The following is a 57,671-nucleotide window of genomic DNA, read 5'->3' as shown; positions in this document are numbered from 1 at the left end:
GCGCTATAGGGGTACATCTTGCAATCAACGATGGTGAGCGTAAGGTCGTAGTGGAACATACTCAAGGCGATGGCATAGCCGAGATTTACGAAAACGATCTCGGCGTCATGACCAATGATCCAGTCTATCCTGTTCAAGTAGAACTGGCGCAGATGATGCTTGATGGTAAAGGTTATGATGATGCAAAAGTACAGTTTGCAGAAGAGACCTTTAAAGGTTTTGACCGCTCACCCACTGGACGTTTCCAACAAATGGTGGCATTAAACGCGACTCAAGATAGCACCAGAATCGTTACTGACTTTGATGCAGTTAACCGTGCATGGTCAATGATCAATAGTGTTGATGTGGTGCAAGGGACCCTGTATTGGCGACACTTCGATCCCGAAAATCCACAAATGACCGGCTATTCGAATGTCACTGATATTAACAACAAAGACTATTACTTCCGTACCTACGACAACCAACAGATTCGCAAAGTCGATATCGATACTATTGATTTCGCCAACACTACTTACAAGCAGTTTGACATCTTCAGAACCATTGATGGCTATCAAGTTATTGATATTAATTAATTTATCCTTCTATCTATAAACTGTTAAATGTGCGCAAACCTTGTGTGCATTTAACTTTGGCATGATCGGAATTCACAATGGCGTGATCTGATATGAGGTGGCACCATTTGTAGACCTATAATCTCTCCATCAAACAATGACACTTTCATCGTTAACCTAACACTGGGAGAGATTCATCATGGCGAACACAGCACTTATTACTGGCGCATCAAGTGGCATCGGACTTGAACTGGCCAAAGTCCACGCGCAAAAAGGTGGTGACTTAGTTTTAGTCGCTCGTTCTCAAGCGAAACTCGAAGCATTGAAAGCTGAGCTTGAAAGCCAATTTGGCATTAACGTTACCGTTCTACCCGCCGACTTAGCCAAGCTTGACTCTGCGCACTCGTTGTTTGCACAAACGGAAGCGGCTGGGATCCAAATCGATATACTGATTAATAATGCAGGCTTCGGTGGTCATGGTCATTTTCATGAACGTACTCTTGAAGATGAGCAAGCAATGATGCAAGTAAACATGGTTACCTTGACTAACCTCACCCACCTTTATTTAAAAGGCATGGTAGAACGGAACAAGGGTAAGATACTTAATGTTTCGTCCACAGCCTCTTTCATACCCGGTCCTTTGCAAGCCGTTTACTACGCAACAAAAGCATACGTGACCTCTTTTAGCCAAGCGGTCGCTGAAGAAGTAAAGGAACACAACATCTCCGTGACAGCCTTATGTCCAGGTGCAGTCGCGACAGGGTTTGTTGAAGCAGGAAATCTCGAAGGTGTGGATGTTTGGAAGAACGCGAAAACGCCGCGTTCCGTTGCTGAGTGTGGCTATCAAGCAATGGAAAATGGCGAACTGATTGCATTCAATGAGCCAGGTTTGAAGTTCATGTTGAATTGGATTGTTCCTTTCCTTCCCCGTAAGATGGTACTGAAAATTTCGCGCAAAGCGATGGAGAAAAACCGCAAATAACATCACATTACCTCACCTAAATAGAAGTATTGAAATGAAGAGAGCCAATAAGTTCGTTATTCCACCAAACTGGAAACTGATGTTCAGCGACCTAGATCTAAACATAGAGGAAGTACTTGCTTACGCGAAACTGCCCAAAGGGCTATTCGCACAAGAAAAAGTACAGCTTTCCCCGTCTCAATACTTCCAATTGTGGCATGGTGTTGATCTCGCAGCACACGGGAGAGATATGCCGTTAGAATTTGCCAAAGTGATGAGCCTGGAGTTCTTCGATGTCCCTATCTATGCCGCCATATGCACACCTAACCTTAATGCAGCAGCAAAACGTCTTCAGGAATACAAACCCCTTATTGGCCCAATGGCATTGGATATTGATACCAATGATGAATATACGGAGTTACTCATTAGCTGCTACGGATTTGAAGCGCCATTACCACTTTGCCTGAATCTCTCGGAGCTTATTTTCTTCACTCAACTAACGCGTCTAGCAACGCGCCAGAATATTGCACCACTGCGCGTTGAGCTCCCTGCACTTCCAGACAACCTGGATCAGTACGAAAGCTATTTTGGTTGCCCTATTACCCTAGGCAACAACACCAGTATCCGTTTCAGCTCTAAAGATGCAAATACGCCATTTTTGACCCGTAATCAGTTAATGTTAAAGTGCTTTGATAGTGAATTGCAAAAACAGCTCAGCGAAACCGTTGGCAAACAAAACGTTGTCGATCACGTGAAGAAAGTCCTGCTCGATGCACTACCTCAGGGGCAAAGCAGTATCGATTATGTTGCTCGTGAACTGGCCATGAGCAAACGAACATTGCAGCGCAAACTGTCCCATGAAAATCTGACTTTTCAAGAGTTACTTCAAGAGGTTCGGCAAAGCTTGGCGAAAGATTACCTCATTAAATCCGAGCTCCCAGTGAGTGAGATTTCTTTTTTATTAGGCTTCCAAGAATGTAACTCATTTATTCGGGCTTACACCTCTTGGAATGGGCTTTCTCCGGCTCAACAACGTGAGCAGTTAATATAACTACAAACCATCACGTGGCTTGATACGCAAACTGCAACATAACTTTGTCGATCTATTTTCAATCGATATTTGCTATAAGGTTTAATGGAAATAGCGGTAAAGGAGATTTATTTTGTATAGCCACGTATTTTTAGGCGCCAACGATATCCCAGCTTCCAAGGCGTTTTATGACTCAACTATGTCCGTTTTAGGATACGGTGAAGGGGTACTAGACGCAAAAGGGCGCTGTATGTATTTCAGTCCAACGGGGGTACTAGGTCTTACGACGCCAATTGATGGTCAACTAGCATCTCACGGCAATGGCATGACTATCGGATTTCTTGCAACCTCGCCAGAACAGGTTGACATATGGCATGAGGTCGGAGTTAGAAATGGTGGGATCGCCTGTGAAGATCCACCTGGAATCAGAGATACCGGTGAACGTAAACTCTATATGGCATACCTAAGAGATCCGGCTGGAAACAAGATTTCGGCGACCTGCTTCTTATAGTTTGAGCATTGAGTTTGATTTAAAGGTCTTCTAAAGGAATGAAGTTTGTCATTCCTTTTTCACATCATAGCTAGCATAGCTTTTACAAAGTGCCTGTCGTTGATCAACACTTTGACCAACCCTTTTGCGAACCTCTGTGTCAGATAGTTCTATATTAGTCGGCACTTGAAACTAACAAGCATCCTAATAAAGCTTGATAGTAAGTCATATGTTGATATCCTGTAATGCTGCATAAATTTTACCGCACCAGCAGTTGCACTCACCAACCTATCTTAGAAGGTAAAATATGAAGTTTCCGAAATCACTTCCTTCCGCTCATCGTGCACAACTTGAACAAATCGTCAGTGTACTCTCTCAGGATCCTCGATTTTGCGGCATTGGTTGTAGTGGCTCTTACGCGTCTGACACTATGGACCAATATAGCGACTTAGACTTTGTTATTGCTATCGAACCTAAATACTATCAAGAAGTTATGGCACAACGCTTCGATATACTAAGTCAATTTGACGATATGCTAGCAGCCTTTACCGGTGAACATGTGGGTGAACCCAGACTCATTGTGTCTGTATTCGGTGAATTGGAACTTGTTCACGTCGACTTCAAGTTTGTTTCACTACCTGATGCTGCAGTACGAGTCGATGATACTCAAGTTCTTTGGGAAAAAGACAGCATGTTGAGCGATGTGTTTGCCACTGCCAAACCAAGCTACCCTCAACCTGACCCACAATGGGTCGAGGATCGCATCTGGATTTGGACGCATTATGCTGCAACGAAAATAGCTCGAGGTGAATATTTTGAAACGTTAGAGTTTCTCTCTTTTCTGCGTTTTCATGCTCTGTCCCCCCTTGCCCTCAAGCAAGCGGGTTTAACGCCATCTGGCGTACGTACCATAGAAAAAAGGCTACCAGAGTTTGCTAAGAAACTAGAAAAAACTGTAGCGTTACCAGAAAAGGAATCGTTGAAGTCTGCACTTGAACATTGCGTATTAATCTACCTAGAGCTGAGAGCAAACGAATCTATCGAAGTCAATGATAGAGCAAAATTAGCCTGTGTTGATTATCTAAAGAACATAAAGTGATGACAAATATAGAAAAGTAAGAGTTTCCGTGAGTTGCCTCTTAGCAACTCACATTTTTACATCTATTGGCTCGTTTTCTCATACCACGGCATGACTATCAACCATTGTTATTACATCCTGCACCGACTCCACGACACAATCCGCAATTGAAAACGCAGGGTTATTTTCAAAAGGCATAGCAATGGTGGTTAGCTGCGCCGCAACAGCGGCTTTCACACCTGTTAGGCTGTCTTCTAATGCGAATGCCTGCTCCACTGGAACATCTAATCGCTGACAAACTTCCAAATAGACATCGGGAGCTGGTTTACCATTTGGTACGTCTTCTGCGCTTAACATCAAGTCAAAGCTGTCTTGTATACCTAGTTTTTCAGTCACCGCATGAATAATTGGATAAGCAGAAGAGCTGGCTAGAGCGAGGCGAAAGCCTCTTTGTTTTAAGTCTGAAATCAGTGTCGGAATACCCTCTATCGCCTCGCCTTCCTGTTCGACAAGTGCAACTACTTTTTGCATTATCTCTGATTCCAACACCTTAGCATCCACACTCAAGTTAAACATTTGAATCCATGTAGCAGCGATATCGTCAAGTCGTTTTCCCATAGTGTTTTCAATGCAGTCGTCAATCGTGGCGCTCGCTCCGTAATTAGCTAACACTTCAATCTGCGCCTTTCGCCAAAAAGGTTCTGACTCAATAAGTACGCCATCCATATCAAACACAAAAAGTGACTTTGTCGTCATGTCTTATCCTACTTCAATCTGAATAAACTCTATGGATAGTATAAGGTTATGCAGGCCAGTGGAATAGAAAGGTAGGCCGCAACCGAAACTTGATTGCAGCACTTTGTGTTTTACAATTTACTCATATCTAGCTTGTGACCCAGAGGCTCGACTTGCACGTCGGCGTAGCCCATTGTCACCGCCTCAAATTGCTTACTCATTTCCAAAGCATGTGCGGCATCTTTGGCAAGCACCGCCACCAAATAAGTGGGCCTGACAACACCATTCTCTAAATTCTGAGTATTGATGTACGACGAGGTTACCGTGCCAACTTGATTAAGTGCTATCACTCGCTGTAAATCAATGCCCAATACTCGGTCAATTTCCAAAGGCTCTACACCAGACTTCCAAATGAAGGTGAGGCCAAAATTATTCGCTTTCGGTGTGTTGTCTAACCACTTTGATCCTAACAACTGAATGTGGTTTATTCTGACCAAATCTTGTTGGTACAAAGGTAAACTTGCTAGCTGGTCACGCACCGATTGCTCGCTTTCAGCTTCCATAACGAATTTTAGTAGCTGTGTTTTCTGTCCGCCTACTTGGCTATTTTCGACAAACATGTCTTTGATTTTTCCGTTATCCACCAGCTTCTTAAATGATGCTCGCTGTTCCGGCATCGTCTTAAGTACTTGTGCGATATCATCAGTGTTCCACTTCAACTCTACGCCATAATCGTACGCATAAGCAGAGCTAGCCCCTGCAAGAAGTGCACCGATAACAAATAGATTTTTGATTATTTTTCTCATGACTTTACCTTCTAATTCAAATGATACTTCTTACCAACGTGAGCGATAGCTGCGGTGACAACTTTTACACGTAGATTCCGCAGCCTTTAGCCCCTTCTCGACTTCTGCAATAGATTGATTTTGCGCACCAAGCGCCACCTGCTGATAGCCTTGTTGCATCTGTTGCATTAATCGATTGAATTTTTCTGGCTTACTCCACACGCTTTCTTTCGCTTTACTTCCTTCTTGAGTCCCTAAAACAAAGGCACCGTTTAACGCATCACTGTTAGCTACAAGTTGCTCGCTCGCTTCTAACAAAGTCTGCCAGTCGGTATCACTACCATCGAGCGTTTTTTTAACGGCCTTAGTTTGTGACTCGAGGGCTGTAAAGGCTTTTTGCCGAGCGTCTATGATGTCTAATGTTGCTGAGTCCGGAGCGGAATACGCTAGAGATGAAATACCTGTCGATAGTGCGAGCAAGAATACTAATTTGGTCGTCGAATGATGAGTGAACATATTTCCTCCACCTGTTTTGTATATCGTTGTTGATGCATTTAATTTACACAACAATTATTGCACACGCAACAATTGTTGTGTAAATTAATATCAACTATTTAAGACTAGAGGATCAAATTATGCAAAAGGTTAAAGTTTGGGATCTTGCGACTCGACTCTACCACTGGATTCAAGCCCTTGTTTTTGCGGGACTAGTATTCACTGGCTTTAGTAATCAAGGGCCCCATATCCAATTGGGGCTAGTTTTATTTACATTACTACTTTGGCGCGTGATATGGGGTTTTATTGGTAGTGAAAGTAGCCGATTCCGTTCTTTTCTTAAGCATCCAAAAGTAATTGTCCGATATACATTCGGTAAGGCAATCTCATATGTAGGGCATAACCCGCTAGGTGCAGTCATGGTTGTTGCAATGATCGGTACATTACTCATTCAGTGTGTTACCGGCATGCTTTTAGCTGGAATGTTTGATGGTTTGGAGAGTATCGGCATTTTTATTCCCGAGCCTCTTTATGACATTACAGACACCACTCACGCATTATTCGCTGACATGTTACCAATCATGGTCGCGCTGCACGTTGGAGCTATTGTTATCTACAAACTACGTGGCAAAAGTCTGCTTATGTCTATGTTCACAGGGCAACAGATACTCAACGCAGATGCACTATCTCCTTCTTTATCGAGCAACTTTAAAGCGTTGTTAGTGCTAATCATCTCAATATTAGTTACGATGACAATAGTTGCTTTTTCAATGGTGTAAAAATGAAGACAGAATTCGAACGCCAAACCAGCTTTGGTTGGCTACTAAATGTTGTGGCAAATCATGCATCAAAAGAGTTTGATAAGAGATTGCGAGAAAAGGGACTGACGCTAGCGTTATGGCCAACTCTAATGTGTTTGTGGGAAAAGGAGGGCGTCACTCAACGAGAGATTGCGCAAATGTCCAAGGTAGAGAGCTCAACAACGACTAGAACACTCGACAAATTAGAAGCTCTAGAATTGGTCGAGCGACGTGTCGACCCAGAAAGTCGTCGCTCCTTCAGGATCTTTTTGACAGACAAAGGGAAAGCCCTTAAGGAAGAAGTCATTCACCTACCGGTCGAAGTCAATCAAGCGTTGCTAGCCGAGCTTGAAGATGAAGAACAAAGAACTTTGATTACAACATTGCAGAAGTTGGTAGAGCGTATATGAGTCCATCTGCGCCGCTCACATCGCTTTAACTGAATTGTTTGAATACTTGTGAGTGCCGAAGCGGTTCGACTCCAGAAACACGTCGATTATCAATAATGGTTTGATAATCTTTCAAATCTCTCATTATTTTTGTTTTATTTAAGCCAAGATAAGATGTTGTTATCCAGTTATCACCAACCAAAAGATCCATTCTAACGAGGAAATACCATGGCAAAGCTGACTATCGTCGCTAACATCATTGCAAAACCTGATCAGATTGAACTTGTGAAAGCAGAGCTTCTTAAACTCATTGATATCACACGTAAAGAACAAGGTTGTATCAACTACGACTTACACCAAGATAATGAAAACCCTGCGCACTTTGTATTTTACGAAAACTGGGAGTCGCGCGAGCTGTTAATGGCACACTTAGCCGCACCACATATTGCTCAATACAAAGCCGCAACCGACGGCGCCGTTGAGAGTTTTACGCTTAACGAAATGACTCAAGTTGGCTAATTGCCACCAAACTATTGGTCAAATAGTAGCGCCCTAATGACAAAAATCGCCCAAATTTGTAAGGCAAGGTATTCTAGTTTTATCCATAAATCCATAGTGTTATCGCAGTCCATTGTATGAACTTTTACGGTAACAAGGTATGTGAGGATTGACAGTGAAGAATTCTCAGAACAATGAATACAGCGTGAAGGTTATTAATAGTGCTGTTAGATGCCGGTCATTAGGGTAACCACTAAAGTACGCCCAAACGATGGTTTGGGCGTACGTTTACTACTGTTTTTCAAAAGTTCCGGTGCTTTTGATCATCACATCTAGGAAGCCTGAAGCGTTGCTTTTATCAGAACCGGAGTTTTTCATCTGGTTGTGAGCACCTTTCAATCTCGCCATCAATTCTTGACGCTGTTTTTCTACATCACTAGTGATTTCTTTTTTATCAGTCATAACAGGTTCTCTTGTGTAGCATTGATAAGAACACGTTAGTTCAAGTTTTAAACTTCAACAAATGACAGCTATTCGTAGATCTAAACCTTCATCACTCCACCTATGAACAATTAGAATCAAAAAGTGGAAATTTCATTTATATCAATACATTAGCTAAGCCACCATCGAATCCCCGACATATTGATAATACTCATAGGACATTATCAAATACTATAGTCATTTCGTTCCGAACTGTTGTTTGAGGAATATTCGACAAACTCAAACTGCATATTATGATCCTCCACGTAATAAGCACTACGACGATGGGGATGCTCTCCTCCCCAATGATCCAATTCATAACCTGCGATTGTTAGCCGTTCAACTGTTTCGTCAAGGTCATCTACGACGATTCCTATGTGTTTTACGCCTGTCCAATGGTTGTTCCAATCTGCTATTCGACCATCACCTCCCGATTGGACTGCGATGTAAGAGCGATCATCTCCAACATGAAACCACTCCACTTCCTTGCCATACCATTCTTCCATTTTTCCTTGACCTCTAATCCGCCAGTCTGGTAATGCTGCTAATAAAAACTCTATCGTTTTCCTAGGGTTAACTAGCGTAATGTTGGCATGCTCGATATATCCATTCATCGTATTATTCCTTCTGTTAGTGATTGGATCTTAGCGTAATTCCTCAAGTTAACTTGAGGTCAAGGACTATTTAACAGTGAGGTCATAAGCAGGAGTTATCAGACTATTAATAACTGATGATTAGTGTCTTTTTAACCAATCATTACACTAGCCCTCATCGAAACAGAGCACGGAATGCAAACCACAAGCAGGATTGCTTTTACAATTAAGGGTTAGTAATGAAAAAGTTAGTTCTTGCCACCGCTATCGCAGCAATCTCAACTGGCGCATTTGCAAATACAGATTTTAGTGGTCATCGTGTTGGTATAGGTGCTTCAAGCCTAGAATTTAGTGACTCACTGGGAAGCTGGAATTTAGGCACAGGCGTTAAAGTTGAATACGGTTATGATTTCAACCAAATCTTTGGTATCAACGTGTCTTATGCTTGGAACCAGGATGATGTTTACGTTCCATTCTACGATGAAACATTGGATTACAAAGCTCGTACCTTGAAAATTGATACTGATATTGGTTACGCCTTTGACCTTGGTCAAGGGTGGATTAAACCTTACGGTGTAGTTGGTCTTGCTTTCCTAGGTGATGAAATCAATACATCGAACTATGGCAAAATAACGGGCAATGACTCAAGTGTCTATCTCGGTGCTGGCGTGCGTGGCCAACTTGACATGGGCTTATACGCAGATCTTCGAGTCGATCTACCAATGTATGGTGATCTTGACGCAGACTACCTATCATTTACGGTTGGTTACAAATTCTAACCTAATAGATAACAGGCAGTTAAACCACCTATACCAAGCCAATGTGATTCCACGTTGGCTTTTGACGTATTTCTAACATTGCAAGTGCTAACATTCCCATGTCATCCATAAAACCGAGTAATACAGTGCCGAAAGACCGTTTTGCCAATCTCGATCTTAATCTTCTTCGAGTGTTCAAGGTGCTTTACGAAGAGAAAAACATGCGTAAAGCGGCGGAACGTTTGTACGTATCTCAACCAGCTGTCAGTCAATCACTACAAAGATTGCGTCATCAATTTGATGACCCATTATTCGTTAAAGTGAAATCAGGCTTATCTCCAACTCCATTTTCTGAGCAGCTATCGAGCTCGTTACTTCCTCTATTGTACGATATTGAAAATGTCGTCAATGATAGTGATGTCTTTGACCCGGCTCAGTTAGACCAAGACATTACCATTGCCCTCTCTTCGAGCTTTGTTTTCTCCATTTCTGGTGAATTGTATCGCTATTTTCGTGAACATGCTCCAGGCCTACGAATCCATATTGCATCGTGGAATGATCAAACGGTAACCGCTATCGAAAAGGGAGAAATACTACTAGGGATCAATGCTGAATTAACCGACAGCTACCCTTTCATGGAAAAGCGAACAATTGGTGAGATTAACGCTTGCTTACTCGTTAGAAAAGAGCACCCGATTACTAAGAAAAAGGTAACGGTTGAGTCTATGTCGAAGTATCCATTGGCACGACTAATCGTCAGTAACTACAGTAAATATACAAGCCCTACCGTTGAAATCTTCAAACGCCTGGGGTATCCACTAGAAGTGGGGTTTAGTTCCGAATACCCAGTTGCACTTATTGATGTTGTGCAGCAATCGGATATGTTTATGGGAACCACCAACTGCTTCCCGATACATAACTACCCAAATTTAGTCATGCTAAGTCCTGACCAAGTATTACCTGAAGCGCAGTATCCTGCATTGTCCTATTTTCACAGTCGCCACCAAAATAGTGCGCTAGTCAACTGGCTTAATGAGTCGATTGTTCATATATTTCAGCAACGTAAAACCGAAAATGCCAATCACCACTTATCGTCGGTTAGCAACCCGATAGAAATAGCGTAACGCACTCTTCTATATATTGTTTGCGCTGTGCTTCAGTTTGCACTCCACTCTCACCTAAAAACGCCCAGTAAGCGGCTTTTCCATGGAACATCAGTAGGAGTTGCATCGCTGCATTTTCTGAGTCGTTGGGAAGAGAAATCGTGCCTTTTTCATGATGACGTTGAAGATAATTGGCTAGAACATGAAGTGTCTTTTGGGGCCCAGATTGCAAATAGAGTGCGGATATTTGAGGGTGAGACTTCACCTGTCCTACTGCATTTCGAAACGTTTGCAGAACTTGCTCTTCAAGATGCATGTTCTGAAAGCGAACACCAAACTCCACCAAAGTAGGCTTGATCGGACTATCCAAACTTAACGCCGATTCATCAATCGCGCGCTGCTCACATCGGTATTGAATACAAGTTTCAAACAGCTGGTCTTTAGTTTTGAAATGAGAATAGACCGTTTGCTTTGAGACGTCAGCTAATTTAGCGATCTGATCCATGCTCACCTTGTAGCCATGTTCGCAAAACAACTCACCCGCCGCTTTTAATATCTGTAGTCTCTTCTGTTCACTTTTTTGGATCATGCTCACAATACCAGTAGCAACCTTTGGAATAACTAATTTTTAACACAATCAAACTAGACAGTCTAGTTTGATTGTGATTATTCTATGACCAATAGGTTAGGTTTATAGGATGTCTATGATGCAAACAAAGCAATTACTAACAAAAGCATCAGCACTAGCAATTCTGATTTTGCTACAAGGTTGTCAAAAATCAGAGCAACCAGAGGTAGAGGCGGTCGAGCCTTTAACTGTTTCCACCACTGAAATTACGTTAAGCCCTTCATACAAGGTTCAAAGGGAATACGTCGGTACAGTAAAAGCAGGTCAACAAGCTAATCTTGGCTTTGAGCTATCTGGCAAAGTGGATGCGTTATTTGTCGATGTGGGTGATGTCGTAGAAAAAGGCGAACCACTCATTAGACTCGATACGGATTTATTGGTCACCGAAGCTAACCAGTTAAGGGCACAAAATAATGAAGTGCGAGCCCAGCTAAAACTGGTTGAAGCCAATCTAAAACGTCAACAGTCTCTTAAGTCAAAAGGCTTCAGTGCGGAGGCCGAAATCGACGCCCTCACAAGCCAAGAAGGCGTATTGCAAGCCAATCTTGTGAGGCTACAAGCCGCGTGGAACGCAAATAAACTAAAACAAGAAAAGTCGACCATCCTTGCCCCTTATTCAGGCGTTATTGCCAAGAGACATGTCTCTCTTGGAGATGTTGTCAACGTCGGAACACCAACCTTAGTACTGCTCGCCAGTGCCGGTAAAGAAGCCTTTATCGGTATTCCAGCTCAACAGCTTGAACGCGTCACCCAACTGACTTCTCCTGATGTGCGAGTCTCTAATGCTCATTATGGCGTCACACTTCTTAACCCAGGAGCGATGGTAGACACCAAGTCACGCAGCGTGTCACTGCGCTATCAGTTTCCTGAAGATGCTCATGTTTTGGAGGGAGAACTGGCTTATTTGGCATTCGAACAAACAATTGACGAACCAGGTTACTGGGTTCCACTCACCGCACTTATTGATGGCTTGCGAGGAGTGTGGAATGTTTATGTTATAGGCGCCGATAGTAAAGTAGAACGTCGCAGTGTGAACGTCTTATACGCCGATAGCCAACGTGCCTTTATCAATGGTTCACTTGCCAATGGCGAGTCTATCATTGCCAGTGGCCTGCACCGCGTTGTTCCGGGGCAACCCGTACAAATAAGCTCTCAATAGGTGGTGATATGAAAGCAGTTCAAATCATTACCAATACTCGGTTACTCATTTTAATGACTGCTCTGTTGATCGTAAGTGGTCTCGCCGCATTTTCGTCATTACCAAGAGCAGAAGATCCCATTATCACGAACCGTTTTGCCAATGTAACGACAAGCTTTCCGGGCGCAAGTGCCGAGCGAGTCGAAACCTTAGTTACTGAGGTAGTGGAAAACAAACTTAGGGAGCTTAGTGAAGTCAAACTACTAAGTTCAACATCTAGGCCAGGCATCTCTATTGTCACAATAGAGCTGAAGGATGAGATTACAGAGCCAGAGCCAGTCTGGTCCAAAGCAAGAGATAAACTGTCCGACATCACCCCTGTTTTGCCAACCGGTTCAGTCGCCCCTGATTTAGACAGTGACCACACCTACGCCTTTACCATCATTTCCGCGCTAACTTGGGAAGGCCCTGGTGAAACCGATATTCTAACATTAGGTCGTTATGCTAAAGAGTTAGCTAAAAGACTCAGAACATTATCAGGCACTGAGTTTGTCGATGAATACGGCATGCCAAAAGAAGAGATTCAAGTTAACCTACGGACTGCTGACACCGCGGCGTTTGGCCGCTCAAGTATCAACATCGGTGATAGCCTAACAGGCGCAGACGCAAAAAACTCTGCTGGCCAGCTAGTCAACCATTTCGCACGCTTTGGGCTGGAAATTGAGTCAGAATTGGATTCGATAGAGCGAATTAAACAAGTGCCTTTGATCGTTGACGATAACGGTCATATTATTCGACTCGAAGATGTTGCCAACGTCACTCGCAGCGCTAAGACACCTGAAAGTGAAATGGCACTCATTGATGGTGAACCCGGTGTTATTGTTGCAGCTCGAATGGTGCCTGAGTTACGTGTTGATCAATGGACCGCTAGAGCAATGACGGTCATTGAACGTTTTCAGCAGGATTTACCCAGCAATATCAAGGTTAACATTCTTTTTGATCAACAAGGTTACACGACGACACGTTTGGTCGATCTAGGGCAAAGCTTGCTTATCGGTTTTAGTCTGATTCTGATTGTACTGTTTGTGACTTTAGGCGTAAGAGCAGCCGTGCTGGTCGCTATTGCGCTGCCCCTAACTTCAATGTTTACCCTGTCACTAATGAAAATGACGGGCATCCCTATTAACCAAATGTCGGTGACAGGACTTATCGTCGCATTGGGAATTATGGTGGATAACGCTGTGGTCATGGTGGACACCATCCAAAGCTATCGATTAAAAGGTCAGGCTCGCTTAGAGGCGACCATCAATGCACTGTCACATCTATGGGTGCCGTTGTTAGGTTCAACACTCACCACCATTCTCGCTTTTGCTCCAATTATTCTGATGCCCGGTGCTACCGGAGAATTTGTAGGCGCGATTGCGATCACGGTGTCCTTTTCTTTAGTGGGTTCTTATATCCTCTCACACACCGTCATTGCTGGGTTTGCGACTATGCTATTGCCTAGCCACGCGTCGGGAGACCATTGGTACAATACAGGGCTTCGCATTCCCGCTTTGACCCATGCTTTTGCTCGTTCAGTAAAACTGGCGATCAAACACCCTGCTATTTCTTTGCTGCTTGTCTTAGCCGTTCCCATTACTGGCTATTGGAGTATTTCTCAACTGACTGAACAGTTCTTTCCACCTTCGGATCGAGACATGTTTGAGGTACAAGTATTTTTACCTCCACAAGCCAGTATTTACGCGACTGAGGCGTCTACGGAGCTTGTGGACGACATCATTCGTTCCTATGAAGGTGTAGAGCGAGTCGATTGGTTAGTTGGCGCTAACTTCCCATCGTTCTACTACAATTTACAAGCCACGCAAAACAACGCGCCGTACTTCTCACAAGCCATGGTTAAAATGGATTCATTCCAAACCGCTAATAAAGTCATTCCAGAGCTTCAGGAGCGGTTAAACAGAGAAATCCCTTCCGCTCAAATTTTGGTGAGAAAACTAGAACAGGGTCCTCCGTTTAAAGCACCAATAGAGTTACGAGTCTATGGTGAGAATCTCGATACGCTCAAATCTATAGGAGAGGATGTCCGTCTCATTCTTGCCAATACGCCTCATGTCACACACACCAGAGAAACTCTACAACCTGGTACACCAAAAGTCTGGTTAAAAGTAGATGAAGATACAGCCAAGCTCAATGGTATTACGCTCAACCAGTTTGCCAACATGTTGCAAGCGACGTTAGTCGGGCGAGAAACCGGCTCGGTCACTGAAGGCAGCGAGTCTATTCCTATTCGTGTACGTGTTGCTAATGAAGAGCGTGAAAACCTATCGCACCTTGGCAACTTACGTCTGCCTATTTCTTCTGATACCTATACTACAGGTGTCAGCGTATCGACACTGGCCGACCTCGAACTCACCACCAGTCGTGGCGCTATTACCAGACGCAATGGCGAGCGCGTCAATACCATTGAGGGCTATATTCAAGCGGGAGTGCTACCACAAACGGTACTTAATGAGTTCCAACAACGTTTGTCCCAATATACCTTACCAGCGGGTTATCATATCGATTTTGGTGGTGAGTCCGCAGAGCGAGACCGCTCTGTAAGTCTGCTTATTTCGAATATTTCGGTTGTAGTGGTCTTGATGATTTTGGTCGTCGTCATGTCATTCAATTCGTTTAGGCTAAGTACGATTATCTTTATGGTGGCGGGATTAGCTGGAGGATTAGGGCTGCTCTCTGTGTGGGTCTTCAACTATCCATTTGGCTTTACCGTCATCATAGCGATGCTGGGCATCATGGGACTGGCTATCAACGCGGCTATCGTAATTTTGGCGGAATTGAGATTAGATGAGAAAGCATCGTCAGGCGACATCGATGCTTCCGTCGATGCAGTAATGGCGTGTACTCGCCATATTACCTCAACCACTATCACTACCGTTGGCGGATTTATGCCATTGATTATCGCAGGAGGAGGCTTCTGGCCACCATTCGCCGTGGCTATCGCAGGTGGTACCGTCCTCACGACATTGATCTCTTTTTACTTTGTCCCTGTTGTTTATCGAATGATGGTTAAACCTCGCAAGCAGAGAAGCCTTAAGCCAAAAACAAAACAACAGGCGCTTTAAGCAGTGCTGAAAGAAACAAAAAACACTCACCTCAAAGACTGGGGTGAGTGTTGTTTTCTCTTAACAGCGGTCGTGAGTATTAGACCAACTCCCTTAATAATTTAAACGACTCAGGTGCTCGGCCTCGTGTCGCGATAAAACCTATCATGTCATCGTTGTCATTAAATGCGGTAGCTAAAATACCATTAGTACTAGCGTCGTAGTTCCAGCGAGTAACCTGTTTATCATGGACAACGCCAGCAAACTGAATTGGGTAGTTTGGCGTTTTTACCTTAGTCAGCATAGTTGGTAATGTCAGCTTTGTGGCGTCTCCCGTCAACGTTTTAGCAAGAGCACTCGCACTCATCACGATAGGTTGTAAAAACGCCCTTACTTCTCCTTGAATTTCAGCACAGTCACCTAGGGCGAAGATATTGGCAGTGGAAGTACAGAGGTAATCGTCAACGATAATACCCTTGTTCACTTCCAGTCCCATGTTTTTAGCTAATACCGTGTTGGCCCGAAGACCAGCACACACGAGTATTTCATCGACCATCAACTCTTGACCTTGATTCAAAGTAACAAGTTTTGCTTCTGGACCTTCATCAATATGAGTCACAAACGCATCGGTGATAACCTTAATGCTTTCTTGTTGCAATGCCTGCTTGAGTTTCAATTCGATGTAGTCAGGTAATTGGTTCTGCATTAATCTTGTAGCAGGTTCAACTAAGAAAACCTGCTTTCCAACACTCGCAAGATCCAGTGCCACTTCCACGCCAATTAACCCACCACCCAGTACTAATACACGAGATGCGTTTCGCCAACGTGTTTGATTTTTCTCATAGTCAATTAACGAATTATGAGTAAGGAAATCTTGGGATGCAGAGCCTTTAAAGACAGGAATAAAGGGACTCGCTCCCGTCGCTAAAACCAGTTTTGCAAAGCCCAGCGTTTCACCCTCCACTTCAAGAGTCTGCAGCTGAGGGTCTACATGCTCGACCCAAGTGTTGGTATATAGCGCAATACCATACTCTTGTGCGAACGGTGCTGCCCGCTTAGTGATGACCTGTTCAGCGGTTTGCATTTTGGTGAATACATGACTTAAATCTGGCTTGTTATAGTCATGTCCATCATCACCCGTCACTACAGCCACTGAGACTGAGTTGTCGATACGCCGCAATGACTTAACCAATTGATAGGCAGCAAAACCGCTCCCTACAATGACAATGTCGAACTGTTTCATGCCACGCCCTCTTTAGTGTGAGGCGCAAATACGTCTTTCCCTAGGTTACATTCTGGACACAAAAAATAGTCAGGCACATCGTCCCAAGCCGTCCCTGGTTCAACACCTTGATTCGGTTCTCCTTGAATTGGGTCATATACCCAATTACACACCGTACAGATCATGCATTGGCAGTCGGAATCATGGGATAACTCGGACGTAGCTTTACCCTCATCGCTTGACGCCGTATTGAATTCAATAGGAGTGACATTGAGATCGCTCAACGCCCACTGCTTGGCGACCTTTTGCCCATAGGCTTTGCACTCTCTCATTGCTTTGCCATCGGGACGCCATTTAGTTTTAATACTCTCGGTTGTTTCAAAGCCTGCGTCTGTCAAGCGTGTATGAATACGGTCAACAGCACCACCGTTCCAACCATAGCTACCAAACGCAGCTGCTTTCTTTTCTTTGAACCTTAAACCTGTTATCTCTTCTAGCATGCCCGCAATTTTCGGCATCATCACATTATTCATGGTCGACGATCCTACGAGTACACCTTTCGAACGGAACACATTCGCCAGTATTTCATTCTTGTCTTGGCGCGAGACATTGAAGACTTTCACTGCGACGCCTGGATCCACATCGTGAATGCCTTGTGCGATGGCATCAGCCATCATTCGAGTGTTATTCGACATGGTGTCGTAGAAGATAGTGATGCGATCTTCTTGGTAGTTATCCGCCCATTGCAAATACTTCTCGATAATTTGAACAGGATTATCACGCCAGACGATACCGTGAGAGGTCGCAATCATCTCCACAGGAAGGTTAAAACTCAGCACTTCTTTGATTTTCGCCGTCACTAATGCGCTGAATGGCGTTAGGATATTTGAGTAGTAACGAAGGCACTGCTCAAACAGTTCCGCTTGGTCCACTTCATCATTGAATAGGCGTTCATCACAATAATGCTGACCAAACGCATCATTACTAAACAGCACCGCATCTCCGGTTAAATACGTCATCATACTGTCCGGCCAATGCAACATTGGCGCTTCGACAAAGACAAGTTGTTTGCCATTGCCAATATCAATAGTGTCTCCTGTCTTGACCGTTTTAAAATTCCACTCAGGATGATGATGGTGACCTACAATAGAGTCTATGGCGGCTTCTGTGCAGTAAATTGGCGTATTAGGGATTTTTTCCATCAACGCTGCAAGGGCACCGGAGTGATCTTCCTCTGCATGATTGATAACGATGAAGTCGATAGAATGCAAGTCGATCTCCATCTCTAAGTTTTGTAAAAACTGATAACTGAATCTATGGTCAACAGTGTCAATCAATACTGTCTTTTCTTCACGAATAAGGTAACTGTTGTAGCTCGTCCCTTTTGTCATTTTGTATTCTGTACCATGGAAGTCTTGAACTTCCCAATCGCGTTGTCCTACCCAATGAATATTGTTTTTTACGTGAATTGTCATGTTACTACCTTATACATAATCAACGTGGCATTTAATCTATCTCTTCTATTGCATTGAGCGTGCCAACCTCTCATATAAACATATCTCTTTGTATTTAAAGAATATTAATTCTACCTGGCATGTAAATATTATCTTTATGACAATGACTCATAGTAATCATTAAGACTAAAATTTGTTTATATGACAAAATACAAGATAGAAAAAAGGCTCCTGTATGAGGAGCCAAGATGGCCTGGAGGCCTAATTCATTGATTTTTCGATCATCGTGTTTAGTGCATGATGATTACGACTTAGCATGGAACATTTTTTGGCCTTGCTTATCACTCTCAGACCAGAAATTAATATTAAACTGAGCATCGTCACTTATTTCGATGCGATGCCAGTATTGTGGGGGGCTGGTAGCAAATTGTCCTGCATGAATGACAACTTTTGTTTCTGGCTCTACCGCATTTTCATCCGCAAACCCATAGTAGGTGACTGTACCTTCCATAACACATAACTGTCCAAACACACCCTTTGCAGTATTGTGATGGGTGAGTAACGCCTGTGGCACAGTGTCTGAGGTGAAAAATGGAGTAGAACGTTGAATGGTCCAATGTGAAGGAATTCTTAAATGGCTCATGGAAGTCTCCAATACTTTTATCAGTAAAATTAGAATGTTAGAAAACGTGATAGCAGTGTAGCTAGCCACGACGATGTTCGGTTTGAAACACCTCTTGGTGTGACTTCAAGGCTAGCAATTTGATACCACTCTGCATTCGCCTCTTGCAAAGGACTGTCTAAGTGTAATTGTGTCATAACGACCTCACCTCTACGCTTAAATAATAATGATTATCTTTACCAAGATTAAGCATATCGCGTGCCATGGAGACAGAAACAAGCACTATTTGTGCTAACTACCTGAATACATTTATGAATAAGGCTCATCAGATAACTAAACACTCATCTTTCATATCTTACTTTGTTTATTTGATAATTCTTAAACTTAGTCATTATGATAAATAATTTGTTATAGTGACAAAATTAGCACTGGTAATGGAGCTTCGTTATGAGCCAATTTCGTTCGGCATGGTTGCAGATTGCCCTAGACATCACATCCGGTATTTCAGAACAAGATCGCTTTGATCGTTTACTTTCCACTATTCGCCAAGTTCTTCAATGTGACGCAGCGGCACTACTCAAGTTTGATGGTAAGTCTTTTGTTCCCTTGGCTACTGATGGACTGAGCGCGGATGTATTAGGCCGCCGTTTTGAAATAGACAATCATCCTCGATTTGAAGCAATTGCGAGAGCAGGAGACATTGTTCGTTTCCCTGCAAACAGTGATCTCGCCGATCCCTATGATGGACTTATCCCAAACCATGAAGGCAATCTAGAAGTTCATTCTTGTGTCGGTCTCCCACTTTTACTACAAGATAATCTCATCGGGGCGATCACCATTGATGCTTTCAATCCAACTCAATTTGATACGACCGCAGACAAAGATCTAAGGATACTAAGTGCCTTAGCTGCCAACAGTCTTCATACCGCTTTGTTAGTAGAAAAGCTCGAGCGTTCTGGAGGAATTTCAGAGTCCTCCAGCTCTACTAAACTGGCCCGTCAGGATGCAGCAGATATTATTGGTCAGTCACGACCTATGGGTGCATTAAAACAAGAGATTTCAGCGGTTGCGGATACCGATCTGTCGGTACTGATTATTGGAGAAACAGGAACAGGTAAGGAGTTGGTAGCACAGTCCATCTATTCACAATCCTCTCGCAAGGACGAAGCTTTGGTTTATCTCAACTGTGCTGCACTGCCAGAGTCCGTCGCAGAAAGTGAGCTATTTGGGCACATCAAAGGCTCATTTACCGGCGCTATCAGCAATCGCAAGGGCAAGTTTGAATTGGCTAACAAGGGAACGTTGTTTTTGGATGAAATTGGTGAACTGTCTCTCGGATTGCAAGCGAAGCTATTACGAGCGTTGCAATACGGGGATATTCAAAGAGTCGGCGACGATCGAAATATCAAAGTAGATGTCAGAATCATTGCCGCTACTAACCGTGTCATGCACGAAGAAGTGAAAGCAGGCCGCTTTCGAGCAGACCTTTACCATCGACTCAGCGTTTTCCCTATCTTTGTCCCTCCACTGAAAGAGCGCGAGGGGGATATTGTTTTATTATCTGGTTTTTTCGCCGAGCGATGCCAACACAAGCTAAAGGTATCTAGCATCAGTCTGAGCGATGGGGCAATTTCCAAATTACAGGCGTACGACTGGCCAGGGAATGTGCGGGAACTTGAACATGCTATTAACCGAGGCGCTGTCATTGCTAAAGCACAAAGTACCTCGTCGCATGTTTCTATATTAGCGCAACACATCACACTAGATGTTCAATCAGAACAACACCAGCGTGAGAAGGAGCCGCACTTCTCTTCTTCTGGCCATACAATACGTACTTTGAGCACATCCGCCTCGCTCAAAGATGCTGTCGATGAGTTCCAAACTCAATATGTCCAAAAGGCCTTTTTGGATAATAATCAGAATCTAAGCGCTACGGCAAAACAATTAAGCGTTAACCCGGGAAATCTGCATCGTTTAATGAAGCGTCTTAATCTGAAATAGACTCAATTTATAGGCATCATCAAGGGCATCATCGTATGCCCTTTTCTTTTGCCTACAAGATATTCGATAACAATTTCTCACCCGAACGATTAGAAAATGTCGTGTGTAAAAGCCACACAATAGGAGTAGAAATCAACATGTAACAAATTTTGTCTGTTAACATTTATCTGGATATTTAAACCACTTCCTAATAAATACTAAGGATAAAATTATGTGGAATAAACTAAACAAATCCATGATGTTCTGCCAAATGATGTTTGGCCTTTCATTTTATGGGGTGATGGTCATTCTCACGAGGTTTTTTCTAGAAAATCTCGATTACAGTGAAGCGGACACTATGATGGTGGTGGGTGCGTTTTCATCAATCGGTCCTCTATTCGCTATCGCAGGTGGCTTTATTGCCGACAAATTCTTAGGCGCGTACCGCTCATTGACGATTGCTTATTTTGGATTTACCTGTGGTTACGTGTTGCTTGTCATTGGTGCATCTACTGTTAACATCCCTTTAAGTCTAGCTGGTATTGCTTTAGCGAGTTATGGACGTGGCTTAATGTCCCCTTCTTATCCTAGCCTTTACAAGCGTACGTTCAAAAGCCAAGAAGACTTTGAAAACGGATACCCAGTTAACTACTCAGTAAACAACATCGGTGCTTTACTAGGCCAATACCTATTCCCAATGTTCGTGCTCGTTATTGGTTTTTATGGCAGTTTCATGCTTTCTGGTATCTTGGCGTTCGCGGCGCTATTCACGTTGATGACGTTCCGTAAACAACTTCAGGGCGTCGGTGCAGATATCGACCAAGCATCTGTCTCTAACGCAAACTGGATTAAATTCGGTATTACTTCTATCGCCATGGTTGGAATGGTGTTCTTTATGTTCTCTAATATGGACATCGGCAAGAACATTGTTTACGCCATTGGTTTGGCGGCAATCGGCTATTTTATTTCTCTGATGTTCAAAGCAGAAAAAGCGGACGCGCTGCGTATGGGCACTATTTTAATCGTAACGGTTCTGACTACTGCATTCTTTGTCTACTATGGCCAAATGATGACATCGATGACCATGGTAACCATCAATACTATGCGTGGTGACCTGTTCGGTATCATTCCAATCGCACCAGAAGCATCAATGTCAATGAACCCATTATGGTGTATTGTTGCAGGCCCAGTGATAGCAGCAACCTTCTCAAGCTTAGAGAAGCGTAACATCCACTTCACTACAGCAACCAAAATTGGTTTCTCTTTCATTCTGACTGCCATTGCGTTTGGTATTCTGGCTCTAGCCGTGAAAAACATCGGCGAGAGTGTCATCATTCGACCTGAAATTTTCTTAGTTATCCACTTCTTCCAAGCCTTTGCAGAAGTGATTGTCGGTTCACTGGTTGTGGCATTTATTCTGTCTGTAGCACCGAAACATATTGAGAACTTCTCCGTGAGTTTATTCTCAGTGGCGATTGCACTATCTGGGATTGTGGGCGCAGTGTTCTCGACCTCTATCGCAGCGGAAAAAGGCCAAGAAATCACTCAAGAGTTTGTTAAGACAGTATATGGCGACTACTTCTCACTACTTACTATACTTGCGATAGTAATGGTAGCAGTAGCCTTCACTGCATCCATTGCTATTCGTAAGATGCTAGCAGCTGCTGATAAGCATCAGCCTCAAAACGAAGCCGAACTTACCGAAGCTGAAAGCTAAATCAAACAAAAAGCATAGCTAATTGGTCAGCGGTTACTGGTTTACTAAACACGTAGCCCTGACCATATTCACAACCATGAGAGCGCAAGTATTCAACTTGGTCCCCATTCTCAACACCTTCTGCCACGATTTTTAGAGAAAGCGTTTCCCCCATGACAATGATCGCCTGCACAATAGCGTTGCTGTCATTTTCATCAGGAACATCGCAAATAAACGAACGGTCGATCTTTAGTTTGCTGATCGGTAATCCTTTTAAATACGACAACGACGAATACCCGGTTCCAAAATCATCAAGCGAAATCTCAATCCCCAATTCTCTGATTTGGTTCAGAGTATCAACCGCAAGTTGATGATCAATAAGTAAAAAGCTTTCAGTGATTTCGATCTCCAATCGTTCAGCTGGAAAGTTGGTGTCTAACAGTTTTTGTTTGAGCTTGGTGACAAAGTTAGGATGTTGCAGCTGTAACCCAGAGACATTAACCGCAATTTTGCCGAACTCGATACCTTGGTCGAGCCAACGGCGTCCTTGTTCACATGCTTCACGAATTACCCAAGCACCAATTCGCTGTATTAGCCCCGTTTTCTCCGCAATAGGGATAAATTGAGCTGGTGCAATCACTCCTAATTCGGGATGATTCCAACGCAACAAAGCCTCTACGCCTATCAACGTGTTATTCGCTAGATCATATTGGGGCTGATAAACAAGAGACAATTGTTGCTTCTCGACTGCATCATGCAGCGCAGACTGCACACGTACATGAAGAACCGAACTGTAAGTTAAGTCTGGAGAATAAAACGCATAGCCATTGCGACCATTTTTCTTCGCTAAATACATGGCAGTGTCCGCGTTTTTGAGTAAGGTTTCGCTGTTTTGACCATCTTGCGGGTACAATGCCACACCAATGCTCCCAGACACTCGTAGCGATTCTTGCGAATCTAACTCAAAAGGACGATTAAACACACCAAGCGTTTCATCGATTGTGTCCAACAACTGCGCTTCACTGTCATAATCAGTCAGAATAATCACAAATTCATCGCCGCCAATACGTCCGATGCTTGCTCTATGGTGAAGAACATCCGTCAATCTATCTGCTACTTGCGACAATAATCTATCGCCATACAAGTGCCCCTTACTATCGTTAATGTGCTTGAAGTGGTCCAAATCTAAAAATAGTGTGGCAAATTGCTCGCTATGGCGCTGACCACCTTCAATGCTTTGCTCTAATATACTCGTTAGGTGAGAACGATTCGGTAGATTGGTTAGAGGGTCGAAGAATGCCATTTTGCGCAGTTTTTCTTCATGCGCTTTCTGCTTTGAGATGTCCTCAAATACACAGATGTAATGCAAAAGCGAATTGCCATTGTCATTGATGGTACTAATCGTCGCCATTTGAGGATAAATGCTGCCGTCTTTTTTGCGGTTAATAAACTCGCCTTTCCAAAGACCTGTTTCTGAGAGTTGTTGCCAGAGGTTTTGGTAGAATTTATCGTCATGGTGACCCGATTGTAGGAATCTAGGGTTTTTACCGATCACTTCAATAGCTTGATAGCCCGTGACTTCTGAGAAAGCGCTGTTTACATCCAAAATCTTGCCATTTTGGTCGGTAATCATCATACCTTCTTGAAAGTTATTGAATATTTCTGATGTGATCGACAGTCTGACTTCGACTTGTTTACGACGGGTGACGTTTCTCGTCATACCTATGACACCAATTAGCTCGCCATCTGGTTGCTGAATTGGTGACTTGATGGTTTCTAGCCAGACATCATGACCATATGCGTCACGGCTGGCGCACTCTTCCACCGTCTCTTGGGCACCAGAGTCTATGACTCTATCATCGGCTTTTTGGTAGTGCTCTGAGCGACTTTTCGAGAAGAGCTCAAAGTCAGTCTTACCAAAAATCTCCGAACGAGGAAGGTTCCATGCGGATTCTACGCTTTTGTTGACGGCGATGTACTTCCTATCCGAATCCTTCACCCACACATGATCGTCTAAAGCATCAATAAATTGTTGTAGGGATGGGATTTGTTTTGAAGACATGATGATATAACTCGAACCAAACGTGATGAAGTCGCCACCTAGATGACGTTTCAACACATCGTACTAAATACTGAACAAGTTTTATAGCAAACCGCTGGTTAATTAACCAAAATGTGCAGACGATATATAAATCCAAATGCACATCTTAGTTTACATTGATATTACCATCACGCTCATCATACATATCTGGGGTGACATGAAGACCACCCGAATATCCGGCTTTTTCCAGCATTTCACGCACTTCTTTCACATCATTTGCAGTAACAACGTCTTCTCTAGCGCCTAAATATGACCTCACGAAGGTGATCAATTCTGCTAATCGTGTATCCGATAATACGTCCTCGAAACTTGCCATAGGCATAAAGTTTCTGTCCTTATCAATGTACGTTGGCTGAAGTCCGCGAATCGTTACTGCAATCGTGTTGAATGGATCACTGTGCATAATGATGCCGTTGTTAAGTAGTGTTGGAGCAATAGGATCACGCCCCTTACCATCTTCCCCATGACATGCTCCACATGTTTGGTTGTAAGTGGTATAGATCTCCGCAGCGTAGGCCGCCTCATCAAAGCCCGTTGGTTGTAACTGCACCGCATTCTCATCAATGAAATTGTTAGTGTCGCCGCTCAACAGATAGTAAGACATGGACTCAATGTCTTCGCGAGTCATAAGACTCAGACTGTTTTTGATCACATCTGCCATACCTGCAAATGCCGTCCCTTTCGAGGAGTGACCGGTATGAAGGAAGTCTGTCAGACTTTGAATATCCCAACCGTCAACGTATAGCTCAGTAGCAGTAATATTTGGAGCATTCCAACCATCGATTAAATTGCCCTGGAAGATCCTGTCGTTTTCAAGCGCTTGAGCGATGTTCCTTGGTGTATGACATTCGGAACAGTGTCCTAATCCCGCCACCCAGTATTTGCCAAGCTGCCATTTATCTACATCATCTACTTTATCTTTAAGCTCATCAGGTACTTGGTAATCAATTGGCGTTCTATCCGCAAATACAATGTCCCAACCAAGTAAACCAAGTCGGATATTTGAAGGAAACATCATCTTATTGGGATCGTTTTTGCGAGCAACCGACGCAATGGACTGCATGTATTCCCACAGATCGCGCATATCCTGCTCATTAACGTACTGGTAGGAGGTAAATGGCATCGCGGGATACAAGTAGCCATGTTGACCTTTGCCATCGACCAACGCTGCACGGAAGTCTTCGTAGTCGTAACTACCTATGCCTTCTGAAACGTGGGGTGTTATGTTGGTCGAATAAATAGTGCCGAAAGGTGTAACGAATGGCAGACCACCAGCAAACGGTTCTCCCCCCTCAGCACTATGGCAGGCGACGCAATCACCTGCATGTGCGAGATACTCCCCACGCTCCACTGACGACGCATCAAGCTTGGCAAGTCGAGAATTGTTGTCCAACCGCGCTTTAGTTATGTATGCACCAATAGCTAGTATTTCATTTTGAGAAAGCTGCTGTCCAAAGGCTGGCATAACATTGTTTAGGCCTGCACGAATAGTGTGCTGAATCTCCTCAATACTGCCACCATGTAACCAGATGTTGTCAGCGAGATCAGGCACGCCTTGTTCGATATTGGGAACACTGCCATCCCCATGACACGAAGCACAATTTTGTATAAACAGCTCTTTCCCTAATTGGACTTTGATTTCAGGCACGTCGGTATGACGTTGATTTAGAGAAGCTAAGTAATACGATATTTTGGAGATTTCATCCGGTCGCAATACATCAATCCACCCTGGCATTGCTCCATTTCGACCTAACTCTATAGAGTGGATAATTGCAGCATCCGATCCACCATACAGCCACTCATTATCGATAAGATTTGGAAAGTGTTTCGCACCTTGCGCATTGTCACGATGACACGCAGCACAATGAGTCTGAAACAGCATACGTCCGGATTTCACTATATTTGGCTCATTCGCTAAGGCCAATAACGAGTCATCAGTAAGTCCGGAAAACTGCTGCGCTAGTGTGGTATTTGGACTACTCAGTTTATCGTTAGCTTGGTCGTAATCCATTAGCCCTTTCCAACTGCCGACTCCAGGATACAAGATCAGGTAACCAACAGAGATGGTAAATGCAACAAAATACGAAACAAACAACAATTTTGGTGGCGGCGCATCGTTCTCATCAATGCCATCAAAGGTATCTAATACTCTGTCTTTGTCAGCTTTGTGATTGTTGCGCCAGTACTTAACGACCACCAGCACCATTAGGATGAAAAATACAACAGTGCCGACAGCAGCCCAAAGGCTCCAAAAATGACTCATTGTCCATCCTCCTCTGCAGTGTCCACACCCAAACTTTGAAGGTAGTGAATCAGTGCTTCACCTTTTGTTTTTCCTCTCACTTGCAGTCGAGCATTGGCAATTTCATCATCAGTATAGGGAACACCTAAGAATCTAAGGGTTTCCATTTTCTCTGTGATGTCATCTCCCGTCAGAACCTGTTCGAACAACCAAGGGTAAGCAGGCATAATGGAAGTTGGCACAACTCTACGAGGGTCTATTAGATGTATTAAGTGCCACTGGTCAGAGTATTTTCGCCCGAGATTAGTCAAATCGGGTCCTGTACGCTTCGAGCCCCATAAGTTGGGAAACTCATAGATGTCATCTGGCTCTTGGTTAGCCCTTCCGTTTCGCTTCATTTCGGGCTCAAGCGGCCTCACCATTTGAGTGTGACAAACATGGCATCCTTCGCTGATATAGATATCACGACCAGCCACTTGGATCGCCGTAAGCGGTTTGGCAGTGCTGTTCGCAACAAGCTCCGGTGTTCGCAATAAGTTTGGAAGCACCCATACTAAAATAGAGAACGACGCGACCACTATGGTAGAGACAATTAATATGAAGACTGACTTGGTAAAATCTGCACTCATGTTAAGCCTCCTTTGCGATTAACGACGTTGGCATTTTGACGGTCTTGTATATGTTTACAGCCATAAGCAGCAAACCAAGCACAAACAGCGCACCGCCAAAGAATCGAAGGAATAACCAAGGCGCTTTAAAGTTCATCGCCTCCACAAAGCTGTATACCAATTCACCATTATCGCTTTGTGCTAACCACATATAACCCTCACCTATACCTGCTACCCAAAGCGAAATGGCATAGATAGCGACACCAGCATGAGCAAGCCAGAAGTGCCACTTGATGAGACGTGGCGACCACAATTCTGTTTTCCCCCACAGTCGAGGAATGAAATAATAGAATACCGCTATACCCGACATTCCAACCCATCCAAGAGCCGCTGAGTGAACATGCCCTATAATCCACTCAGTGTTGTGTGCGACCATGTTGAACCAACGAATCGCGAGTAAGGGTCCCTCAAATGTCGCCAAGCAGTAGTAAAGAATGGCTGAGAAGAAGAACAGCATGATGTAGTCAGATTTGAGCTTTTGTTTGTTCTGAAGCAGGGTCATGGCACTGTTAAATGCGCCCCCCCAAGACGGTAACCAGAGGATCAACGACATCACTATACCGATGTTCTGGACCCACACAGGTACAGAAGAGTAGACCAAATGGTGAGTGCCCGCCCAAGTGTAAAACCCGACCAAGCCCCAGAAATGAATAATCGACAAACGATAAGAGTAAATCGGACGTTCAGACACTTTTGGGATGAAATAGTAGTTCATGCCAATGATGCCGGCAGTCAGCAAGAAACCAACGGCATTATGTCCCCACCACCACTGTACGATGGCATCCTGCGCACCTGCGAAGACAGAATAGGATTTCATTAATGAGGCGGGCATAGCAAGGTTATTGACGATAAATATCATCGCGATAACAATAATGAATGCTGCAAAGAACCAGTTAGCAACGAAGATATGAGAAACTTTCCTTTTCGCTATGGTTCCAAAAAAGAGCACAGCATAAAGCACCCACACTAAAACAATGAGAATATCAATCGGCCACTCGAGCTCCGCATATTCTTTTGAAGTTGTATAACCAAGAGGCAATGAAATCAGTGCAAGCAACAGCACTAATTGCCAACCCCAAAAGACCATCCAGGCAAGGCTCTTGTTGAAAATCTCACACTGCCCAGTTCGTTGAACAATGTAGAGCGAGGTCCCCATTAAGATATTGACCACGAAGCCGTAAATAACGCCTGAAGTATGAAGCGGTCTAAGTCGTCCAAACTGGAAATACTCGGAATCAAGGTTGAGCGCTGGCCAATAAAGCTGCGCTGCCAAAATAACGCCAATTGTCATGCCCGCCACAGCCCAAATCAACGAGGCGATGATGAAGTATCGAACAACTTTAGTGCTGTAGTTAGGAGATGTCGTATCCATAGAAGCTCTCCTTATTGTTTAGCATCATCAGAGCCAAGTTGAGAGTAGTAATAGGCAATGTCGGAGATGTCTTGTTCGCTCAAAGCATCAGCTTGCTGCTGCATAAGGACAGCGAGTCCCCCTGAACGTTCTCTAGTTTGATAACTGCGAAGCGAGGTCATCAGATACCCCATTTTTTGACCCCGCAGATTTGGATAGGATTCAATGCTGGATATGCCATCGGCGCCATGGCAGGTCATACAAACTTTTGCTTTCTGTTCTCCAACTTTGAAGCGTTCATCTGCATGAGTGAAAGAAGAAGCACTGAGTGCTCCGAGAAAACAAAGTAAGGGTATGGAAGAGACATATTTACCCATGACACAATTCCTTATGTGGCCTGTGTGATAAAGCTACTGCGTTACTTCAACTTTATTCGTCTATCTAAAATCTAGCCGATTCAGTACGTTGTTAGTGTTGAATGGCACTCGAGGGTGCCAAGAAACGTTGCTCTAGTAACTTCTACGCCTACTTGTACGGTATGGCGCAATAAATGGGGCAAACTTTAGTTGTCTCTAAAACATAGGAAGGGTAAAGCGGATATTCAAATATTGATAGGGATTAAATCGCCTTCGTAGTTGACGAAGGCGAATGGATTTTAGGCAAACAAGGTGTTTTTCAACTCAGCAAGAGACGTTACTTCGTAATGAGGTGCAATACCTTCTGGTCGCGGATGACCTTGTGTATTTAACCAACAGGTTTCAATACCAAAGTTAAGCCCACCGAGTACATCGGAATCAGGGTTATCACCAACCATCAGTATCTTTGATTTACTCGGGAGGCCCATTAATTGGTGGGCGTGCTGAAAGATACCATGGTCAGGCTTAGCCACACCTACTTCTTCCGAGATAACCACATGCTCGAAGTAGTCACTTAATCCAGTACGCTCAAGACGAATCGCTTGCAATTCCGTAAAACCGTTGGTGATGATGCCAAGTTTGGCTTGACCATTTAATGCATCGAGTAGCTCTTTCGCTCCCGGCAGCAAGGTACAAATATCAGCCATGGCTTCTAAAAATGCACTGTTCATTTCTAGCGGAGTGATACCAAGCTTAGTCGCCCAACCTTCAAAGCGAATATGTTTGAGTTGTTCTGCGGTGATTTTTCCGTCTTGGTAATCAACCCATAATGGTTTATTAACCAACTGATACTCTTCGTAATCATCACGAGAGAAGTTTACGCCAAAACGTTCAAACATTAGTTTCATACCACCAAAAGAATCAAAGTGGAATAAGGTTTCGTCGGCGTCAAACAAGATCCAATCGTACTTCATTTTTTGTTTTCCATTCTATTTACCGCGAGATTATATACCTAACTCAACTCACGGTGCATCTTGGGATTGTCACTCTCCGTGACAGACTTCGAATACATGCATGCTATGCATAGATTAATTCACAAAATGTCATTTGAGTCATTCAAACCAGATCATTACACTTCGCGCTCTTTTTAAACCACTATTGAGCGTCATGTTTTCACAATCCATTTTTGCTCAACTCGTGAGAATGTTGTTGCTATTGGTTATCACCCTAACCGCAGTGCACCACTCTCCTGTATTGCTGGACCTTATTGCAAAACAGGCAGTGCATACTGGGTGCCACCAACAGAATCCAACCGATCCTATGGATCATTCTCATCACCATCATTAGAGCGTAATTATTAATGAGTATTTTTCGTTTTCCCCCATTAGTTTGGTTGGGTATCGGCATCTTGATTGTCAGCTTGGGTATACGACAATCATTCGGTATTTTCATGATGCCTATTTCCGAGCACTTCGAAACTGGGCGAGAGTTCTTTAGTTTTGCGATCGCATTGCAAAACCTATTGTTTGGCCTTTTCCAACCCTTTGTCGGGATGGCTGCAGATAAATGGGGTTCAAAACGCATTATTCTAATCGGTGCTATCGCCTATGCATTAGGTCTCTATCTGACCTCAATAACGAATGAAACCAGTGTTCTTTATCTATCACTAGGTGCGCTTGTTGGTCTAGGTTTGAGCGCGACAAGCTACGTCATCATTCTAGGAGCAGTCGCGAAAGTCGTGCCGGCGGAACACGCCGCAAAAGCATTTGGCTTAACTACAGCGGCCGGATCATTCGGTATGTTTGCCATGATCCCAGGTGCTCAATTAATGTTGGATGACATGGGTTGGCAAGGTGCATTACAAGGTTTTGCTGCGTTGTGTACTCTGATGGTTGCGTTTTCACTATTTATGAAATCCTCACGTCAAAATAACGCAGGTAAAACACCGATTGAAGACAACGAGCTAACTCTAAAACAAGCACTAAAAGAAGCATTTCATCACAAAGGTTATTGGTTAATTCATGCTGGCTTCTTTGTTTGTGGCTTTCATGTGATGTTTATTGCTACGCACTTGCCAAGTTATCTTGCCGATAAGAACCTGCCAGCAAACAGCGCAGCCCTTGCGCTCGCTTACGTCGGTATTTTCAATATCTTTGGTTCGTATTTTTGGGGGCTAATGGGTGACAAGTACAGTAAACGCCATGTTATGTCGATGCTGTATTTATTTAGAACAGCGGTAATTGCTGCTTTCGTTTCACTTCCCGTGACAGAGTACACGGCGGCGTGGTTTGGCGGTGCGATTGGCTTCTGCTGGCTTGGCACAGTACCACTTACTTCAGGTTTAGTTCGTCAGATTTTTGGTGCTCGCTATCTTTCTACTCTTTACGGCTTGGTGTTCTTCACGCACCAAGTGGGAAGCTTTTTAGGTGCATGGGCTGGCGGTCGAATTTACGATTACTATGGTTCTTACGAACCGATTTGGTGGTCGACAGTAGTCCTAGCCTTTGTGGCAGCACTGATTCACTTGCCGATAAATGACAAGCCATTACGCGTTGCCGCTACTACTTAATTGAATAAAAAAAGCCCCTCTAACAAGAGGGGCAACAGTACCATCGCTTATAGTTATAGTGATATGCCAATAAATTCGGGTCACTCGCTAATTGTTTGATTCAATGGAATCGCGCGATAACTGGAAATTGTGTTCAAATGCGATTAACCGAAGTCACCATTTACATAACCTTGAGTACGGTCATCCGCTGGGTTTGAGAAAATAATCGGTGTTTCATTGTGCTCAACCAGTTCTCCCATTAGGAAAAATGCCGTACGGTCTGAGATACGACGCGCTTGCTGCATTGAGTGAGTCACGATAACGATGGTGTAGTCTTTCTTAAGCTCTTCCATCAACTCTTCAATTTTATGTGTCGCGATAGGGTCAAGTGCCGACGTTGGTTCGTCCATCAGAATGACATCTGGTTCCATTGCAATAGTACGTGCAATACACAGACGTTGCTGCTGACCACCAGATAAACCAAATGCATGCGACTTAAGACGGTCTTTCACCTCATCCCAAAGTGCGGCACCGCGCAAAGAGCGCTCTACCACCATATCAATGTGCTTCTTATCTTTGATGCCTTGAGCACGCAGACCATACGCCACATTCTCGTAAATACTCATTGGGAATGGGTTTGGTTTTTGGAAAACCATACCGACTTTAATGCGAAGATCAGCCACGTCGATATTGCCATAGATGTCAGTACCATCCATTTCCAGCGAGCCAGTGATTTTCACACCTTCGATCAGATCGTTCATACGGTTTAGACAACGTAGTAACGTTGATTTGCCGCAGCCAGAAGGACCAATCAACGCCGTCACTTGGCGAGTTGGAATCGGTAGGTTGATCGATTTCAGTGCTTGGTTTTCACCGTAGAAAAGGTCTAGGTTTTCAATATTAAATTTGTTCATAGTCTTAATCTCTAAATTCTTTATCGTGCAATGTCGTCATGTTGGGAGTGGCGAGGCTCTTTATGTTCTGGCTTTGCCACTCGACGTCAATAATCTCTGTTAGTACGTTGCTGTATTGAAGCGGCTAGCGATAAGCTTAGTCAGCATATTGATAAGTAGTACAACTACAATCAATACCGTTGCTGTGCCATAAGCTTGATTCCACTCTTCTATTGTGAACAGTTCCGTTGTGAGTTTATAAAGGTGAACCGTTAGTGTACGACCTGAATCCATCAATGAATCCGGAATACGTGCCACCATACCAGCCGTTAGGAACACTGGAGCAGACTCACCAATTACACGACCAATACTAAGAATGACCGAAGTTAAGATACCTGGCATTGCGCTTGGCAAAATAAGGCGCCAGATAGTGTAGATTTTTGAAGAACCAAGAGCGTACGAACCTTCACGATAAGTTTGTGGTACGGCCATCAATGCTTCTTCTGTAGTACGAATAATAACTGGCAGGATCAAGATACTCAGTGTTAATGCACCGGAAAGAATCGAGAAGCCAAAACCAAGAATAACCACGAAGAACGTCATACCAAACAGACCGAAAATAATCGACGGAATGCCAGCCAACGATTCAGTACAGAATCGAATGACCTTCACTAACTTACTGCCAACTTTGGCATACTCCGTTAAGTAGATTGCGGTCATGATGCCTAGCGGTGCAGCTACTGCAATCGAGGCGATAACCATGTAAATGGTTGACACAATCATCGGGAAAATACCGTGCTCATCGCCAGTACGCGTATAGTTATCGGTAATAAAACTCCAGCTTACGTGTTGAAGACCATTTGAAAGGATGTACCAAATAATCCAGAACAAGAAACCCACAGTAAGTGCAGCAGCGGCCCATACAAATGCATTCAGAACCGCGTCTTTATTTTGGCGCGCTTTTTTTAGTTTAACTGTATCCATAATGATTACTTCGCTTTCTCACGGTTCAGGTAAAGTAGTGCAGCGTTTAGCATCATGATAAACACTAATAACACTACGCCAGTCGCATACAATGCATTAGCGTGAACACCACTTGCGTAAGACATTTCGATCGCAATGTTTGCGGTTAGAGTACGCGCTGAGTCGAGGATACTTCCCGGCATCGCAGGCGCATTACCCATGACCATGATGATTGCCATGGTCTCACCAAGTGCGCGACCGATACCTAGAATCACACCCGTCATAATGCCCGAGCGAGCAGCCGGTACGAGTAGTTTGAAAATGGTATAAATCTTTGAAGCACCAAGTGCTAGTGAACCTTCTTTATAGGTGCGAGGCACTGCACGAATCGAAGTTTCAGATACGGTAATAACCGTTGGAAGAATCATCACACCCAACACAATGATACCCGCAAGAATCGTGTTACCCGCAGGAACATTAAAGATTTGCTGAATCAAAGGCACAATGATGACTAGACCGAAGAAACCGTAAACAACCGAAGGAATGCCTGCCAATAGTTCAACCGCAGGGCGGATAATGTCCGCCAAACGCTTCGGGGCAATTTCTGCGATAAAGATAGCCGTTAGTACACCTACTGGAACACCGACGACAACCGCACCGAGAGTAGAGACCACCGACGCTACAATCATAGTAGCAACACCGTAAAGTGCTGGTGGAAGCCAGTTTTGGCCTAAAACAATGCCAGAGACGCCCACTGCTTGGAAAGCAGGAAGACTTTCTTTGAAGATAAAGTAAGCAATAACCGCTAGCGATACGATACCGATAATTGCACTGGTAAGGAAAAGTCCATGGAAAATTCGTTCTTTCCAATCCACTCGTTTTTGAGCCTTAAGGCCGCTGCCACGAGTTACGGACTGAGTCGCTTCATTACTCATCAGCTTCTCACTATTTGTTGCGATGGTCATAATTAATTTCTACTCGTCGAAAGTTCGAGTTAGACATATAAAAGGCTCAGCCCTAAACGGTGGGCTGAGCAAGGTATTCAATATTTACTGGTAGAGATTAGTTTACTGAGATGTAACCTTTCTTCTCTACGATTGCTTGAGCTTCGTCAGTTAGCATCCAGTCAAGGAACTTCTGAGCTTCAGCAGATGGCTTACCTTGTTGGTAAAGCACTAGGAAAGGACGAGCTACTTTGTATGAGTCGTTCTTAACATTGTCTACAGTCGCTGGCGTGCCATCGATTTCTAGAGCGTGTACAGAAGTATCAACTGTACCTAGAGAGATGTAGCCAATTGCGTATGGGTTGCTTGCTACCATAGTCTTTAGTGCACCGTTACCGTTAGCAACTTGAGCGCGCTGAGAGATAGCCGTTACTTTCATGCCGTTGATTTTTTGCTTCAGGCTCATGATGTCTTCAAATGCGCCACGTGTGCCAGAAGCTGTATCACGAGTGATAGCTACGATAGGTTTGTCTGCACCGCCAACTTCTTTCCAGTTGCTAATTTCGCCTTTGTAGATTGCTGTTACTTGCTCAGACGTTAGACCTTTTAGGTCGTTCGCTGGGTTAACAACAACTGCGATACCATCGCGAGCAACAACTTCTTCTACTAACGTTGCTTGTTTTTCATCTTCTTTTAGTGCACGAGAAGACATACCCATGTCTGCTGAGCCATCTTTAGCTGCACGTACGCCCGCAGAAGAACCTGGTCCTTGTACTTCAATGAAAACATTTGAGTTTGCTTTCATGTATGTTTCAGAGAAAACTTCCATCAGTGGAGTTACGCTGCTAGAACCTACCGCAGAGATAGTTTCTTTAGCTGAAGCTGGAGTCACTGCTAGTGCGCCTAGTAGAGCGATTGCACCGATAACTGTCTTTTTCATCACAATTTCCTTTATTGGCTTGATTGCCGAGTTTCATTTGAACGCTGACAAGATTAGTGCCCGAATATGACAGTTGTGTTTCACTTAGTTGAAAGGTGTATGACAAATGACAAAAACGTTGAGAGGAGCAATTGGGATAAGATCACCAAAAAATCAGTAAGTTAGTGATAGATTTGACTGTAAAACCAAATATGACGACAAAATTATTTCGATTATATGACTGTCATATAACTGAGGTTTTCAGTTTGAATGGGATAAAAAAAGAGCCTTGATAAGGCTCTTTAGTAGAAATGATTGATTAAGCGTCTTCGCCTGGCTTCGGCTTTTTCTTAGGAATAAAGACCGAATCACCCACCGCAACATTTTTGTAGAACGTTTTGTCGCGTTGCGCCGGCTTCTTAGTCGTCGCTTTCTTCTGTTGAGGTTTACCCTTAGTAGCAGTCGCTTTTTTGTTAAACGCAGGCTTCTTAGGTCTAAAGCCTTTGAACTTACCTTTAAGCCCTTCTAGCTCAGAGAAAGTCAGGTCTTGTTGTAAGAAGGCTTCAACACGTTTAAAGCTATCCCAATCTTTAGGGCCCACAAGAGATACCGCATCGCCCTTATTACCAGCACGACCTGTACGACCTACACGGTGTACGTATTCTTCCGTGTGTTTTGGCATATCAAAGTTAATTACGTGCGTTACGCTCGCAATATCAATGCCACGCGACGCCACATCAGTAGTCACTAGGATCTTAAAGACATGACGCTCGAACTGACTCATAATCGCATTACGTTGAGTCTGATTGAGATTCCCACTTAATGCGACTGCTTTAAGCTTCTTCTCATTGAGCCATTTAGTAAGACGTTCTGTATCGACACGTGTCGCAGTAAAGATGATGACTTGCTTATACTCTGCTTGCTCAAGAATACGCTCTAGAATTGCTTCTTTATGATCAAGATGATCACATAGATAGAATTTCTGAGTAATGTCTTTATGCTCTTCATTCGATACGCCAATCGCAATTCGTTTTGGTGCATCTAACATCTCAGCTGCAATATCATTTACTTCGGCGTGGTCAAGTGTTGCTGAGAACATTAACGTTTGGCGACGACGGTGTTTAGCCGCGTTATGAATACGACGCAGCTCTGGTGCAAAACCAAGATCTAGCATGCGATCCGCTTCATCAAGAATGAGAGTATCTAAGCCATCAAGGAATAGAGAGCGGTGCTCAAGGTGGTCAGCTAAACGTCCTGGTGTCGCGACGATAAATTTTGGGTAACGACGCAGCGCTTTTACTTGATCGTTAAAGTTCTCACCACCTAAGATCAGCGTGGCATCGTAAGATAAGCCACCAAGCATCGATTTTAGTTCGCCATAAACTTGCTTCGCCAATTCACGTGTTGGTGCAAGAATAACAGCACGAGGATCTCTTGCTGAGAATGCTTTGCTCTTGAGTGCTTTATGGAGCATCGGCAATACAAATGCCAAAGTCTTGCCAGAACCAGTCTTCGAAGATGCCAACAGATCCTTTCCAGCAATAGCTACTGGAATAGCTTGCTTTTGAATATCAGTCGCTTTCTTAAAGTCATAATGACTTAAGTTCTTCAGTAGTCGGTTATCAAGGCCAAGTTCTTTAAATTGCAATGCGTGTACTCCTAAAAGGTCGTGCAGATAAAAATGAGCGCGCATAATACCTGATAATTGTCATGGTAACCAGCAATGTCAGTCACCCAGAAATTTGCGTTCCCTTGCTTCATTGTAGGAGATGTCCCACTTAATATGGCCCAAATTCTGCTTTCCTTAGATAAAATCTGACGATACAGTGACTTATCGTGTTCTCGCGTTATAATTTTGACAGAGATCACATTATCCTATGCCAAATTATTCTCATAATTAAGAAAGAGGAAGTTTAACCGCAAAATCGCGTAATTTTTTGGTTTTTCTGACTTTTAAATAATTTGCGTTCTTAAAATTAGGCACTAAACTCAAAAATAGCCTCAATGCGATGAATTAAGTAGCAGGGCTGTTTTAAATACTAAATCCTGAAGGAGCTTATAATGAAGAAAGTTTTAATTGCAGCAGCAGCGTCATCAGTTCTACTACTAGCTGGTTGTGCATCTGGTCCAGACGAAGCAACAACAGCAAAAATGGATGACCTAAGCAACCAAGTAAGCCAACTAAGCTCTGACGTGCAAGCACTGAAGAACGAAGTTCAAATGGGTAACAAAAACGCAATGGCTGCTCAAGAAGAAGCTGAGCGTGCAAACGAGCGTATCGACAACATCGCTCAGTCTTACACTAAGTAAGCAAAAGAATACTAAGAAAAACACCCGCTTGATGCGGGTGTTTTTTTATATCTGTAAATCGACCTGTTATTCTAAGTCATCCATAGCCGGTACAACTTCAATCGGCACACCATTTTGTGCTAACACCGCCGCGCGAGCAATTCGATCATTAATACCGTACTCGTCAAGCCACCAAGTCAGCTCTTGAGGGATGTCCATTTCCTTTTTAGTCCCATCACTGCGGGTCAAAGGTTCATGTGCCTCAATAAACACACTTCTGTCTGGCTCTAATGCGATCTTGATAGGCTCATCAATGATTCTTACTTGCATACCTATTTTCGCTTGGTGGAATAACCAATCAATGTCTTTCGGGTCCATTCGGATACAACCAGCACTTACCCTCAGACCAATACCAAAGTCTTTGTTAGTTCCATGGATCAAGTAAGAGCCCGTCCCGTACGCAAGTCGCATCGCATAGTCTCCGAGCGGGTTTTCCGGGCCAGCGGGAACAACTTTTGGCAGCTCAACACCTTTAGCTAAATACTCTTTACGAATTGAAGTAGGCGGCGTCCAAGTTGGCGCCTCTCTCAATTGGCTGATTTTCGTTGTCATTTCCGGTGTATCTTGACCAATTCGGCCAATACCTACTGGAAAGATGTGAACCAGGCTTTTGTCAGGTTCAAAATAGTACAACCTCAGCTCAGCCAAATTGATCACGATGCCTTTATAATCGACATGCGGCAAAATAGCCTGACTGGGAATAGTCAGCACGTAGCCTTCTTTGGGTAAGAAAGGATCCACACCCTTGTTTGCTGCCATTAGAGAAAGAAAGCCAACATCATACTGCTTAGCAATATCAGACATGGTTTCCCCAGCCACCACACTGTGATACTGCAACGTTCCCACCATATTACTCCCGTCAGTCGGAAGGTTGTAGGTGGCGGCACTCAACCAGTGTGAAAAGCCCAAACAGGCGGCTAAAAGGGTTTTACGTAACATCAATGTTGGTCCTTTGCATCTTTATACAAAGCTAAGGTTATATCTCTTTGTATCTTATGATCAACTATCGGCTGCGGATAATCGACATTCTCGAACTCATTCCAAAGCCAGGGCTTGTGGATAAATTTGTTAGGGACCGAGTTAAGCTCAGGAATCCACGTTCTTATAAACTCGCCATTGGCATCGAATTTTTCTCCCTGACTTATTGGGTTAAAAATACGAAAATAGGGTTGCCCATCACAACCCGTAGATGCGCACCATTGCCATCCACCATTGTTGGAAGCAAAGTCACCGTCAATGAGTTGTGTCATAAAGTACTGCTCCCCTAACCTCCAATCCAAATGCAAATCTTTAGTTAAGAAACTGGCTACTACCATTCTCAATCGATTGTGCATCCACCCCTTGGTATTAAGCTGCCGCATAGCAGCGTCGACGATTGGATAACCTGTTTTTCCCTCACACCATTGCTTAAAATGGTCAAGCTTTCCGGTCCACTTCAGGTTTTTCTCCCACGATAAGTATCCGCGATGTTTACAAAGCTTGGGTTCGAAATAGATAAGGTGTTGGTAAAATTCCCGCCAGATTAGCTCACTCAACCAAGTCTCTGCACCAGTTGATAACGAACAATTGGCCGCATCATACTTAAGCCTAGCGACACATTGACGAGCCGATATTGCTCCAATGGCAAGATAAGGGCTTAACATACTTGTACTGTCTAAAGCTGGGAAGTCCCGCTCGGCTTGGTAGAAGCTCGCTTTATCAGCAGAGAAGTCTCGCAGCCGCCGGATGATCTCGTGGCTATCTACAGGCCATTCTGAGCTATTTCTCGTTGGATACGAAAATGAGGAACTGGAGTCGAACAAGAGGTTGGCAGGCACAGTCACTGATGCTGATACCAGTGGTTTACGCACGATCACTTCACCAACGATTTTTAACCACGCCTTTTTAAAAGGCGTAAATACCTTAAAGTACTCTCCCTTTTGATTGAGTACCGACCCGGGTTTTAAAATACACTTGTCATCAAACGTCCTAATACTCCATTTTGTACCAGCGATCTCAGACAGTCCCTTGACTCGTATGGTTTCATTGGTCTCATAATCGCAGTTCAAGAATACCTCTTGAACAGAAAATTGGTCACAAATGTCAGCCACCCATGTATTCGCAGCAGCATAATCTTGAGCTTCATGGTAGATAAGAGGCACATTGAGTTGTTTTAGCTCACTGTCCAAAACAGTGAGGCGTCGCCAAATTAAATCAGCTTGAATGGGCGAAAGCGAATGACTTTTCCACTGTTCTGGGGTAGCAACAAATGCAGCTATGACAGGGGATTCGCCATCTATTGCTTCGATTAACGCCGTGTTATCTGTGACGCGTAGATCTCGATTGAATAGGACTAACCTCATGAAACAGCCCCTTTGCGTACGTCCATCAAATGAGCAATGACGGGGGAAACTCGAATATTATTACCGTCCATTTGCTGCGCCTCAACAATGGTATCAAGCTGTTTCTCTGGCAATGACTTTTGTGCAAATAAATAGATAGTTTGATACGGAGTCACATCGGTGAACAGCGTACTCATCTCCTCTACCCCATCTAAAAAAACCACGCTCTCACCCTGTTCTATCAACTGAGCGTAGTAAAGCCACGCGTAGATGTTTCCCGCTTCATCCAAATTCACTATTAATTTATCCAACCGATGGCCACGTTTACTCTCAGAGTTGACCATCAAAGTCAGATGCTTAATAAACATCGTTTTAAACAACGCAAGCTGTAAAGAGCGAGGTCCAAGCTTCAAAAACTGGATAGCTCCCAATATAGGAATAACGAACTTAGATTCCACAATAGTCAGTGGATACTCCTTGAGTACCATTGCTATCAACCTATCGGTTTTTCCACCATCTAAATCCGCTAAACTATTCAACGTCTCTGACACTTCTTCCAATTGATTAGCGTCTTCGACAGCACTCGAAACCACTTCAGATTCCAATAAAGACTTTACCTTGCCGATAGAGACGCCCTTGTTGAGCCAACTCTGAATTGTTTTTATCTTTTCGAGATCATCCGAAGTATATAGCCTGTGACCCTTTTCAGTACGAAGCGGTTGAACCAAACTGTAACGACGCTGCCATGCTCGTAATGTCACAGGTTTAATACCGGTCAAATCTGCTATTTCTCTAATGGCGTACCGTTTTTCATTACAATCCATATCTTAAACGCATCTCTTCTGGGTGTGGTTGAAGGAAAATTTGGCTCGCCAAGTAATCATCTGGGTAAGCACTCAAATAATGCTTTAACAAGGTTAGCGGCGCTAAAATAGGTAACAATCCAACACGGTAGTCATCGATAACTTTGGCTAGTTCTGCTTTTTCATCTTTGTTTAATGCCCGCTTAAAATACCCCTGGATATGCATTAAGACGTTAGTGACATTCTTTCTGCTTGCTCGATTTTTTAACGCATCCATCAAGCCATTACGATACTCGGTGTAAAAGTCATCTGGAGCGTAGTCACTTTGGTTAGCAACAAGGCGGCCAAGCGATTTGTAAGCACTTGGATCATGCGCCATTAGTGTCAATTTATAGCGAGAATGAAAGGCGACAATCTTCCCAGGTGTCGGCTTACCTTCCATTGAGCGATAGAAGTCTTTCAAACTGTAAATACGTGAAATGAAGTTCTCTTTCAGAACCGGGTCATTCAATCGTCCATCTTCTTCTACAGGTAGCCACGGCATCTGATCCATGAGGTGCTTAGTATACAATCCCACTCCATCTGTAGATGCGTGTCCTTTGCTGTAGACTTTAACTCGCTCCATCCCGCAACTTGGAGATTTAGCACAGACAATATAGCCACACATTTCCGTGTCTTTAAGTTCGGCAACCTTCTCTCGGGAGAAGTGCATCATGCCTTCAGTATGGTCACGTGTACTGTCTTTTGTATCCACCAACGCGATACGTTCTTCATTCGTCATCAAACGTATAGTTGGTCTGGGCACAGGGAGTCCCATGCCTACCTCTGGGCAAACAGACACAAATTCAAAGTAGTCCGCTAACTCTTTATTAACGTAACTACTTTGCTTATGGCCTGAATCAAAACGGACTTTCTCCCCTAATAAACAGGAACTGATGCCCACTACAATTGCGTCTTCCATGTTAAACCCCTCGCTACGTTCATCTGTTGGCATTGCATGTTATTGGCCAATAAGTGATACAAAATTTTATCTTGTACAATTGTATGTATCGAACCGCAATTTGGTTCACTTCTCCACGAAAAATTTTCTCATCGAGTGATTTTTGCAGAAAAAATCGATTGCCTAACCACTTTCAACAGATTTAGTTATCATTAGTTGCCTTTTATATAATTACCGACAGAAATGTGATTAAAATCTCATAGAACACCAATATATCGGTATAAACTCCCCATCAACGACGAACAACACGTTCAACAGAATTAGTTAAAACTTTAGGAGTGATACAATGGCTACCCCACACATTAATGCTAATCCAGGTGATTTCGCGGAAACTGTACTAATGCCAGGTGACCCACTTCGCGCGCAATATATCGCGGAAACTTTTCTTGAAGACGTTGTAAAAGTGTGTGACGTTCGCAACATGTTTGGCTTCACAGGTACTTACAAAGGCAAAAAAGTGTCTGTTATGGGCCACGGTATGGGTATCCCATCATGCTGCATCTACGTTCACGAGCTAATCAAAGATTACGGCGTAAAAAATGTTATCCGCGTTGGTAGCTGTGGTGCTGTACGCGACGACGTTAACCTTATGGACGTTGTCATCGGTATGGGTGCATCAACGGATTCAAAAGTGAACCGTATCCGTTTTAACGATCATGACTTTGCTGCTATTGCAGACTACGGCCTACTTGAAGAAGCGGTAAAACAAGCGCGCTTGCAAGAAGTACCAGTAAAAGTGGGTAACATTTTTTCTGCGGATCTTTTCTACACTCCAGAAGCAGACATTTTCGATAAAATGAAACATCTGGGCATTCTTGGTGTAGATATGGAAGCGGCAGGTATTTACGGTGTAGCTGCTGACCTAGGTGCTAAGGCACTGACCGTACTAACGGTGTCAGACCACATTATCCGTGGTGAGAAACTAAGCTCAGAAGACCGTCAAAAATCATTTAATGACATGATGGTTGTAGCGCTAGAGACTGCAATCAACATTTAAAGAACAAAGCCAGCTCAATGCCTGAATGAGCTGGCTTTTCTTTGCCAAGGAATCGACCGAACCATAGGGGGTGAACGTGTCAGAAGGCAGACTGCCGTTAGCCGCAAATGGATTACAGCTCAATTTTTGTAAAACATTGGCGTGTGACAATTTTGGACGAAGTGATGCAAACCTCTATATCCTGCAGCACAGTAATCCTAAACGGCCAGCGATGGTATGCCGAGAGTGTGGCGCGTTTCCCCCCCTACTTAATAACCAAGAAGTTCTTAACGAACTTGACCGCTTAAGCCAACATCACCATGACGGCCTTCCCTCTTGTAAGGACGCTCAATGTGAAAATTATGGCCTGTCCGTTCATACTCATAAAGATCGTTACCACGCTTTTGGCTTTAGCGGTGATCGTCAGCGGTACCGCTGTAAATCCTGTCAGGGTACTTTCGTCGATCGTTGGTCTGGAACCAACAAAAAGCTCTCCTTTCAAGAGACACTCTTAGGTTTATTGTTCACTGGCTACTCGGTAAGAGAAATCTGTCGAAAGCTCGAAATCAACCCGAAGACTTTCTATGATCATATTGATCAAATCGCCAGTCGTTGCCGACGCAAGCTTGCTGATATTGATGCGAGATGGATTAATCACGCTGATGAATACCAACTAACATCCAACTATCGGACGCTTCAGCCACTTAGTAACAATGGCGTGTTCTGGTTCGCAACCTGTGACGCTAACTCGGGTTACGTATTGTGTCAGCATACCAATTATTCTGTTGATGCCAAGCCAACTAGCTTTACCGATCACAATGCCTTTCAAGTGGATTGCCAGATTGTCCCATCCGACTACAGTGCAGAAAACAATAGCGAAGTAAATATACCTACCGATAACTTAAAAAGTCGTATCGATGTCAAGTATCAGAACATTCTGGCGCGTAGCAATGTCGAAGATCCTCTCGGTAATTTTGCAGCGTTTAATTATCCAGCCGTCGGAGCGCTGATACGCGCACCCTATACCTCTTATGCGCATTATTTGCATATTTTACAGTCGTTAACCGATAGCAAACGGGTTTCGATTTATATGCCGCAAGATCCGGTATTGCGCTCTGCCGCTCTTACGATTTGCTTGCCTCGTATTCAAGCCGGCACTGTCGATCTTATGTATGTTGAGCAAGATGAAAATTGGGCTGATTCTGAACCATCAGAGATGATCGACGTTGTTCTGATGGGGTGGTGGCGCGACCGCTGGGCAGTGACTCAACAACCTTCCGGTGCGAGTAAAGGAATATGTTATTTAGCCGGGAGTAATCCAAATGTTCCTTATTGGTTGAAATCAGCTTCGACCAAACAGATCGATTTTTACCAAGACCGATTCCAATTGCTGTTCGAAAGCTTTATCAACGAACCAAGAAGAAAGCTAAGACCTGCCGGAATTCATCCGCTATTGGATATCTTCAGAGCGTGGCACAACCTTTGTTACCAAGACAAATCTGGTCAAACTGCGGCGCAACGTTTAGGGGTTACCGACTCGCCTATGACACTAAAATGCCTACTTAGTTAGTAGGCATTTCGATATTATTTTCTTTTTATCCCTGCATTTGATTACAAGAAAAACAGGGAGATTCCTCCCAATGCACATAATGTCCCTAGTACACTTCGTTTAGTCACGCGCTCCCCACGAATCGCGTAAATGATTAGGATAAACAACGGACTGGTCGCAATCAGTGTTTGGGCAATAGCAGGGTTGGCGTGCTTTAAGGCTACCTGCTGTAACCACAATGCTAAGAATGTTCCTACAAATATAGCGGCAAGCAACCAGGTCCAATTCTTTTTCGACATATCTCGGCTTTGAATAAGAATCGTCGAAAATGGCTTTTTCTCGACAAAGGGAATGATGGCGGCAACCGCCATGACACCAATGACTAATCGAATGAGTGCACCTAGCAACGGAGGGAGATCCCCTTGCACCAAAGCAAAGTGGGAAATCACCACCCCAGAAGCCTGACAAACGCTGGCGACGAGCCCATACCCAACACCGTGAAGATTGAGAGCCGAACCGTCACTTTCATTCGGTTGGAATACAACTGCTGTCACCGCAATGGTAGTAATGATAACGCCTAACCAGCTTTGCAGTTGCAGTGCTGCGCCCAGAAATATAAGTGCGAGAACTCCTGACAAAGGCGGTGCCAAAGATTCCAGCAACAGAGTTTTATTAGCACCGATTCTTTTTAACGCCGCAAAGTAGGCACTGTCACCAATGGCTATACCAATAACACCAGAGATACCTAAAACCCATAAATACTTAGGTTCTATTGCAACCTCTGGCATTGGAGTAAATGGCAGAACAATCAACATCATCAACGACGCGATTGATCCTTTAATGATATTAAGTTGTAACGCAGTGAAGTGATGTGAAAACTGGCTGTATATCCATGTTGCAATCGCCCAAACCATCGCAGCGCCTACCGCAGCTGCTTCTCCAATAAATCCCACTTTCTATCCTTTTAATTACCGCACAGTGTTGTTTAATACATAAATATAACAGATACTTAACTTACCGAATGAACACATTGTTCTCTTCATTACTTGTTAGCAAGGATGCATTATGTTTCTTGATTATTTTGCTCTAGGCCTTCTTGTCTTCGTTGCTCTGGTTATTTTTTATGGAATTATCGTTATTCACGACATTCCTTATGAAATAGCAAAAGAGCGTGACCATCCTCATCAGGATGCCATACATGTTGCTGGTTGGGTAAGCTTATTTACGCTTCACACAATATGGCCATTTCTTTGGATTTGGGCAACCTTATGGCGTAGTGAGCGCGGTTGGGGTTTTCATAAATTGGAGGAAGAGCAACACGATCTTCATCACCGACTCGAACGTCTTATCGATCAAGTTTCCGAACTTGAGCAAGAAGTCACTTATCTTAAAGGCAAGCAATCTAACGCTGCCGTTCAACAACAAGCAGAGGAGAAGTAATCCATGGATTTATTACTGATACTCACTTATGCAGCGCTATGTATTGCCATTTTTAAGATCTTTAAGATTCCTTTGAACAAATGGACAGTGCCTACTGCAGTGCTTGGTGGCGTGGTACTAATCGGTACTCTGATTCTTTTGATGAACTATAACCATCCATTTAGTCAAATCGGTGGACAGTTTTACAGTACTACTCCCATTGTTTCTAGCGTGCGTGGTAAAGTCATTGAAGTCGATGTCGAAGCGAACCAACAGCTTGAGAAAGGCGATGTGTTGTTCCGTATTGATCCAATTCCATTTGAAGCGGAAGTGATTCGTGCAAAAGCCGCGCTTGCAGACGCGGAGCAAGATGTACTTCAACTAGAAAGCGCGTACAAAGCGGCCCAATCTGACACAATCAAAGCTCTAGCCGAGCGCGATAAAGCTGAACGAGAGTATGCTCGTTACCAAAAAGGCTTTAAAAAAGGCGCTTTTACGGCGCAACAAGTCGATACTCGTCTGCAAACCTTCAAAGCAAATCAAGCCGCTTTGGAAGCCTCTCAAGCGAAGGAAGAAAGTGCACGTTTAGCGTTTGAGTCGCAAATTTACGGTGAAAACACTACGGTTGCTCAGCTTAAAGCCCAATTGATACAAGCTGAATTCAACCTTAAAGAAACTGTGGTTCGTGCACCAACCGACGGCTATGTGACTCAACTAGCGCTTCGCCCCGGTATGATGGCAGTACCACTTCCACTTGTTCCCTTGATGACGTTTGTCCATACCGAAGAGAATTTCTACGTTGGTGCATTTCGTCAGAACTCGTTACAGCGACTCCAACCCGGGTTTGAAGCAGAGTTCTTATTTAGAGCACTGCCAGGAAAAGTGTTCAAAGGAAAAGTCGTGGAAGTTTTACCCACTATTGCGGAAGGTCAGATTAGTGCGAGTGGAACACTAAGAACAACCCAGAGCTTTAACACTATGGGACGTGCTATGGTGAAATTGGTGATCGAAGATGACATGAGTCAATATGTCCTGCCGACAGGTTCTAACGCAGAAATTGCTATTTATTCAGATAGTTTCACTCATGTTTCTATTATGCGTAAGGTTTTGATACGAATGAAAAGCTGGCAGAATTATCTGTATCTTGATCACTAAATAGATATTTGTATTAGAAAATAGGTACATATTCTCAAGGACACTATATGGTGTCCTTTTTTTGTACTCTAATTCCGACAGAGAAAAGTGAGCTTTAGCACAGTTATAAAAACCCACAAGATTAGTGCGCCTATCTATGATTCAAATCAAATCCAAACATACTACTAAAGGAGTAGCGTTATAAATAATCACGAAATGACACATTTATTAATAAATACTTATGAATTTAAAAAAACGATATATTTTGCTCATTACCTGTGTGGGAATATTAATTGGTTGGCTGAGTTTTGGCGGCACTGCTGCAATTATGCACAAAACATCCAGCACCGAATTTTGTCTTTCCTGCCATACAATGCAGATCCCTTATGAGGAATATCAAGGTTCCATCCATTTTACTAACGCAAAAGGTATTCGCGCTGAGTGTTCAGACTGCCATATACCAAGTGACCCACTCGATTACGTCATCACTAAAATCCGTGCTTCAAAAGATATCTATCACGAGTTTGTAACCGGCAAAATTGATGATGAAGACAAATATGAAGCACATCGTATGGAGATGGCAGAAACTGTTTGGGCGCAATTGCGTGCGAATGACTCCGCCACCTGTCGCTCATGTCACTCATTTGATGCAATGGATACCTACGAGCAATCTGAAGATGCCGCAAAAATGCACGAGTACGGTATTGCTAACAATCAAACATGTATTGACTGCCACAAGGGCGTCGCTCACTTCGCGCCTGAACCGGAGCTTGATACCGAAGCTTATAACCGTGTCGTTGCGCAAACGGATAACACACCAGCAGATGCAACGACGGTTTACTCCGTAGGGCCTATAGCTCTGCAAGAACTCGGCACCATCAATCCTGCTGTAGAAATGTCCGTGGTTAAACACACCGACACTACTCGCACAGTGGCGCTGTCAGGCTACCAAATGAAAGGGGCAGAACAAGTCCTATATATGGGCAAAGGGCAGCGAAACATCATTGCAACACTTTCTGACGCCGGTCAACAAGCACTGAACGTTGGCGAGTTTGAAGCAGACGAGTACGGAAATGAATGGCGCACTGCCACCCTCACCACCGACATTACTGAACCAGTATTAGGCAGTCCGGATGCATTGTGGGGCTATGCCGAAGAGCTAGACAATGTTTACTGCTCGACGTGCCACGCAAAAATCCCAGCGAACCACTTTACGGTCAATGCATGGGGACCGGTTGCAAAAGGTATGGGTGATCGCACCGATATCTCAGCTCTTGATTTAGAAATTCTCACTAAGTTCTTCCAAAACCACGCAAAAGACGTGGCTGGTCACTAAAAATAAGGAAAGCGTTATGACAGATATTACACGTCGTGGATTCCTCAAAGGTTCAAGTATGGCAGCAGGTGCGCTCGCTTTTACTTCCTTGACTCCCCTATCCGTTTCAGCGGCATCAAAACGAGGCTCAGGTGTTCTAACCGCAGGCCGCATGGGGCCGATGCTTTGTGAAGTGGTTGATGGAAAGCTGATTTCCACTAAGAATGCGCTTGCTCAAACGGTACCAAATAGCTTGCAAACTACAGGCCCAGATCAGGTATACACTAAAGCTCGTATCAAATATCCAATGGTGCGCAAGGGGTATCTCGAAAACCCTGAAGCACCAGCAGGCGAACGTGGCAAAGACGAGTATGTTCGCGTGTCATGGGACGATGCCTACAAGCTGATTCACGAGCAGCATATGCGAATCCGTAAAGCTAATGGCGCAGAATCGGTATTTGCTGGTTCGTACGGTTGGCGTTCATCTGGTGTGCTTCACAAAGCGCAAACTCTACTACAACGTTATATGAGTTTGGCAGGTGGCTACTCAGGTCACCTAGGTGATTACTCTACTGGTGCCGCGCAAGTTATCATGCCTCACGTTATGGGCTCGATTGAGGTGTATGAGCAGCAAACTACACACCCAATGGTGCTAGAAAACAGTGACGTCGTTGTGCTTTGGGGTATGAACCCACTAAACACCCTTAAGATCGCTTGGAGTTCAACGGACTGCTCTGGTTTGGAGTTCTTCCACCAGCTTAAGAAGTCAGGCAAAACCATTATCGCTATCGACCCAATGCGCTCCGAAACCATTGATTTCTTTGAGGACAAAATCCAATGGATCGCGCCTCGCCCAATGACCGACGTTGCTATGCTCATGGGTATCGCACACACCTTGGTTAAGAAAGGTAAGCACGATAAAGCCTTCCTAGATAAGTACACCACTGGTTATGACCAATTCGAAGCTTACTTGTTAGGCAAAGAAGACGGTGTAGAGAAAACTTCAGAGTGGGCAGCGGACATCACAGGTGTTCCAGCTAAACAAATTGAGCTACTTGCTGACATCTTCAGCGACAATCGCACCATGCTTATGGCTGGCTGGGGTATTCAACGTCAACAATTTGGTGAGCAGCGTCACTGGATGATTGCTACATTGGCGGCAATGCTAGGTCAAATTGGTCTTCCTGGCGGTGGCTTCGGTTTCTCTTACCATTACTCAAACGGTGGTAACCCTACACGTGACGCTGGCGTTCTACCTGCAATTTCTGCTTCTATTGGTGGGGGTTCGTCTGCAGGTAATGACTGGGCCATTTCAGGCGCTGTCAATTCATTCCCAGTTGCTCGAATTGTTGAAGCTCTAGAAAACCCAGGAAAAGCTTACCAACACAACGGTCATGAAAAAACCTTCCCGGACATTAAGATGATCTGGTGGGCTGGCGGTGCAAACTTTACCCACCACCAAGATACCAACCGTTTGATCAAAGCGTGGCAAAAACCTGAGCTCATTGTTATCTCAGAGATCTACTGGACCGCAGCAGCTAAACACGCTGACATCGTACTGCCTATCACCACCTCATTCGAACGTAATGATATGACGATGACGGGTGACTACAGTAACCAGCATCTCGTACCGATGAAAAAAGTAGTTGAGCCTCAAGGTGAAGCACGTAATGACTTCGACGTGTTTGCTGATATGTCTGAGCTTATCAAAGCAGGTGGTCGCGATGTCTACACCGAAGGCAAATCTGAAATGGATTGGCTAAAAGGTTTCTATGAAGCGGCTCAAAAAGGCGGTCGTGCTGCACGCGTTCGTATGCCTAACTTTGGTAAGTTCTGGGATACTAATGAACTGATCGAAATGAAGTTCAATAAGAAAGCGGCTGGATTTGTTCGCCACGCTGACTTTAGAAAAGATCCAGTGATGAACCCGCTTGGCACGCCAAGTGGCAAAATTGAGATCTATTCGAAAACCATTGAAGGCTATGGCTACGAAGATTGTCCAGCGCACCCTACTTGGATGGAGCCAACCGAGTTCTTCGGCTCAGCTAAAGATGGCGAGCTACAGCTAATGACAGCGCACGCTGCTCACCGCCTACACAGTCAATTTAACTACGCTAAGCTTCGTGAAGAGTATGCAATCGCTAACCGCGAGCCGATTTCAATTAACACTGAAGATGCGAAGAAGTATGGTATCAAGTCTGGCGACCTGGTTCGTGCATATAATGACCGTGGCCAAGTACTAGTTGGAGCGCTGGTTACCGATGGCATCAAACAAGGTTCTGTTTGTATCCATGAGGGTGGCTGGCCTGACCTTGATCCTGAAACTGGCATGTGCCGAAATGGTGGTGCGAACGTGCTGACTAGCGATATTCCAACTTCACGTCTTGCTAACGGATGTGCAGCGAACTCTTCATTAGTCCGTATCGAGAAGTACACTGGCAAAGTACCGGGATTAATGGCATTCACTCCGCCAAAGAATGCGTAATGTAATTCGGTAAGCAAAACGGGAAACCTAAAGGTTTCCCGTTTTTTCATTGTATAAATATCACGTCAGTCGTTATTTAACCTGAACAATCGTAAACTGCTCTTCAGGCGCCACGATCTCTTCCTGAGCTGCAATAGTTTGTAGTTCCCATTCTTGACGGTTTTGCGTCTCTTTTAAAATGGCATAGCTGGCATTATTCGCGTGAGCAAAAGCTTGCTCGGCCGTCCAGCCCTTTAATAATCCAGCTGTGAATAACGCCGAGATCAAATCACCAACACCAACCGGTTGTTTTGTAAATGTCAGATGTGGACGTTGAGCAATAAAGCAGCCTTCTTGCGTTGCCAACATCATGGTAAATTTATCGTTAGAAATACTATGTAGGTGCTTCACCAGTACCATCTTAGGTCCCAATGTCAGTGCTTTCTGGCACGCCGCTACGGCATCTTCCAATGATTCAATATCCATCTGGGTGAACTGGCTGAGTTCAAACTGATTAGGAACGATAACATCTGCCATTGGCATAACGTCATTTACTAAATATTCGGTGGTTCCTTGAGGAACAATACAACCTTTCTCTGGGTCGCCCATTACTGGATCACAGACATAAATAGCGTCAGGGTTTCGCTGCTTCACTTTAGTGACGGCATCCTTAACCGCCAGACACTGCTCCGCACTACCTTGGTAACCAGACAACACCGCATTGCAGTCCTTTAGCTGACCAATATTGTCGATACCAGCGATAAGCTCTGAAATGTCTTCTGCCGAAAATGCTTTCCCTGTCCAACCTTGTTGATACTGAGTGTGGTTTGAAAACTGCACGGTATGAATTGGCCACACTTCAAAACCCATTCTCTGAAGTGGGAACACGGCAGAACTGTTGCCTGCGTGACCGTAAACCACGTGTGATTGAATAGAGATAACACCTTTCATTGGAACTCCTACACATTATTGTTCTGATTTAATTCATTGTATTTTCAATATGAGCGCCATCTTGTCAGCAAACAAGAGAAAGGTAATAAATTTCTTATCAGATATTCATAAGTTTCTTTAAACTGTATTGGAAACAAAAGCGTACACTTGTTTCTTCGTCTACGCTTTTTACATAGAATTGCTCCAAAAACGGTCTAACAATATTAAAAACCAAGGACTTTAGTTTGATTGAACACCACTTTCGCGACTTTGTTGCAGATAAATTAAACATCTATATGTCGACAGGCGAGCTCGATGGCGGAACGATGACACTCGTGTTAATCGTTATAAGCTTAGCCATTGCGCTGATATGCTTTATGGTTGCCCATCATGTGTTTGTGCGTTTCTTTAATCATATTCTGCTCAAAACCAATAAACCTCTGGCGGAATGCGTCACTAATAATCGTGTATTCGAAAAACTCTCTATTCTTACACCACTGTTAGTACTAAACATATTCATACCCATTGCCATCAGCCACTATGACATTCTATCGACAGTGATTGATCGAATCTTAGCCATTTTGATTTTGCTTGTGATTCTCTGGATGGTGTATTGCTTCTTAGATGCGGTGAACGATCTGGCAACTTACAAAGGCATCACGCGTCGCATGCCTATAAAGAGTTTTGTCCAACTGATTAAGCTGTTTACCTTCTTTATTGGCGTCATTGTTACTATTTCAATATTGGCCAATGAAGCGCCCGTAATCTTGTTCTCAGGGCTTGGGGTGGCGACTGGTTTTGTCATGCTGGTCTTCAAAGACACTATATTGGGGTTTGTAGCCGGTATTCAGCTTTCAGCTAACAGAATGGTGAGCCTCAATGACTGGATACAAATGGACTCTTATGGCGCGAACGGTACTGTAGAAGAGATCTCGCTCACTACCATTAAGGTTCGCAACTTCGATAATACTGTCAGCATGCTACCTGCCTATGCATTAGTGCAAAATGCTTTCATTAACTGGCAAGGAATGTCTGACTCTGGAGGGCGTAGAATTACTCGTTCAGTCAATTTAGATGTAACATCGATTCGGTTTGTTTCTAAAGAAGAAGTTGAAGAACTCACCAAACTTCGTTTATTGAGACAGTATATTTTTGAGAAGTCTAAAGAGATGGACGACTACAATCAGAGCTTGGAGCAAGATGACCTAGAAGCGAATCAACGCAAGTTCACCAACATCGGACTGTTTCGAGCTTATTTGAATGCCTACTTGCACGCGAACAAAGACATTCATCAGTATATGTTGATTATGGTCAGACAACTTCAACCAACACCAGAAGGGATACCGCTACAGATCTACGGTTTCACCAACACCACCGATTGGGGACTCTATGAAGGCATTCAATCTGATCTTTTCGATCATATCTATGCCATCATGCCACTATTCGGACTGCGACCATTTCAACAGCTTACTAGCCATGATTTCACTGCCAGTAATAGCTCACACTCTTCAAAAATCTAACTTCAATTCTCTGGCCTGAGGCGTAACACGCCTCAGCATCAGCCAATAAAACTTTTATAAATCCCATATTATTTCGCATATAAGCCATTAAATTTTCTATCTAAATATATTGTTTATCGATTGGTAACTAGCTCATTATTTCGGCACTAATCACGCCTGTTATGCTTCCCTTCCAACAATAGTATTGGTAGTAAACACCTGCCTTTTGAGACGTTGCTTACTCGTAAGGTTGCCAAGTCGAATACAATTAGATTCGACTTTTTTTAGCGTCATAGTTTGCCCAATCACATTATAAGACGACGCTACAGGACGAAAGCAGTCGTTACACTCTCAGCCTCAAGGATGGTATAGACAATCGAAGTTAACTATGCACAACACTATTACCATTGATCCATTACAGTCGTTTTTGATCGCGATTGTTGTCCTGTTCGTCGGTAACTTTCTTAAAAAAAGAGTCGCCTTTCTCGACAAATACAATATCCCAGAGCCAATCATAGGCGGTCTTATTGCTGCTGTCTTAATCACGATTCCGCACTTAAATGGTATTGCGATTGAATTTTCACTGCCGTTAAAAGATACCTTTATGATGCTGTTTTTCAGCACAGTGGGTTTGACAGCTAGTTACAAACAGCTTGCTAAAGGTGGTTTTAAAGTCTTTTTGTTTCTGTTTGTCGCAACGGTCTACATCATTATTCAAAATGGTGTAGGTGTAGCGCTAGCATCAGCGCTTGGCTTGAATCCACTTATGGGATTAATCGCTGGTTCAATCACGCTTTCTGGTGGGCATGGCACTGGCGCAGCATGGGCGGGCACATTTACCGAGCAATATGGCATTCAGAATACACTTGAGCTTGCTATGGCTTCCGCCACATTTGGTCTTATCATTGGTGGCATCATCGGTGGTCCAGTTGGGAACCGACTAGCAACCAAGAACAAGCTAAGTTCAGAGTTTGGCGTAAAGCATGATATTCACGCCTCACACCCAGAACTTATGACATACGACGAGGCTCAGCAAGACAAAGTCACCTCTAAAAGTATCGTTGAAGTGATTGGCCTGCTTATGATTTGCGTCGTAGGTGCTAAAACCCTCGGACCAATGATTAAGTCGCTTGGCATTCGCTGGCTTATGATCCCTGACTTTGTCTACGCACTCTTTATTGGGGTCATCATCACCAATCTATTTGAGGCAACAGGGATTAAACGTATCAATATGGAAACGGTTCATATATTAGGAACGACTTCTCTCAACTTCTTCTTGTCGATGGCCCTGATGAGTTTACAGCTTTGGGAGATATACAATCTCGCGGTACCGTTCCTGATAATTCTCACGGTTCAAACTATCGTAATGGCATTATTTGCGTATTTCGTGACGTTTCGAGTGATGGGAAAGAACTATGATGCTGCAGTTATCGCCAGTGGACATTGCGGTTTTGGGATGGGAGCTACACCGACTGCCGTGATGAATATGGGCTCAACAGTAAGCCGTTTTGGGCCATCACCAATGGCTTTCATGGTCGTACCTATTGTAGGCGCTTTCTTTATCGACTTAACCAACCTAATTATCATTCAAAGCTACATCTTCTTTATTGGTTGATACCGCTCACGATAGGCCCAGAGCTTGGATAATCATCTCAGGCTCTTGGGTCTCTTCTATATCGAACCGTCTACAACTGTTTTTCTATCATTTGGGTGATTTTAGTGTCAGTAGGAGAAATACCTGAAGAGAATACGCCAACCACCGCACCATTTTTGTCAATAAGATATTTGTAGAAATTCCACTTTGGGGAAACCCCGCTCTGCTTAGCTATTTCGGAAAACACCGGGTTGGCTTGCTGTCCTTTCACTGAACTGCGCGCCATCATTGGAAATGTGACGCCAAAATCGAGAAAGCAGACTTTCGCGGTATTCTCTTCGCTGCCACGATCTTGGTTGAAGTCGTTCGATGGGAAACCAACAACACTAAAGCCCTGGTCCTTAAATTGATTATGTAGCTGTTCTAATTGCTCAAACTGTCCGGTAAAGCCACATTGACTCGCGGTATTAACCACCAATAGTACTTTGCCCTGAAACTGCTCACACAGATTGACATCATTCGTCGAGCTTAAGGCTCTTTGAGTTGAATTGAGTATCGTAGGACAAGAGGCTGCCAATGTCTCTTTCGCTAGTAAGCCAAATAGTAGTCCTAAGACTAATGCTTTTAAAACCATGCTCATACTCACCTCCCTTAGACAATGATTTGTTTACGGGTAAGAATAAGAATAGTTCATCGGCAACGATGCTCAAGAATTGAAATAATCACTTATTTGATGCATAAAAATTCAGCCACATAAAGTGGCTGAATTCTAATACGTTACATTGTAATGCGTTGGCTTTAAGGCGGGCTTAGTTCATTTTACTTTAAAAGACTAAAGCGTTGCTCTGAATTGTTCTAACAACTCACGCTGTGCATCGGTCAGATTGGTTGGTGTTTCAACTTGAATCTTCACCAATAGATCGCCCGTTTCACCTTTACGATTTGTTATGCCTTTGCCAGTCATCTTGAACTTGCGCCCAGTTTGCGTACCCGCAGGGATTTTAAGCTTAAAGCGACTGTCTAGCACATTCACTTCTACTTCCCCCCCCAGCGCTGCAGTGACCATATCAACCTTGGTATTGCAGATAAGGTCATTACCATCGCGATCTAAAAACGCATGTGACCTGGTTGCAATAACGAGTAGTAAATCACCCGCAGGCCCACCATTGACACCTAATCCACCTTTACCTGAGTAGCGAATCTTTTCGCCATCTTTGATACCGGCAGGGATCTTTACATTGATCTTTTTCTGTTCACCATTGATTGGCAATTCGACCGTTTTTTCAGCCCCTTGAACCGCATCAATAAAGTCGACCGTCAGAGTATATTCTTGGTCTTGCCCTTTTTGAGCGCGCGGACGCCCACGACCACCTCGAGCTTGTGAGAAGATATCCTCAAAGCCACCAAAGCCGCCGCCACCGAAGCTACCTCCGCCAAAACCGCCACCTCGTTGACGGAATGCGTCACCGAAGATGTCTTCGAACCCACCGCCGCCATGACCACCGTGACCGCCATGTCCACCAAAGCCACCACCTTCGAATGCCGCATGACCAAATTGGTCGTACTGACTACGTTTTTCTTTGTCCGTTAGAATTTCATAAGCTTCTTTTACTTCTTTGAAATTCGCTTCTGCCGTCGCATCTCCGGGATTTTTATCGGGGTGATATTTCATCGCCAACTTCTTGTAGGCTTTTTTAATATCTTTCTCTGAGGCTCCCTTGGAGACACCTAGCACGCTGTAATAATCTCGTTTTGACATGCTAAAACCTCACTCAATTTCTCACTCAAACGGAAAAAAAGGGCGTATGAGTTCCCTCTTACGCCCTGAATACCGATAAGTTTATGTATTTATGAACATAACTCAACTTTTAATTGCTCGAAAACAATTATCTGTCGGTGGCGTTACTTCACTTCTTCGAAGTCAGCTTCAACCACATCGTCATCAACATTTGATTTAGCTTGAGCCTCACCATTTGCCGCTTGAGCTTTCTGTTGAGCGATTTCCATTAGCTTTTGAGCTGCAGCCATTAGCGCTTGTACTTTCGCGTCGATCGCTTCTTTGTCTTCACCCTTGCGAGCTTCTTCAAGCTCAGTGATCGCTGCTTCGATCTTCTCTTTCTCTTCTGCAGGTAGCGCTTCACCAGCTTCTTCTACTTGCTTACGAGTACTATGAATCACTTGGTCAGCTTGGTTACGTGCCGTTGCTAGCTCTTCGAACTTCTTGTCCGCTTCTTTGTTAGCTTCTGCTTCTTGAACCATTTTCTCAATGTCTGCATCGCTCAGGCCACCTGAAGCTTGGATAGTGATCTTCTGCTCTTTGCCAGTCGATTTATCTTTCGCAGAAACATTCAAGATACCATTGGCATCAATATCGAACGTCACTTCAATCTGTGGCAATCCACGTGGCGCAGGCTGAATACCCTCTAGATTGAATTGACCTAGAGACTTGTTGTACATCGCTTGCTTACGCTCACCTTGAACAACGTGAATAGTCACCGCACTTTGGTTATCTTCTGCGGTTGAGAATACTTGATTCGCTTTAGTTGGAATCGTCGTGTTTTTCTCAACAAGCTTAGTCATGACGCCGCCCATAGTCTCGATACCTAGAGACAAAGGAGTAACGTCTAGCAGAAGTACGTCTTTAACATCACCAGCTAGTACACCACCTTGAACTGCAGCACCCATTGCTACTGCTTCATCTGGGTTCACGTCACGGCGAGCTTCTTTACCGAAGAACTCAGCC

General features: G+C 43.9%; 55 protein-coding genes (1 of these 55 running past the window's edge). 25 read left to right on the top strand and 30 right to left on the bottom strand.

Features of this window, described 5'->3' with window-relative positions; translation table 11 throughout:
- The 5 genes from L2W36_RS11085 to L2W36_RS11065 all read left to right on the top strand — a co-directional run.
- A protein-coding gene (locus L2W36_RS11085) for a linear amide C-N hydrolase (RefSeq protein ID WP_164491500.1) crosses the window boundary here: on the top strand, window positions 1-572 show its 3' portion. Its footprint begins 439 nt before the window's first position; only the last 572 of its 1,011 coding nucleotides appear in the window; its start codon lies off the left edge, out of view; its stop codon occupies window positions 570-572.
- Between the two features lie 178 nt (window positions 573-750).
- The gene (locus tag L2W36_RS11080; protein ID WP_006069283.1) at window positions 751-1,533 is read left to right on the top strand and encodes an SDR family NAD(P)-dependent oxidoreductase; all 783 of its coding nucleotides are present in this window, start codon (window positions 751-753) and stop codon (window positions 1,531-1,533) included.
- 34 nt (window positions 1,534-1,567) lie between these two features.
- The gene (locus L2W36_RS11075) at window positions 1,568-2,563 is read left to right on the top strand and encodes an AraC family transcriptional regulator (RefSeq protein WP_006069284.1); all 996 of its coding nucleotides are present in this window, start codon (window positions 1,568-1,570) and stop codon (window positions 2,561-2,563) included.
- 112 nt (window positions 2,564-2,675) lie between these two features.
- The gene (locus tag L2W36_RS11070) at window positions 2,676-3,053 is read left to right on the top strand and encodes a VOC family protein (protein ID WP_124941756.1); all 378 of its coding nucleotides are present in this window, start codon (window positions 2,676-2,678) and stop codon (window positions 3,051-3,053) included.
- Between the two features lie 286 nt (window positions 3,054-3,339).
- Window positions 3,340-4,131: a nucleotidyltransferase domain-containing protein gene (locus L2W36_RS11065; RefSeq protein WP_236110045.1), complete on the top strand. Its 792-nt coding sequence runs from the start codon at window positions 3,340-3,342 to the stop codon at window positions 4,129-4,131.
- A 78-nt stretch (window positions 4,132-4,209) separates the two neighbouring features.
- Here the strand turns inward: L2W36_RS11065 and L2W36_RS11060 are convergent, their stop codons facing one another.
- From L2W36_RS11060 to L2W36_RS11050, 3 genes are all read right to left on the bottom strand, one after another.
- On the bottom strand, window positions 4,210-4,866 hold the full coding sequence (locus tag L2W36_RS11060; protein WP_236110044.1) for an HAD family hydrolase: 657 nt from the start codon (window positions 4,864-4,866) through the stop codon (window positions 4,210-4,212).
- A 110-nt stretch (window positions 4,867-4,976) separates the two neighbouring features.
- Window positions 4,977-5,651: a hypothetical protein gene (locus L2W36_RS11055; protein WP_236110043.1), complete on the bottom strand. Its 675-nt coding sequence runs from the start codon at window positions 5,649-5,651 to the stop codon at window positions 4,977-4,979.
- Window positions 5,652-5,681: 30 nt separating this feature from the next.
- A complete protein-coding gene (locus L2W36_RS11050) occupies window positions 5,682-6,146 on the bottom strand; it encodes a c-type cytochrome (protein WP_031495595.1) in 465 nt (154 codons plus the stop codon).
- Between the two features lie 119 nt (window positions 6,147-6,265).
- Here L2W36_RS11050 and L2W36_RS11045 point away from each other — a divergent pair, with 119 nt between their 5' ends.
- The 3 genes from L2W36_RS11045 (at window position 6,266) to L2W36_RS11035 (ending at window position 7,833) form a co-directional block, all read left to right on the top strand.
- The gene (locus L2W36_RS11045) at window positions 6,266-6,904 is read left to right on the top strand and encodes a cytochrome b/b6 domain-containing protein (protein ID WP_236110042.1); all 639 of its coding nucleotides are present in this window, start codon (window positions 6,266-6,268) and stop codon (window positions 6,902-6,904) included.
- Between the two features lie 2 nt (window positions 6,905-6,906).
- The gene (locus tag L2W36_RS11040) at window positions 6,907-7,335 is read left to right on the top strand and encodes a MarR family winged helix-turn-helix transcriptional regulator (protein ID WP_236110041.1); all 429 of its coding nucleotides are present in this window, start codon (window positions 6,907-6,909) and stop codon (window positions 7,333-7,335) included.
- Window positions 7,336-7,542: 207 nt separating this feature from the next.
- Window positions 7,543-7,833 carry a putative quinol monooxygenase gene (locus tag L2W36_RS11035; RefSeq protein ID WP_006069292.1) on the top strand — a complete coding sequence of 97 codons (291 nt, stop codon included), beginning with the start codon at window positions 7,543-7,545 and terminating at the stop codon, window positions 7,831-7,833.
- Window positions 7,834-8,103: 270 nt separating this feature from the next.
- Here the strand turns inward: L2W36_RS11035 and L2W36_RS11030 are convergent, their stop codons facing one another.
- Together L2W36_RS11030 and L2W36_RS11025 are read right to left on the bottom strand one after the other, a co-directional pair.
- On the bottom strand, window positions 8,104-8,274 hold the full coding sequence (locus L2W36_RS11030) for a hypothetical protein (protein WP_236110040.1): 171 nt from the start codon (window positions 8,272-8,274) through the stop codon (window positions 8,104-8,106).
- A 203-nt stretch (window positions 8,275-8,477) separates the two neighbouring features.
- Window positions 8,478-8,906, bottom strand: coding sequence for a VOC family protein (locus tag L2W36_RS11025; RefSeq protein ID WP_236110039.1), 429 nt, complete (start codon window positions 8,904-8,906; stop codon window positions 8,478-8,480).
- Between the two features lie 218 nt (window positions 8,907-9,124).
- Between L2W36_RS11025 and L2W36_RS11020 the strand changes: the two genes are divergently transcribed.
- Window positions 9,125-9,664 carry a porin family protein gene (locus L2W36_RS11020; protein ID WP_006069295.1) on the top strand — a complete coding sequence of 180 codons (540 nt, stop codon included), beginning with the start codon at window positions 9,125-9,127 and terminating at the stop codon, window positions 9,662-9,664.
- Between the two features lie 98 nt (window positions 9,665-9,762).
- Window positions 9,763-10,767 carry a LysR family transcriptional regulator gene (locus L2W36_RS11015; protein ID WP_236110038.1) on the top strand — a complete coding sequence of 335 codons (1,005 nt, stop codon included), beginning with the start codon at window positions 9,763-9,765 and terminating at the stop codon, window positions 10,765-10,767.
- Here L2W36_RS11015 and L2W36_RS11010 read toward each other — a convergent pair.
- Window positions 10,742-11,341 carry a TetR/AcrR family transcriptional regulator gene (locus L2W36_RS11010; RefSeq protein ID WP_206379148.1) on the bottom strand — a complete coding sequence of 200 codons (600 nt, stop codon included), beginning with the start codon at window positions 11,339-11,341 and terminating at the stop codon, window positions 10,742-10,744. The two genes, L2W36_RS11015 and L2W36_RS11010, sit on opposite strands and share 26 nt — an antisense overlap.
- A 109-nt stretch (window positions 11,342-11,450) precedes the next feature.
- On the opposite strand from L2W36_RS11010, the gene L2W36_RS11005 reads away from it, so the two are divergent.
- Both L2W36_RS11005 and L2W36_RS11000 read left to right on the top strand, forming a co-directional pair.
- Window positions 11,451-12,533 carry an efflux RND transporter periplasmic adaptor subunit gene (locus tag L2W36_RS11005; RefSeq protein WP_420883078.1) on the top strand — a complete coding sequence of 361 codons (1,083 nt, stop codon included), beginning with the start codon at window positions 11,451-11,453 and terminating at the stop codon, window positions 12,531-12,533.
- Between the two features lie 8 nt (window positions 12,534-12,541).
- Window positions 12,542-15,637, top strand: coding sequence for an efflux RND transporter permease subunit (locus L2W36_RS11000; protein ID WP_236110037.1), 3,096 nt, complete (start codon window positions 12,542-12,544; stop codon window positions 15,635-15,637).
- 79 nt (window positions 15,638-15,716) lie between these two features.
- Here L2W36_RS11000 and norW read toward each other — a convergent pair whose 3' ends face one another.
- From norW to L2W36_RS10980, 4 genes are all read right to left on the bottom strand, one after another.
- Window positions 15,717-16,859 carry an NADH:flavorubredoxin reductase NorW gene (norW, locus tag L2W36_RS10995; RefSeq protein ID WP_124941747.1) on the bottom strand — a complete coding sequence of 381 codons (1,143 nt, stop codon included), beginning with the start codon at window positions 16,857-16,859 and terminating at the stop codon, window positions 15,717-15,719.
- Window positions 16,856-18,313: an anaerobic nitric oxide reductase flavorubredoxin gene (gene norV, locus L2W36_RS10990; RefSeq protein ID WP_236110036.1), complete on the bottom strand. Its 1,458-nt coding sequence runs from the start codon at window positions 18,311-18,313 to the stop codon at window positions 16,856-16,858. The genes norW and norV overlap by 4 nt, the downstream gene beginning before the upstream one ends.
- Window positions 18,314-18,596: 283 nt before the next feature.
- Entirely contained in the window at window positions 18,597-18,935 is a 339-nt protein-coding gene (locus tag L2W36_RS10985) for a DUF1971 domain-containing protein (protein WP_006069303.1), read from the bottom strand.
- A 29-nt stretch (window positions 18,936-18,964) separates the two neighbouring features.
- Complete coding sequence (locus L2W36_RS10980; RefSeq protein ID WP_236110035.1) at window positions 18,965-19,111, bottom strand: hypothetical protein; 147 nt, start codon at window positions 19,109-19,111, stop codon at window positions 18,965-18,967.
- 250 nt (window positions 19,112-19,361) lie between these two features.
- Here L2W36_RS10980 and norR point away from each other — a divergent pair, with 250 nt between their 5' ends.
- Together norR and L2W36_RS10970 are read left to right on the top strand one after the other, a co-directional pair.
- Window positions 19,362-20,915, top strand: coding sequence for a nitric oxide reductase transcriptional regulator NorR (norR, locus tag L2W36_RS10975; RefSeq protein ID WP_062458542.1), 1,554 nt, complete (start codon window positions 19,362-19,364; stop codon window positions 20,913-20,915).
- 211 nt (window positions 20,916-21,126) lie between these two features.
- On the top strand, window positions 21,127-22,611 hold the full coding sequence (locus L2W36_RS10970; RefSeq protein WP_198558637.1) for a peptide MFS transporter: 1,485 nt from the start codon (window positions 21,127-21,129) through the stop codon (window positions 22,609-22,611).
- Window position 22,612: 1 nt separating this feature from the next.
- Here the strand turns inward: L2W36_RS10970 and L2W36_RS10965 are convergent, their stop codons facing one another.
- From L2W36_RS10965 to yjjG, 6 genes are all read right to left on the bottom strand, one after another.
- A complete protein-coding gene (locus tag L2W36_RS10965) occupies window positions 22,613-24,652 on the bottom strand; it encodes a sensor domain-containing protein (protein WP_236110134.1) in 2,040 nt (679 codons plus the stop codon).
- A 145-nt stretch (window positions 24,653-24,797) separates the two neighbouring features.
- Window positions 24,798-26,954, bottom strand: a complete 2,157-nt coding sequence (locus L2W36_RS10960) for a cytochrome c (protein WP_006069307.1) — start codon at window positions 26,952-26,954, stop codon at window positions 24,798-24,800.
- Complete coding sequence (locus L2W36_RS10955; RefSeq protein WP_006069308.1) at window positions 26,951-27,562, bottom strand: cbb3-type cytochrome c oxidase subunit II; 612 nt, start codon at window positions 27,560-27,562, stop codon at window positions 26,951-26,953. Before L2W36_RS10955 ends, L2W36_RS10960 begins: the two co-directional genes overlap by 4 nt.
- 1 nt (window position 27,563) lies before the next feature.
- Window positions 27,564-28,973 carry a cytochrome-c oxidase, cbb3-type subunit I gene (gene ccoN, locus L2W36_RS10950; protein ID WP_038227261.1) on the bottom strand — a complete coding sequence of 470 codons (1,410 nt, stop codon included), beginning with the start codon at window positions 28,971-28,973 and terminating at the stop codon, window positions 27,564-27,566.
- Between the two features lie 11 nt (window positions 28,974-28,984).
- A complete protein-coding gene (locus L2W36_RS10945) occupies window positions 28,985-29,329 on the bottom strand; it encodes a c-type cytochrome (protein WP_062458556.1) in 345 nt (114 codons plus the stop codon).
- 278 nt (window positions 29,330-29,607) lie between these two features.
- On the bottom strand, window positions 29,608-30,282 hold the full coding sequence (gene yjjG / locus L2W36_RS10940; RefSeq protein ID WP_006069311.1) for a pyrimidine 5'-nucleotidase: 675 nt from the start codon (window positions 30,280-30,282) through the stop codon (window positions 29,608-29,610).
- Window positions 30,283-30,475: 193 nt separating this feature from the next.
- Here yjjG and L2W36_RS10935 point away from each other — a divergent pair, with 193 nt between their 5' ends.
- Window positions 30,476-30,655 (top strand): hypothetical protein, encoded by a 180-nt coding sequence (locus L2W36_RS10935; protein WP_081411508.1) that lies wholly within the window; start codon window positions 30,476-30,478, stop codon window positions 30,653-30,655.
- Between the two features lie 13 nt (window positions 30,656-30,668).
- Entirely contained in the window at window positions 30,669-31,877 is a 1,209-nt protein-coding gene (locus L2W36_RS10930; RefSeq protein ID WP_236110034.1) for an MFS transporter, read from the top strand.
- Window positions 31,878-32,020: 143 nt separating this feature from the next.
- Here L2W36_RS10930 and pstB read toward each other — a convergent pair whose 3' ends face one another.
- From pstB to L2W36_RS10905, 5 genes are all read right to left on the bottom strand, one after another.
- A complete protein-coding gene (pstB, locus tag L2W36_RS10925; protein ID WP_006069313.1) occupies window positions 32,021-32,770 on the bottom strand; it encodes a phosphate ABC transporter ATP-binding protein PstB in 750 nt (249 codons plus the stop codon).
- Between the two features lie 99 nt (window positions 32,771-32,869).
- Window positions 32,870-33,733 (bottom strand): phosphate ABC transporter permease PstA, encoded by an 864-nt coding sequence (gene pstA / locus L2W36_RS10920; RefSeq protein ID WP_006069314.1) that lies wholly within the window; start codon window positions 33,731-33,733, stop codon window positions 32,870-32,872.
- A 5-nt stretch (window positions 33,734-33,738) separates the two neighbouring features.
- The gene (gene pstC / locus L2W36_RS10915) at window positions 33,739-34,677 is read right to left on the bottom strand and encodes a phosphate ABC transporter permease subunit PstC (RefSeq protein WP_006069315.1); all 939 of its coding nucleotides are present in this window, start codon (window positions 34,675-34,677) and stop codon (window positions 33,739-33,741) included.
- Window positions 34,678-34,774: 97 nt separating this feature from the next.
- Complete coding sequence (locus tag L2W36_RS10910) at window positions 34,775-35,596, bottom strand: phosphate ABC transporter substrate-binding protein (RefSeq protein WP_006069316.1); 822 nt, start codon at window positions 35,594-35,596, stop codon at window positions 34,775-34,777.
- A gap of 298 nt (window positions 35,597-35,894) precedes the next feature.
- Window positions 35,895-37,268 carry a DEAD/DEAH box helicase gene (locus L2W36_RS10905; RefSeq protein WP_236110033.1) on the bottom strand — a complete coding sequence of 458 codons (1,374 nt, stop codon included), beginning with the start codon at window positions 37,266-37,268 and terminating at the stop codon, window positions 35,895-35,897.
- Window positions 37,269-37,636: 368 nt separating this feature from the next.
- Here L2W36_RS10905 and L2W36_RS10900 point away from each other — a divergent pair, with 368 nt between their 5' ends.
- Entirely contained in the window at window positions 37,637-37,885 is a 249-nt protein-coding gene (locus tag L2W36_RS10900; RefSeq protein ID WP_006069318.1) for an Lpp/OprI family alanine-zipper lipoprotein, read from the top strand.
- 66 nt (window positions 37,886-37,951) lie between these two features.
- On the opposite strand, the gene L2W36_RS10895 is transcribed toward L2W36_RS10900, so the two are convergent.
- The 4 genes from L2W36_RS10895 to L2W36_RS10880 are packed head-to-tail and all read right to left on the bottom strand — an operon-like array spanning window position 37,952 to window position 42,009.
- Window positions 37,952-38,863, bottom strand: a complete 912-nt coding sequence (locus tag L2W36_RS10895) for a L,D-transpeptidase family protein (RefSeq protein ID WP_038226132.1) — start codon at window positions 38,861-38,863, stop codon at window positions 37,952-37,954.
- Window positions 38,863-40,266 carry a deoxyribodipyrimidine photo-lyase gene (phrB, locus tag L2W36_RS10890; protein WP_236110032.1) on the bottom strand — a complete coding sequence of 468 codons (1,404 nt, stop codon included), beginning with the start codon at window positions 40,264-40,266 and terminating at the stop codon, window positions 38,863-38,865. The genes L2W36_RS10895 and phrB overlap by 1 nt, the downstream gene beginning before the upstream one ends.
- Complete coding sequence (locus tag L2W36_RS10885) at window positions 40,263-41,069, bottom strand: MerR family transcriptional regulator (RefSeq protein WP_236110031.1); 807 nt, start codon at window positions 41,067-41,069, stop codon at window positions 40,263-40,265. The genes phrB and L2W36_RS10885 overlap by 4 nt, the downstream gene beginning before the upstream one ends.
- Window positions 41,059-42,009 (bottom strand): YbgA family protein, encoded by a 951-nt coding sequence (locus L2W36_RS10880; protein ID WP_096442000.1) that lies wholly within the window; start codon window positions 42,007-42,009, stop codon window positions 41,059-41,061. The genes L2W36_RS10885 and L2W36_RS10880 overlap by 11 nt, the downstream gene beginning before the upstream one ends.
- A 325-nt stretch (window positions 42,010-42,334) precedes the next feature.
- On the opposite strand from L2W36_RS10880, the gene deoD reads away from it, so the two are divergent.
- Both deoD and L2W36_RS10870 read left to right on the top strand, forming a co-directional pair.
- Window positions 42,335-43,045 (top strand): purine-nucleoside phosphorylase, encoded by a 711-nt coding sequence (deoD, locus tag L2W36_RS10875; protein WP_006069323.1) that lies wholly within the window; start codon window positions 42,335-42,337, stop codon window positions 43,043-43,045.
- A gap of 76 nt (window positions 43,046-43,121) precedes the next feature.
- The gene (locus tag L2W36_RS10870; protein WP_236110030.1) at window positions 43,122-44,594 is read left to right on the top strand and encodes a lactate dehydrogenase; all 1,473 of its coding nucleotides are present in this window, start codon (window positions 43,122-43,124) and stop codon (window positions 44,592-44,594) included.
- A 41-nt stretch (window positions 44,595-44,635) separates the two neighbouring features.
- Here the strand turns inward: L2W36_RS10870 and L2W36_RS10865 are convergent, their stop codons facing one another.
- A complete protein-coding gene (locus L2W36_RS10865; RefSeq protein WP_329605671.1) occupies window positions 44,636-45,526 on the bottom strand; it encodes a DMT family transporter in 891 nt (296 codons plus the stop codon).
- Between the two features lie 112 nt (window positions 45,527-45,638).
- Here L2W36_RS10865 and L2W36_RS10860 point away from each other — a divergent pair, with 112 nt between their 5' ends.
- The 4 genes from L2W36_RS10860 (at window position 45,639) to L2W36_RS10845 (ending at window position 50,926) form a co-directional block, all read left to right on the top strand.
- Entirely contained in the window at window positions 45,639-46,013 is a 375-nt protein-coding gene (locus tag L2W36_RS10860) for a DUF3302 domain-containing protein (RefSeq protein WP_038226125.1), read from the top strand.
- Between the two features lie 3 nt (window positions 46,014-46,016).
- Window positions 46,017-47,147: an HlyD family secretion protein gene (locus tag L2W36_RS10855; protein ID WP_038226123.1), complete on the top strand. Its 1,131-nt coding sequence runs from the start codon at window positions 46,017-46,019 to the stop codon at window positions 47,145-47,147.
- A 220-nt stretch (window positions 47,148-47,367) separates the two neighbouring features.
- Window positions 47,368-48,462, top strand: coding sequence for a NapC/NirT family cytochrome c (locus tag L2W36_RS10850; RefSeq protein ID WP_006069328.1), 1,095 nt, complete (start codon window positions 47,368-47,370; stop codon window positions 48,460-48,462).
- Window positions 48,463-48,478: 16 nt separating this feature from the next.
- Window positions 48,479-50,926 (top strand): molybdopterin guanine dinucleotide-containing S/N-oxide reductase, encoded by a 2,448-nt coding sequence (locus L2W36_RS10845; RefSeq protein WP_096442008.1) that lies wholly within the window; start codon window positions 48,479-48,481, stop codon window positions 50,924-50,926.
- A 72-nt stretch (window positions 50,927-50,998) separates the two neighbouring features.
- Here L2W36_RS10845 and pdxY read toward each other — a convergent pair whose 3' ends face one another.
- The gene (gene pdxY, locus L2W36_RS10840; RefSeq protein ID WP_006069330.1) at window positions 50,999-51,856 is read right to left on the bottom strand and encodes a pyridoxal kinase PdxY; all 858 of its coding nucleotides are present in this window, start codon (window positions 51,854-51,856) and stop codon (window positions 50,999-51,001) included.
- 224 nt (window positions 51,857-52,080) lie between these two features.
- Between pdxY and L2W36_RS10835 the strand changes: the two genes are divergently transcribed.
- Together L2W36_RS10835 and gltS are read left to right on the top strand one after the other, a co-directional pair.
- Window positions 52,081-53,355 carry a mechanosensitive ion channel family protein gene (locus tag L2W36_RS10835; RefSeq protein WP_006069331.1) on the top strand — a complete coding sequence of 425 codons (1,275 nt, stop codon included), beginning with the start codon at window positions 52,081-52,083 and terminating at the stop codon, window positions 53,353-53,355.
- A 367-nt stretch (window positions 53,356-53,722) separates the two neighbouring features.
- A complete protein-coding gene (gene gltS / locus L2W36_RS10830; protein ID WP_006069332.1) occupies window positions 53,723-54,949 on the top strand; it encodes a sodium/glutamate symporter in 1,227 nt (408 codons plus the stop codon).
- Window positions 54,950-55,019: 70 nt separating this feature from the next.
- Here gltS and L2W36_RS10825 read toward each other — a convergent pair whose 3' ends face one another.
- From L2W36_RS10825 to L2W36_RS10815, 3 genes are all read right to left on the bottom strand, one after another.
- Entirely contained in the window at window positions 55,020-55,562 is a 543-nt protein-coding gene (locus L2W36_RS10825; protein ID WP_236110132.1) for a glutathione peroxidase, read from the bottom strand.
- A gap of 198 nt (window positions 55,563-55,760) precedes the next feature.
- Window positions 55,761-56,687, bottom strand: coding sequence for a DnaJ C-terminal domain-containing protein (locus L2W36_RS10820; protein ID WP_038226117.1), 927 nt, complete (start codon window positions 56,685-56,687; stop codon window positions 55,761-55,763).
- A gap of 143 nt (window positions 56,688-56,830) precedes the next feature.
- A partial coding sequence (locus L2W36_RS10815) for an Hsp70 family protein (protein ID WP_236110029.1) occupies window positions 56,831-57,671 on the bottom strand: 841 nt, incomplete at its 5' end.

It is taken from the genome of Vibrio sp. McD22-P3 (genome assembly GCF_021568915.1).
Taxonomy (GTDB): Bacteria; Pseudomonadota; Gammaproteobacteria; order Enterobacterales; family Vibrionaceae; genus Vibrio; species Vibrio mediterranei.
The sequence above is the reverse complement of the archived record's forward strand: the minus strand, read 5'-3'. Positions and strand labels throughout refer to the sequence as shown.

What these genes read in the sequence shown, in the direction of transcription:
- L2W36_RS11080 (WP_006069283.1), top strand. Translation starts at nt 751, where the DNA reads ATGGCGAACACAGCACTTATTACTGGCGCATCAAGTGGCATCGGACTT.
- L2W36_RS11075 (WP_006069284.1), top strand. Translation starts at nt 1,568, where the DNA reads ATGAAGAGAGCCAATAAGTTCGTTATTCCACCAAACTGGAAACTGATG.
- L2W36_RS11065 (WP_236110045.1), top strand. Translation starts at nt 3,340, where the DNA reads ATGAAGTTTCCGAAATCACTTCCTTCCGCTCATCGTGCACAACTTGAA.
- L2W36_RS11060 (WP_236110044.1), bottom strand. Translation starts at nt 4,866, where the DNA reads ATGACGACAAAGTCACTTTTTGTGTTTGATATGGATGGCGTACTTATT.
- L2W36_RS11055 (WP_236110043.1), bottom strand. Translation starts at nt 5,651, where the DNA reads ATGAGAAAAATAATCAAAAATCTATTTGTTATCGGTGCACTTCTTGCA.
- L2W36_RS11050 (WP_031495595.1), bottom strand. Translation starts at nt 6,146, where the DNA reads ATGTTCACTCATCATTCGACGACCAAATTAGTATTCTTGCTCGCACTA.
- L2W36_RS11045 (WP_236110042.1), top strand. Translation starts at nt 6,266, where the DNA reads ATGCAAAAGGTTAAAGTTTGGGATCTTGCGACTCGACTCTACCACTGG.
- L2W36_RS11040 (WP_236110041.1), top strand. Translation starts at nt 6,907, where the DNA reads ATGAAGACAGAATTCGAACGCCAAACCAGCTTTGGTTGGCTACTAAAT.
- L2W36_RS11035 (WP_006069292.1), top strand. Translation starts at nt 7,543, where the DNA reads ATGGCAAAGCTGACTATCGTCGCTAACATCATTGCAAAACCTGATCAG.
- L2W36_RS11030 (WP_236110040.1), bottom strand. Translation starts at nt 8,274, where the DNA reads ATGACTGATAAAAAAGAAATCACTAGTGATGTAGAAAAACAGCGTCAA.
- L2W36_RS11025 (WP_236110039.1), bottom strand. Translation starts at nt 8,906, where the DNA reads ATGAATGGATATATCGAGCATGCCAACATTACGCTAGTTAACCCTAGG.
- L2W36_RS11020 (WP_006069295.1), top strand. Translation starts at nt 9,125, where the DNA reads ATGAAAAAGTTAGTTCTTGCCACCGCTATCGCAGCAATCTCAACTGGC.
- L2W36_RS11015 (WP_236110038.1), top strand. Translation starts at nt 9,763, where the DNA reads ATGTCATCCATAAAACCGAGTAATACAGTGCCGAAAGACCGTTTTGCC.
- L2W36_RS11005 (WP_420883078.1), top strand. Translation starts at nt 11,451, where the DNA reads ATGATGCAAACAAAGCAATTACTAACAAAAGCATCAGCACTAGCAATT.
- L2W36_RS11000 (WP_236110037.1), top strand. Translation starts at nt 12,542, where the DNA reads ATGAAAGCAGTTCAAATCATTACCAATACTCGGTTACTCATTTTAATG.
- norW (WP_124941747.1), bottom strand. Translation starts at nt 16,859, where the DNA reads ATGAAACAGTTCGACATTGTCATTGTAGGGAGCGGTTTTGCTGCCTAT.
- norV (WP_236110036.1), bottom strand. Translation starts at nt 18,313, where the DNA reads ATGACAATTCACGTAAAAAACAATATTCATTGGGTAGGACAACGCGAT.
- L2W36_RS10985 (WP_006069303.1), bottom strand. Translation starts at nt 18,935, where the DNA reads ATGAGCCATTTAAGAATTCCTTCACATTGGACCATTCAACGTTCTACT.
- L2W36_RS10980 (WP_236110035.1), bottom strand. Translation starts at nt 19,111, where the DNA reads ATGACACAATTACACTTAGACAGTCCTTTGCAAGAGGCGAATGCAGAG.
- norR (WP_062458542.1), top strand. Translation starts at nt 19,362, where the DNA reads ATGAGCCAATTTCGTTCGGCATGGTTGCAGATTGCCCTAGACATCACA.
- L2W36_RS10970 (WP_198558637.1), top strand. Translation starts at nt 21,127, where the DNA reads ATGTGGAATAAACTAAACAAATCCATGATGTTCTGCCAAATGATGTTT.
- L2W36_RS10965 (WP_236110134.1), bottom strand. Translation starts at nt 24,652, where the DNA reads ATGTCTTCAAAACAAATCCCATCCCTACAACAATTTATTGATGCTTTA.
- L2W36_RS10960 (WP_006069307.1), bottom strand. Translation starts at nt 26,954, where the DNA reads ATGAGTCATTTTTGGAGCCTTTGGGCTGCTGTCGGCACTGTTGTATTT.
- L2W36_RS10955 (WP_006069308.1), bottom strand. Translation starts at nt 27,562, where the DNA reads ATGAGTGCAGATTTTACCAAGTCAGTCTTCATATTAATTGTCTCTACC.
- ccoN (WP_038227261.1), bottom strand. Translation starts at nt 28,973, where the DNA reads ATGGATACGACATCTCCTAACTACAGCACTAAAGTTGTTCGATACTTC.
- L2W36_RS10945 (WP_062458556.1), bottom strand. Translation starts at nt 29,329, where the DNA reads ATGGGTAAATATGTCTCTTCCATACCCTTACTTTGTTTTCTCGGAGCA.
- yjjG (WP_006069311.1), bottom strand. Translation starts at nt 30,282, where the DNA reads ATGAAGTACGATTGGATCTTGTTTGACGCCGACGAAACCTTATTCCAC.
- L2W36_RS10935 (WP_081411508.1), top strand. Translation starts at nt 30,476, where the DNA reads ATGTTTTCACAATCCATTTTTGCTCAACTCGTGAGAATGTTGTTGCTA.
- L2W36_RS10930 (WP_236110034.1), top strand. Translation starts at nt 30,669, where the DNA reads ATGAGTATTTTTCGTTTTCCCCCATTAGTTTGGTTGGGTATCGGCATC.
- pstB (WP_006069313.1), bottom strand. Translation starts at nt 32,770, where the DNA reads ATGAACAAATTTAATATTGAAAACCTAGACCTTTTCTACGGTGAAAAC.
- pstA (WP_006069314.1), bottom strand. Translation starts at nt 33,733, where the DNA reads ATGGATACAGTTAAACTAAAAAAAGCGCGCCAAAATAAAGACGCGGTT.
- pstC (WP_006069315.1), bottom strand. Translation starts at nt 34,677, where the DNA reads ATGACCATCGCAACAAATAGTGAGAAGCTGATGAGTAATGAAGCGACT.
- L2W36_RS10910 (WP_006069316.1), bottom strand. Translation starts at nt 35,596, where the DNA reads ATGAAAAAGACAGTTATCGGTGCAATCGCTCTACTAGGCGCACTAGCA.
- L2W36_RS10905 (WP_236110033.1), bottom strand. Translation starts at nt 37,268, where the DNA reads ATGCGCGCTCATTTTTATCTGCACGACCTTTTAGGAGTACACGCATTG.
- L2W36_RS10900 (WP_006069318.1), top strand. Translation starts at nt 37,637, where the DNA reads ATGAAGAAAGTTTTAATTGCAGCAGCAGCGTCATCAGTTCTACTACTA.
- L2W36_RS10895 (WP_038226132.1), bottom strand. Translation starts at nt 38,863, where the DNA reads ATGTTACGTAAAACCCTTTTAGCCGCCTGTTTGGGCTTTTCACACTGG.
- phrB (WP_236110032.1), bottom strand. Translation starts at nt 40,266, where the DNA reads ATGAGGTTAGTCCTATTCAATCGAGATCTACGCGTCACAGATAACACG.
- L2W36_RS10885 (WP_236110031.1), bottom strand. Translation starts at nt 41,069, where the DNA reads ATGGATTGTAATGAAAAACGGTACGCCATTAGAGAAATAGCAGATTTG.
- L2W36_RS10880 (WP_096442000.1), bottom strand. Translation starts at nt 42,009, where the DNA reads ATGGAAGACGCAATTGTAGTGGGCATCAGTTCCTGTTTATTAGGGGAG.
- deoD (WP_006069323.1), top strand. Translation starts at nt 42,335, where the DNA reads ATGGCTACCCCACACATTAATGCTAATCCAGGTGATTTCGCGGAAACT.
- L2W36_RS10860 (WP_038226125.1), top strand. Translation starts at nt 45,639, where the DNA reads ATGTTTCTTGATTATTTTGCTCTAGGCCTTCTTGTCTTCGTTGCTCTG.
- L2W36_RS10855 (WP_038226123.1), top strand. Translation starts at nt 46,017, where the DNA reads ATGGATTTATTACTGATACTCACTTATGCAGCGCTATGTATTGCCATT.
- L2W36_RS10850 (WP_006069328.1), top strand. Translation starts at nt 47,368, where the DNA reads ATGAATTTAAAAAAACGATATATTTTGCTCATTACCTGTGTGGGAATA.
- L2W36_RS10845 (WP_096442008.1), top strand. Translation starts at nt 48,479, where the DNA reads ATGACAGATATTACACGTCGTGGATTCCTCAAAGGTTCAAGTATGGCA.
- pdxY (WP_006069330.1), bottom strand. Translation starts at nt 51,856, where the DNA reads ATGAAAGGTGTTATCTCTATTCAATCACACGTGGTTTACGGTCACGCA.
- gltS (WP_006069332.1), top strand. Translation starts at nt 53,723, where the DNA reads ATGCACAACACTATTACCATTGATCCATTACAGTCGTTTTTGATCGCG.
- L2W36_RS10825 (WP_236110132.1), bottom strand. Translation starts at nt 55,562, where the DNA reads ATGGTTTTAAAAGCATTAGTCTTAGGACTACTATTTGGCTTACTAGCG.
- L2W36_RS10820 (WP_038226117.1), bottom strand. Translation starts at nt 56,687, where the DNA reads ATGTCAAAACGAGATTATTACAGCGTGCTAGGTGTCTCCAAGGGAGCC.